This window comes from Marinomonas sp. ef1 (assembly GCF_002806845.1).
In the GTDB taxonomy this organism is placed as follows: Bacteria; Pseudomonadota; Gammaproteobacteria; order Pseudomonadales; family Marinomonadaceae; genus Marinomonas; species Marinomonas polaris.
In genome coordinates this window covers 1-57,671 of record NZ_NHTT01000004.1, presented here as the reverse complement: position 1 = coordinate 57,671, position 57,671 = coordinate 1, and the positions used below count along the sequence as shown (strand labels likewise).

Annotated in this window: 51 protein-coding genes (1 of these 51 running past the window's edge); 25 read left to right on the top strand and 26 right to left on the bottom strand. The window is 43.2% G+C overall.

Going from position 1 to position 57,671, the window contains the following annotated elements:
- The 3 genes in view from CCS02_RS06850 to CCS02_RS06840 are tightly spaced (at most 53 nt apart) and all read right to left on the bottom strand, a layout consistent with a single transcriptional unit that may run on beyond the window.
- Window positions 1–1,055, bottom strand: the 5' portion of a protein-coding gene (locus tag CCS02_RS06850; RefSeq protein WP_232728837.1) for an NAD(P)/FAD-dependent oxidoreductase. The gene continues 196 nt to the left of window position 1, outside the view; 1,055 of the gene's 1,251 nt are visible here — the first part of the coding sequence; the start codon lies at window positions 1,053–1,055; the stop codon falls past the left edge of the window.
- Between the two features lie 53 nt (window positions 1,056–1,108).
- Complete coding sequence (locus CCS02_RS06845; RefSeq protein ID WP_100636194.1) at window positions 1,109–2,044, bottom strand: 4-hydroxyproline epimerase; 936 nt, start codon at window positions 2,042–2,044, stop codon at window positions 1,109–1,111.
- Window positions 2,035–3,009, bottom strand: a complete 975-nt coding sequence (locus CCS02_RS06840) for a dihydrodipicolinate synthase family protein (protein ID WP_100636193.1) — start codon at window positions 3,007–3,009, stop codon at window positions 2,035–2,037. The genes CCS02_RS06845 and CCS02_RS06840 overlap by 10 nt, the downstream gene beginning before the upstream one ends.
- 215 nt (window positions 3,010–3,224) lie before the next feature.
- Here CCS02_RS06840 and CCS02_RS06835 point away from each other — a divergent pair, with 215 nt between their 5' ends.
- On the top strand, window positions 3,225–3,578 hold the full coding sequence (locus CCS02_RS06835) for a hypothetical protein (RefSeq protein ID WP_100636192.1): 354 nt from the start codon (window positions 3,225–3,227) through the stop codon (window positions 3,576–3,578).
- Window positions 3,579–3,634: 56 nt separating this feature from the next.
- Here the strand turns inward: CCS02_RS06835 and CCS02_RS22145 are convergent, their stop codons facing one another.
- The 4 genes from CCS02_RS22145 to lpdA all read right to left on the bottom strand — a co-directional run bounded on the left by CCS02_RS22145 (window position 3,635) and on the right by lpdA (window position 5,763).
- Window positions 3,635–3,775 (bottom strand): hypothetical protein, encoded by a 141-nt coding sequence (locus CCS02_RS22145; protein WP_157807977.1) that lies wholly within the window; start codon window positions 3,773–3,775, stop codon window positions 3,635–3,637.
- Window positions 3,776–3,828: 53 nt separating this feature from the next.
- Window positions 3,829–4,089: a DUF2442 domain-containing protein gene (locus tag CCS02_RS06830; protein WP_100186240.1), complete on the bottom strand. Its 261-nt coding sequence runs from the start codon at window positions 4,087–4,089 to the stop codon at window positions 3,829–3,831.
- On the bottom strand, window positions 4,052–4,279 hold the full coding sequence (locus CCS02_RS06825; RefSeq protein ID WP_100636191.1) for a DUF4160 domain-containing protein: 228 nt from the start codon (window positions 4,277–4,279) through the stop codon (window positions 4,052–4,054). Before CCS02_RS06825 ends, CCS02_RS06830 begins: the two co-directional genes overlap by 38 nt.
- Before the next feature lie 77 nt (window positions 4,280–4,356).
- Window positions 4,357–5,763, bottom strand: coding sequence for a dihydrolipoyl dehydrogenase (gene lpdA, locus CCS02_RS06820; RefSeq protein WP_100636190.1), 1,407 nt, complete (start codon window positions 5,761–5,763; stop codon window positions 4,357–4,359).
- Window positions 5,764–5,904: 141 nt separating this feature from the next.
- Between lpdA and CCS02_RS06815 the strand changes: the two genes are divergently transcribed.
- The 5 genes from CCS02_RS06815 to CCS02_RS06795 all read left to right on the top strand — a co-directional run bounded on the left by CCS02_RS06815 (window position 5,905) and on the right by CCS02_RS06795 (window position 10,630).
- Window positions 5,905–6,468, top strand: a complete 564-nt coding sequence (locus CCS02_RS06815) for a TetR/AcrR family transcriptional regulator (RefSeq protein ID WP_100186243.1) — start codon at window positions 5,905–5,907, stop codon at window positions 6,466–6,468.
- A 95-nt stretch (window positions 6,469–6,563) separates the two neighbouring features.
- Window positions 6,564–7,502, top strand: a complete 939-nt coding sequence (gene lpxM, locus CCS02_RS06810) for a lauroyl-Kdo(2)-lipid IV(A) myristoyltransferase (protein WP_100186244.1) — start codon at window positions 6,564–6,566, stop codon at window positions 7,500–7,502.
- A gap of 124 nt (window positions 7,503–7,626) precedes the next feature.
- On the top strand, window positions 7,627–8,571 hold the full coding sequence (hemF, locus tag CCS02_RS06805; RefSeq protein ID WP_100636189.1) for an oxygen-dependent coproporphyrinogen oxidase: 945 nt from the start codon (window positions 7,627–7,629) through the stop codon (window positions 8,569–8,571).
- A 26-nt stretch (window positions 8,572–8,597) separates the two neighbouring features.
- The gene (gene aroE / locus CCS02_RS06800; RefSeq protein WP_100186246.1) at window positions 8,598–9,410 is read left to right on the top strand and encodes a shikimate dehydrogenase; all 813 of its coding nucleotides are present in this window, start codon (window positions 8,598–8,600) and stop codon (window positions 9,408–9,410) included.
- Between the two features lie 65 nt (window positions 9,411–9,475).
- Entirely contained in the window at window positions 9,476–10,630 is a 1,155-nt protein-coding gene (locus CCS02_RS06795; RefSeq protein ID WP_100636188.1) for a GNAT family N-acetyltransferase, read from the top strand.
- A gap of 59 nt (window positions 10,631–10,689) precedes the next feature.
- Here CCS02_RS06795 and CCS02_RS06790 read toward each other — a convergent pair whose 3' ends face one another.
- From CCS02_RS06790 to CCS02_RS06780, 3 genes are all read right to left on the bottom strand, one after another.
- Window positions 10,690–12,489: a DUF2357 domain-containing protein gene (locus CCS02_RS06790; RefSeq protein WP_100636187.1), complete on the bottom strand. Its 1,800-nt coding sequence runs from the start codon at window positions 12,487–12,489 to the stop codon at window positions 10,690–10,692.
- An 8-nt stretch (window positions 12,490–12,497) separates the two neighbouring features.
- A complete protein-coding gene (locus tag CCS02_RS06785) occupies window positions 12,498–15,005 on the bottom strand; it encodes a hypothetical protein (protein WP_100636186.1) in 2,508 nt (835 codons plus the stop codon).
- A 470-nt stretch (window positions 15,006–15,475) separates the two neighbouring features.
- Window positions 15,476–16,435, bottom strand: a complete 960-nt coding sequence (locus CCS02_RS06780; protein ID WP_100636185.1) for a helix-turn-helix transcriptional regulator — start codon at window positions 16,433–16,435, stop codon at window positions 15,476–15,478.
- Window positions 16,436–16,615: 180 nt separating this feature from the next.
- On the opposite strand from CCS02_RS06780, the gene CCS02_RS06775 reads away from it, so the two are divergent.
- Complete coding sequence (locus CCS02_RS06775) at window positions 16,616–17,257, top strand: glutathione S-transferase family protein (protein ID WP_100636184.1); 642 nt, start codon at window positions 16,616–16,618, stop codon at window positions 17,255–17,257.
- A gap of 83 nt (window positions 17,258–17,340) precedes the next feature.
- Here the strand turns inward: CCS02_RS06775 and hmpA are convergent, their stop codons facing one another.
- Window positions 17,341–18,531, bottom strand: coding sequence for an NO-inducible flavohemoprotein (gene hmpA / locus CCS02_RS06770; RefSeq protein WP_100636183.1), 1,191 nt, complete (start codon window positions 18,529–18,531; stop codon window positions 17,341–17,343).
- Between the two features lie 207 nt (window positions 18,532–18,738).
- On the opposite strand from hmpA, the gene norR reads away from it, so the two are divergent.
- A complete protein-coding gene (gene norR / locus CCS02_RS06765) occupies window positions 18,739–20,304 on the top strand; it encodes a nitric oxide reductase transcriptional regulator NorR (RefSeq protein WP_232728836.1) in 1,566 nt (521 codons plus the stop codon).
- 80 nt (window positions 20,305–20,384) lie between these two features.
- Here the strand turns inward: norR and CCS02_RS06760 are convergent, their stop codons facing one another.
- Both CCS02_RS06760 and CCS02_RS06755 read right to left on the bottom strand, forming a co-directional pair.
- On the bottom strand, window positions 20,385–20,819 hold the full coding sequence (locus tag CCS02_RS06760; protein WP_100636181.1) for a group II truncated hemoglobin: 435 nt from the start codon (window positions 20,817–20,819) through the stop codon (window positions 20,385–20,387).
- Between the two features lies 1 nt (window position 20,820).
- Complete coding sequence (locus CCS02_RS06755; RefSeq protein WP_072838686.1) at window positions 20,821–21,024, bottom strand: hypothetical protein; 204 nt, start codon at window positions 21,022–21,024, stop codon at window positions 20,821–20,823.
- 406 nt (window positions 21,025–21,430) lie between these two features.
- Here CCS02_RS06755 and CCS02_RS06750 point away from each other — a divergent pair, with 406 nt between their 5' ends.
- Window positions 21,431–22,720 (top strand): MATE family efflux transporter, encoded by a 1,290-nt coding sequence (locus CCS02_RS06750; protein ID WP_100636290.1) that lies wholly within the window; start codon window positions 21,431–21,433, stop codon window positions 22,718–22,720.
- A gap of 117 nt (window positions 22,721–22,837) precedes the next feature.
- Entirely contained in the window at window positions 22,838–23,728 is an 891-nt protein-coding gene (aroE, locus tag CCS02_RS06745; RefSeq protein ID WP_072838685.1) for a shikimate dehydrogenase, read from the top strand.
- 26 nt (window positions 23,729–23,754) lie between these two features.
- Here the strand turns inward: aroE (CCS02_RS06745) and CCS02_RS06740 are convergent, their stop codons facing one another.
- The gene (locus tag CCS02_RS06740; RefSeq protein WP_072838684.1) at window positions 23,755–24,531 is read right to left on the bottom strand and encodes an FCD domain-containing protein; all 777 of its coding nucleotides are present in this window, start codon (window positions 24,529–24,531) and stop codon (window positions 23,755–23,757) included.
- A gap of 253 nt (window positions 24,532–24,784) precedes the next feature.
- On the opposite strand from CCS02_RS06740, the gene CCS02_RS06735 reads away from it, so the two are divergent.
- The gene (locus CCS02_RS06735; RefSeq protein ID WP_100636180.1) at window positions 24,785–27,664 is read left to right on the top strand and encodes an FAD-binding and (Fe-S)-binding domain-containing protein; all 2,880 of its coding nucleotides are present in this window, start codon (window positions 24,785–24,787) and stop codon (window positions 27,662–27,664) included.
- Window positions 27,665–27,851: 187 nt separating this feature from the next.
- Here the strand turns inward: CCS02_RS06735 and CCS02_RS06730 are convergent, their stop codons facing one another.
- Both CCS02_RS06730 and CCS02_RS06725 read right to left on the bottom strand, forming a co-directional pair.
- Complete coding sequence (locus CCS02_RS06730) at window positions 27,852–28,658, bottom strand: sulfite exporter TauE/SafE family protein (RefSeq protein ID WP_011977916.1); 807 nt, start codon at window positions 28,656–28,658, stop codon at window positions 27,852–27,854.
- Between the two features lie 80 nt (window positions 28,659–28,738).
- On the bottom strand, window positions 28,739–29,629 hold the full coding sequence (locus tag CCS02_RS06725) for a LysR family transcriptional regulator (RefSeq protein ID WP_011977917.1): 891 nt from the start codon (window positions 29,627–29,629) through the stop codon (window positions 28,739–28,741).
- 151 nt (window positions 29,630–29,780) lie between these two features.
- Here CCS02_RS06725 and CCS02_RS06720 point away from each other — a divergent pair, with 151 nt between their 5' ends.
- A complete protein-coding gene (locus tag CCS02_RS06720; RefSeq protein WP_100186252.1) occupies window positions 29,781–29,996 on the top strand; it encodes a DUF2798 domain-containing protein in 216 nt (71 codons plus the stop codon).
- Window positions 29,997–30,123: 127 nt separating this feature from the next.
- Here CCS02_RS06720 and CCS02_RS06715 read toward each other — a convergent pair whose 3' ends face one another.
- The 3 genes from CCS02_RS06715 to CCS02_RS06705 form a co-directional block, all read right to left on the bottom strand.
- Entirely contained in the window at window positions 30,124–31,530 is a 1,407-nt protein-coding gene (locus tag CCS02_RS06715) for an alanine/glycine:cation symporter family protein (RefSeq protein WP_100636179.1), read from the bottom strand.
- Between the two features lie 222 nt (window positions 31,531–31,752).
- Window positions 31,753–32,874 (bottom strand): PheS-related mystery ligase SrmL, encoded by a 1,122-nt coding sequence (gene srmL / locus CCS02_RS06710; RefSeq protein WP_100636178.1) that lies wholly within the window; start codon window positions 32,872–32,874, stop codon window positions 31,753–31,755.
- Between the two features lie 263 nt (window positions 32,875–33,137).
- Window positions 33,138–33,788, bottom strand: a complete 651-nt coding sequence (locus CCS02_RS06705) for a pyridoxamine 5'-phosphate oxidase family protein (RefSeq protein ID WP_100636177.1) — start codon at window positions 33,786–33,788, stop codon at window positions 33,138–33,140.
- A gap of 106 nt (window positions 33,789–33,894) precedes the next feature.
- Here CCS02_RS06705 and pdxR point away from each other — a divergent pair, with 106 nt between their 5' ends.
- The 8 genes from pdxR (at window position 33,895) to CCS02_RS06665 (ending at window position 42,928) form a co-directional block, all read left to right on the top strand.
- On the top strand, window positions 33,895–35,391 hold the full coding sequence (gene pdxR, locus CCS02_RS06700) for a MocR-like pyridoxine biosynthesis transcription factor PdxR (RefSeq protein WP_232728835.1): 1,497 nt from the start codon (window positions 33,895–33,897) through the stop codon (window positions 35,389–35,391).
- A 237-nt stretch (window positions 35,392–35,628) separates the two neighbouring features.
- Window positions 35,629–36,000 (top strand): hypothetical protein, encoded by a 372-nt coding sequence (locus CCS02_RS06695; protein WP_157807976.1) that lies wholly within the window; start codon window positions 35,629–35,631, stop codon window positions 35,998–36,000.
- Between the two features lie 159 nt (window positions 36,001–36,159).
- Entirely contained in the window at window positions 36,160–37,206 is a 1,047-nt protein-coding gene (gene cyoA / locus CCS02_RS06690) for a ubiquinol oxidase subunit II (RefSeq protein ID WP_198515339.1), read from the top strand.
- Window positions 37,206–39,185, top strand: coding sequence for a cytochrome o ubiquinol oxidase subunit I (cyoB, locus tag CCS02_RS06685; protein WP_100636174.1), 1,980 nt, complete (start codon window positions 37,206–37,208; stop codon window positions 39,183–39,185). Before cyoA ends, cyoB begins: the two co-directional genes overlap by 1 nt.
- 2 nt (window positions 39,186–39,187) lie before the next feature.
- Window positions 39,188–39,799, top strand: a complete 612-nt coding sequence (cyoC, locus tag CCS02_RS06680; protein WP_100636173.1) for a cytochrome o ubiquinol oxidase subunit III — start codon at window positions 39,188–39,190, stop codon at window positions 39,797–39,799.
- Window positions 39,799–40,122: a cytochrome o ubiquinol oxidase subunit IV gene (gene cyoD, locus CCS02_RS06675; protein ID WP_100636172.1), complete on the top strand. Its 324-nt coding sequence runs from the start codon at window positions 39,799–39,801 to the stop codon at window positions 40,120–40,122. Before cyoC ends, cyoD begins: the two co-directional genes overlap by 1 nt.
- A gap of 86 nt (window positions 40,123–40,208) precedes the next feature.
- Window positions 40,209–41,099 (top strand): heme o synthase, encoded by an 891-nt coding sequence (cyoE, locus tag CCS02_RS06670; RefSeq protein WP_100636171.1) that lies wholly within the window; start codon window positions 40,209–40,211, stop codon window positions 41,097–41,099.
- Window positions 41,100–41,266: 167 nt separating this feature from the next.
- The gene (locus CCS02_RS06665) at window positions 41,267–42,928 is read left to right on the top strand and encodes a tannase/feruloyl esterase family alpha/beta hydrolase (protein ID WP_100636170.1); all 1,662 of its coding nucleotides are present in this window, start codon (window positions 41,267–41,269) and stop codon (window positions 42,926–42,928) included.
- Window positions 42,929–42,939: 11 nt separating this feature from the next.
- On the opposite strand, the gene CCS02_RS06660 is transcribed toward CCS02_RS06665, so the two are convergent.
- Window positions 42,940–43,689 (bottom strand): SDR family oxidoreductase, encoded by a 750-nt coding sequence (locus CCS02_RS06660; RefSeq protein ID WP_100636169.1) that lies wholly within the window; start codon window positions 43,687–43,689, stop codon window positions 42,940–42,942.
- Between the two features lie 235 nt (window positions 43,690–43,924).
- Here CCS02_RS06660 and CCS02_RS06655 point away from each other — a divergent pair, with 235 nt between their 5' ends.
- Window positions 43,925–44,533, top strand: a complete 609-nt coding sequence (locus CCS02_RS06655) for a gamma-glutamylcyclotransferase family protein (protein WP_100636168.1) — start codon at window positions 43,925–43,927, stop codon at window positions 44,531–44,533.
- 1 nt (window position 44,534) lies between these two features.
- The gene (locus tag CCS02_RS06650) at window positions 44,535–45,584 is read left to right on the top strand and encodes a class I SAM-dependent methyltransferase (RefSeq protein WP_232728834.1); all 1,050 of its coding nucleotides are present in this window, start codon (window positions 44,535–44,537) and stop codon (window positions 45,582–45,584) included.
- 73 nt (window positions 45,585–45,657) lie between these two features.
- Here CCS02_RS06650 and CCS02_RS06645 read toward each other — a convergent pair whose 3' ends face one another.
- From CCS02_RS06645 to CCS02_RS06635, 3 genes are all read right to left on the bottom strand, one after another.
- The gene (locus CCS02_RS06645) at window positions 45,658–46,707 is read right to left on the bottom strand and encodes a phosphorylcholine phosphatase (RefSeq protein ID WP_100636166.1); all 1,050 of its coding nucleotides are present in this window, start codon (window positions 46,705–46,707) and stop codon (window positions 45,658–45,660) included.
- A gap of 113 nt (window positions 46,708–46,820) precedes the next feature.
- Entirely contained in the window at window positions 46,821–47,438 is a 618-nt protein-coding gene (locus CCS02_RS06640; protein ID WP_100636165.1) for a LysE family translocator, read from the bottom strand.
- Between the two features lie 111 nt (window positions 47,439–47,549).
- Window positions 47,550–48,683 carry an acyltransferase family protein gene (locus tag CCS02_RS06635; protein WP_100636164.1) on the bottom strand — a complete coding sequence of 378 codons (1,134 nt, stop codon included), beginning with the start codon at window positions 48,681–48,683 and terminating at the stop codon, window positions 47,550–47,552.
- 214 nt (window positions 48,684–48,897) lie between these two features.
- Between CCS02_RS06635 and CCS02_RS06630 the strand changes: the two genes are divergently transcribed.
- Both CCS02_RS06630 and CCS02_RS06625 read left to right on the top strand, forming a co-directional pair.
- Window positions 48,898–49,356, top strand: coding sequence for a DUF1456 family protein (locus CCS02_RS06630; protein ID WP_100636163.1), 459 nt, complete (start codon window positions 48,898–48,900; stop codon window positions 49,354–49,356).
- 230 nt (window positions 49,357–49,586) lie between these two features.
- Window positions 49,587–50,642, top strand: a complete 1,056-nt coding sequence (locus tag CCS02_RS06625) for a hypothetical protein (RefSeq protein ID WP_100186262.1) — start codon at window positions 49,587–49,589, stop codon at window positions 50,640–50,642.
- A gap of 67 nt (window positions 50,643–50,709) precedes the next feature.
- On the opposite strand, the gene CCS02_RS06620 is transcribed toward CCS02_RS06625, so the two are convergent.
- The gene (locus CCS02_RS06620) at window positions 50,710–51,669 is read right to left on the bottom strand and encodes an AraC family transcriptional regulator (protein WP_072838654.1); all 960 of its coding nucleotides are present in this window, start codon (window positions 51,667–51,669) and stop codon (window positions 50,710–50,712) included.
- A 226-nt stretch (window positions 51,670–51,895) separates the two neighbouring features.
- On the opposite strand from CCS02_RS06620, the gene CCS02_RS06615 reads away from it, so the two are divergent.
- Window positions 51,896–52,210: an antibiotic biosynthesis monooxygenase gene (locus tag CCS02_RS06615; protein WP_072838653.1), complete on the top strand. Its 315-nt coding sequence runs from the start codon at window positions 51,896–51,898 to the stop codon at window positions 52,208–52,210.
- A gap of 46 nt (window positions 52,211–52,256) precedes the next feature.
- Here the strand turns inward: CCS02_RS06615 and pbpC are convergent, their stop codons facing one another.
- Both pbpC and CCS02_RS06605 read right to left on the bottom strand, forming a co-directional pair.
- Window positions 52,257–54,545, bottom strand: coding sequence for a penicillin-binding protein 1C (gene pbpC / locus CCS02_RS06610; RefSeq protein WP_100636162.1), 2,289 nt, complete (start codon window positions 54,543–54,545; stop codon window positions 52,257–52,259).
- Window positions 54,545–57,671, bottom strand: a 3,127-nt coding sequence (locus tag CCS02_RS06605; protein ID WP_332870745.1) for an alpha-2-macroglobulin family protein, incomplete at its 5' end; no start/stop codon positions are given. The genes CCS02_RS06605 and pbpC, both read right to left, overlap by 1 nt.

The following is a 57,671-nucleotide window of genomic DNA, read 5'->3' as shown; positions in this document are numbered from 1 at the left end:
ATCCACTGTTTACCTCCGTTAACTTTTAAACCGGGTAAGAAATTAGCTGCTTTTTCTAGTAAGACATCAGCACGTTGATAGTTAGGAGCTAAGTTTAAACCACCTAGCTCAACCGCACCGCCAACACGTACGCCTTCACCTATTTTTGTTACCACAAAGCCATGATTACTAAAGGTTATATGTGTCTTCAAATCGAATGCACCAGTTGGCAAGGTCGTGTTGTATCCTCGTTCCGTATCTAATGGCAAACTGTCACCAATAGATCGCGCTAAAGTTTTTGACCAAGCCCCTGCAGCTAGAACAACTTGGCTTGTTTCATAGTCGGCCGCATCGCTTTTTAAGGTTACTCTATCGTTATTCACTTCAATGGAATCAATCGATGCAATGGCAATTCTACCGCCAAGTTTTTCAAACTCTTCAGCTAAATGTTTAGTCCATTCGGCAGGGTCGCAGACGTTTTTCCACTCCGGAGTAAAGGCCGCATGGGTAAATCGGGGGTGAATGCCGGGCTGGACTTTGGCGATAGCGTCTGGACTGAGTAAAAATTCATAGATTACGCCATGTTGTTGTCGCGTTTGCCAACCAGCAAGACTGGCATTGAATTCTGCTTCACCTTCGTAAAGTTGTAACTGCCCTTCTCGACGAATCATAGCTTCGCCATTTACTGCTTGAATTTGGCGTTCAAGAGCTGCTTTAGAAAAATCCATCAAACTGGCTTGTGCCGCCAACGCTGCTTGATATTTGTCTTGCCAGCTGGCACGCCAGAAACGCAGCATCCAAGGGAGAATTTTCAACGCGTAAGCGGGACGCAATGATAAAGGGCCGAGGGGGTCGATCAACCACTTTGGTGCTTTGCGCATAATGCCTGGCGTGGCGAGAGGAATTACATCCGCAAAGGCAAACGCTCCTGCATTGCCGGACGATGTTTCTGCAGCAACACCTTTCCGATCCAATACAAGCACTTGTCGGCCTTCAGATTGCAGTTTTAGCGCAATACTAATGCCGATAATCCCTGCTCCAATAACAATCACATCCTGATTTTTTGTCATGTCCATTTTGGGTTCACCAATTATTTCTAACCAATTATTTGAAGTCTAGCTATCCATCGCTAAGACAGTTTAATACCATTTTTTAACGGGTCGCTGGGGTTCATCATCAAGGTTGCTTCTTTGGTGACAAACGCCTGTCCGGTAATGTTAGGAATAATCGTATCGCTTGTTGAAGGCTGATAGCTCAAACGATAACTACTACCAATGGTGCTTTCTTGAATGATTTCTTCGCCTGGAGCAAGGCGATTATCCTCTGCTAGGCAAGCCAAGCGTGCTGAACTGCCTGTGCCGCAAGGTGATCGATCATAGGCGTTGTCAGGGCACAGAACGAAGTTACGGCTGTGGCCATTTTCACTAAGTGCTGGCCCATAAAGAACAACGTGATCAATGATGCCACCATCTGTACCTGTTAATTGCTTTGCTTCAATGGCTTCGCGAATTTTGATCGAGACTTCCGTCAGGTTACGAATATTACTTGGAACAACAGGCACAGGGCTTTGATCGACAATAAAGAACCAGTTTCCACCATAGGCAATATCACCAGAGACTGTACCTATCCCTTCGATTTCTAAGTTCACATCTTTGTGTAAACGACGGCTGGCCACGTTTTTCACCGTCACTGTGTTTGCATCTGAAAGTGTCACTTCAACCACGCCGACTGGCGTTTCGATTTTGTGCGTGCCGATGCCTATTTTGCCCATGTGAGCCAACGTTGCGGCAACACCAATGGTGCCGTGACCACACATGCCGATGACCGCAGCGGCGTCGAAATAAATCACGCCTGCTACGCACCCAGGATCAACCGGATTGACCAGCATCACGCCGACCATGGCTTCTTGCCCATAGGGTTCTGATACTACAGAGCGATAAAAATCCTTATGTTCCGTAGCCAAAATTTTGGCGCGTTCGGCCAAAGAACCAGAGCCTAAATCTGGCCCACCAGACACAATAACGCGGGTTGGTTCACCTTCCGTATGACTGTCTATTACTTGCATGTATCTATTACTCCACCTTGTTTTGCCCAATCCGCAAACCAGTCTTTGAAGAGCGCATACTGATCTTCACAGTAACGACGCTGTGCGGCATCAAGCTCATCCGTTTCGTTGAAGTGTAATCGATACTCTTCTTCACCGTTTAAAACAAGCAAATATTTGAAGAACAAGACTAACTCAGGGCCTTCGTCGAAACTGGCTAAAACAGAAAAGGCTTCTTCTAATTCTTGGGCACGAATACGCGCTTCAGCGTTGCCTTTCGCAGCAAGCTTACATAAATTCGCTAGCAACAAAACTTCCTTCGGTAACGCCGTACCAATACCAGTAATTGCACCAACTGCGCCGCATTTTACGAAGCCATGATAGACCGCTGTATCGACACCAATCATCAATAAAACATCATCGTCCTGAGAAGTAATATTTTCCGCGGCATAGCGCAATGCTTCTTTACTGCCAAACTCTTTAAAGCCAACCAGATTTTTATGTTCAGCTCGTAGCGCGAAAAACAAATCCGCACGGGTTTCAAAACCATACACAGGGCTGTTGTAGATAATCGCTGGAATCGATGGTGCCGCGGCTAAAATCGCCTTGAAATGGTGCTTCTGTGCGGCAATGACCGAACCACGAGACAATACTCGAGGAATCACCATCAAACCCGCCGCTCCGACTTTTTCGGCGTGTGCTGCCAATGCCACAGCGGATTTCGTATTAATCGCCCCAGTACCGACGACCACAGGAATACCTGCATTCACTAAGCGCTCCACGCCTTCCATCCGCTCGGCATCGGTCAACAAAGGCCAATCGCCCATGGAACCGCAATACACCACGGCAGACATCCCTGCCGCGATCATTTCCTTACCCTTCTTCACTAAGTTATCGAAGTCTGGTGTACGGTCCGACTTACAAGGCGTCATCAACGCCGGCATGATGCCATTGAAAACACTTACATCAAAAACGTCATTGCTCATAATTCGATACCTTTCTAAGAAATTGAAGGAATTTAATATCCATTGTCAATAATGGATTTTGTATCCAAAATATACCTAGTGCAAAAAGTAGTCAACAAATTATCTTTAAAGTAGGGCTCTCTAAATAGAGTTATTGAAGATGTACTTGCTGATTTTTGGCGAAATGTGTTCTAAATGTCTTTTCAAAACGTTTAGTTAAGTAGGAAGAGGTTTGTTTGTCTTATTTCGATCAGTTTATGCAGCAGTGGAAAGTATATTTAAAACAACAGTTTTCCCATTGTGGGCTGAGCTATGTCGCCACAGATGCTGGTGATAGTATGGATATCAAAGCCAATTCATTGGCCTATTTCAGTTGGCTAAGGACGACTTTTAGAGCGGATCATGGTTTCGATGAGTCAAGAGACACGCTCGCTTGGACAATGCTTGAAAAGCAATTAAGGTCGCTTGCGAATAAAGCAGAAAACGGCACATTTGATCTGGTTTCTAAGCTTCATCTCGAAGAAAGCCAGATCCAGATTGTTCTCAATTTTAGTTATGATGACGATCAACATATCTTCTATGTGAGCTGACTTTAGGTTTCTTTAAGATCACTCTTTATCATAAGAAAATGTTTTATTCATTTGCTCTATACGGAACCTAATCGCTTCGATTTGGGTAGGCGGCTCAATAGGTGACGTTTCTCTTCGTAGGCTTCGGCAAGTACCGCCAAGATTTTCATTTGATTACTTTCTGGTGTGTTGGTTTTGGCACCACGTAGATTACGCATACGCAAAACGGCTGCGTCTAGTTCGTCATCATATCCATACCATCATCCCTATCTTAGTGCTTTGCTTTCAGGGGATACTTCTCTGGGTGCTTAATGCCGTCAAGAGATAAGTCCACATCTAAATCAGGCCAGCAGAAGCCACTCTCCCCTTGCTTTTCAACATTAAAAACGGCCTTGACGGGCGCGTTTTTAAACCATGGGAATTCTTTGTAACTCAAGAAATATTCTTCTCCTTGAGTTAATAGCCAAAGTCCATTAGGTGTTAATCCTAAAACCTCAACCGAAGTGTCTTTGCCAAGCGGCGATGATTTCATCTTTGTGCTCCTCAACGCTCTTTTCTAATTTAGAAAGCTCTTTTACTGAAAGATTGTAGCTCTTTGCAAGAGCAATTTCAGGAGCTATCCAGAATTTTGCTTCGCCATCATGTCCAACGATATGGACATGTATTCTTTCTTCTTCATTGGAAAATTTAAAACCATTTTCTCTATATACCGCTGGACTCATATATTCCTCACATCCTTATGATTCACGTTTTATTATAGCTGCTTTATTGAGCAGCTATCTATGTCTTGAATAAGAGTTTAACGCACAATGTTCGCTTTCTTGTTCGGCAAGTCGGTAATCGTCCCAGCACCGAGTTCTGCAGCTAAACCAACGGTTTCGTGTAGGCTTGGGTGAGCGTGGATGGTTAGCGCTATGTCTTCCAGTGTCGCGCCGAATTCAATGGCGAGTGTCAGTTCACCGAGTAATTCTCCCGCGTGGGAACCCACAACGCCAGCGCCTAAGACGCGTTCTGTTGCTTCGTCATAAATGAGTTTGGTTTTACCCTGAGTCACGCCAGAGGCAATGGCGCGGCCGCTTGCCGTCCATGGGAAAACGGCGGTTTTTATGGCGATGTTTTGTTTTTTTGCTTCTGTTTCGGTTAAACCAACCCAGGCCACTTCTGGAAAGGTATAAGCGATGGACGGAATGGCGAATGGTTGGAAACCAACCTTGTGACCCGCAATGACTTCAGCGGCGGTATGGCCTTGATGTGATGCCTTGTGCGCCAACATTGGGCCGTGAGTGACGTCGCCAATCGCATAAATGTTGGGTACAGATGTTTGGCACTTTTCATTTGTCAGTACAAAACCACGTTCGTCTAATTTGACGCCGATGTCGGAAATACCCGCGGTTTTGCCATTAGGCGAGCGACCAACGGCGACCAGGACGGCATCCACTGAAAGGCTTCGCTCGCCATCTTTGTCTTGCATGGTGACGTTCAAGGCTTCTGGTGTGGCTTCTATATTGATGACTTGGGTCTTGGTCAAAAAGCTCATGCGGTCTTTGTTGACTTGCTCGAAGACACGCACGAGGTCTTTGTCTGCGCCGGTCATGATTTGCTCGCCAAGTTCCGCGACGGTAATTTTCGCGCCAAGTGCTTGGTAAACCGTGGCCATTTCCACGCCGATAATGCCGCCGCCAAGGACGAGTAAATGTTCTGGAATGCGTTCGAGCTGCAGTGCGCTGGTGGCGTCTAAAATCCGTGGATCGTCATAAGGCACAAACGGCAATTTAATGGCGCGGGAACCAACGGCGATGATAGCGTTTTTAAAATCGACTTGTTGTGACTGTCCATCTTTGGTGACTGTGATTGAGCTGGTCGAATCGAACTTGCCTTCCCCATGAATAACGGTGACTTTCCTGCCCTTGGCCATCATCGTTAGGCCGCCAGTTAATGTGTCTACGGTGGATTGTCTGTGGTGGCGGATGTCGTCTAGATTGATGGTTGGTTTGGCAAATTGCACGCCATGAGCCGGTTCTTCGGCCATAAGGATTTTGCCCGCCACATGTAACAAGGCTTTGGACGGAATACAGCCAACGTTCAGACAAACGCCGCCCAAGGTGTCATGGCGTTCTATCATGGCCACGTTCAATCCTAAATCCGCTGCTCGAAATGCGGCAGCATAGCCACCAGGCCCACTACCCAAAACCACTAGATCGTACATCACATTATTCTCCTCAGATCGTTCAATGAAGCGAAAAGGTATTCTACCTATCACTAGATAGATGCAATATAACTTGAGTATTTAGACTTGGTCAATAAAATACCTATCACTAGATAGATAACATGACGATGAGACACATTCATGACCGTTGAGAAAAACGATACCAAAACCAAAATTCTGGATGCTGCCGAGCGTTTTATTATTCAAGGCGGTTACAGTTCGTTTAGTTTTCGAGACATTGCTGAAGCAGTAGGAATAAAGAGTGCGAGTGTTCACTATCACTACCCGACCAAAGGTGACTTGGTATCGGCTGTAATGGTGCGTTATACCAGTGACTTTTCCGAGCTATTGCCTAACCCTAAAGACGAAAAGTTTTCCCCTAAAATTTTGTTAAATGGTTTTATCAAGGGCTTCAAAGCTAAGATAGTGGATCAGCGTGATATGAGCTTATGCACTATGCTGACATCGAATAAAGCTATTTTGCCCGAAGCTGTTTGTATCGAATTAGCAGCGTTTTATCAGCTTATTTTAGACTGGCTTTCGCAGGTATTTGTGCGTTTAGATCAGATTAATGAAGATTTGGGATTGATACAAGCCAGTCAGCTATTAGCTTGTTTACATGGTGCTTCCATTTTAGTGCAAGGCACGGATCAGCCTGATTTTTTTGATCGAGCTTTATCAGATTGGAAGGCTCGCTGCCAGTAAAACGTGTACATTCAATAATTAAAAGCAGGGCATATAACAATATACAGTGTTTGAGGTATCATGTTGTTTTCACAATTTATGCGAATACTCTCTGAATGAGCAACGGCGACAAGCATACATATAACCCTACTTTTGAGTGGCGGTTTCTTCACCCACGCTTTTGGCTGACATGGTTTAGTGTCTTGGTCTCGTTGCTTATTGCTTTTTTCCCCTTGCGCTGGCGCGATAAGCTAGCGAGTTGGATTGCTGGTCGATTGCTTAATACAAAGAGTCGCGCATTAAAAAGAGCAAGGGTGAACTTAGAGCATTGTTTTCCTGACAAAACTCTAGAAGAGCGAGAAACTCTGCTTAAAAGAAGCTTTCAAACCGCCGCCCAATATTTTATTGCCTATGGTGAGTTAATTGTGCGTAGCAAGCGTCATTGTGAAAATCGCTGTGTCATTTTTGGAGAAGAGCATTTATTTCCTCTGCTAAGAAGTGACCAGAATGTGATTGCTCTGGTGCCGCACTGCTGGGCGATTGATTATGCTGGGGTGATGTTGACTGCGAAAGGTCATAAAACCGTTGCTATGATACGTACTCAGAAAAACCCTATTTTTAATTGGTTGATCCATCTTCAGCGGGTTCGGTATGGTGCGCGCGTGTATTGCCGAAGTGCAGGTATTAAGCCTTTTATGAAATCAGTTAAAGAAGGCTATCTTGGGTATTACTTACCAGATGAAGATTTGGGTGCCCAGCATTCCGTTTTTACGCCTTTTTTTGCGTCTAACAAGGCGACAATGAAGGGCTTGGGTCGATTGGCCAGCCTTACTGATGCGAAAGTTGTTCCCATGTTGCCAGCATATAATGCAGAATTAGGTAAATACGAACTTTTCATCTCACCTCCCTTGGAAAATTTCCCTAGTGGAAGTGAAGAGACCGATGCACTCATTATGAACCAAGCTCTTGAGGCGATGATATCTAAGCATCCTGAGCAATATATGTGGGTACTAAATCTTTTACGAACGCGTCCTGATGGTTCAGATCTTTATTAATGGCTCTCTTCTATTAACAAGTTCCTTCGCGACAAATGTTCTTTCAGTGTTATAAACTACGGCCTAAATGATTAGGCCGTTTTTATTTGTTCTGTTTTAAAGCCACGACAAGATGGAGTATTTCATGTCAGCAAGCTCACCAGCTACGGTTACCAACCTCGATGTTCAAGCCGTTAAAGACTATCTCCTGTCCCTTCAAGACCATATTTGCTCTACATTAGAAACCGTTGAACCGACAGCTCGTTTCAAAGAAGACGCTTGGGATAGACCTAATGGCGGAGGCGGACGTACTCGTGTTATCGCAGGTGGTGAGGTTATTGAAAAAGGCGGTGTGAACTTCTCTCATGTCATGGGTGATAACCTACCTCCCTCTGCGACGGTAGATCGTCCTGAGTTGGCTGGTGGTCGATTCGAAGCCATGGGCGTGTCTTTGGTGATTCATCCGAACAACCCTATGGCACCCACTTCCCATGCCAACGTGCGTTTATTTATCGTCTATAAAGATGGTATGGCACCAGTATGGTGGTTTGGTGGTGGTTTTGATCTGACACCTTATTATGGTTTCGATGAAGATTGTATCCATTGGCATCAAGCTTCTTATGATGCTGTCGAGCCATTTGGTGAAGGCTATTATTCGCGCTTTAAAAAGTGGTGTGACGAATATTTCTACTTGAAACACCGTGGCGAACCGAGAGGTATCGGCGGTTTATTCTTCGATGATTTTAACGAAGGCAGCTTTGAGCATTGTTTCGGCATGATGCAATCGGTAGGCAATACATTTACTAAAGCCTATTTGCCGATTCTAGAGCGTCGTAAAGATTTGCCATTCACTGAGCAGCAACGCGACTTCCAATTACATCGTCGTGGACGCTATGTAGAGTTTAATTTGGTGTTTGACCGTGGTACGCATTTTGGCTTACAAAGTGGCTTGGGTCGTACCGAGTCTATTTTGATGTCATTGCCGCCAGAAGTGCGTTGGACATATGAATATCAGGTCGAAGTGGGTAGCGAAGAAGCGAAATTAACCGAGTATTACCTAACGTCGAAAGATTGGCTTATTGCTCGCTAATTGAAGAACAACGAAGAGGATAAATTTTGGATCAATACGCTGTTGTTGGAAATCCGATTGCTCACAGTAAATCACCTAGTATTCATGCGCACTTTGCTACGCTGACAAATCAAGACTTGGTGTATTCGACCTTACTTGGTGACGAGGTTGAATTTGAAAACCAAGTCAGAGACTTTTTTGAAAAAGACGGAAAAGGTCTGAATATTACGGTGCCGTTTAAAGAACGCGCATACGCTATGTGCGATATTTTAAGCCAACGGGCAAAACAAGCCGGTGCGGTGAATACTTTGCTAATGGGTAAAAATGGCGACCTGTTCGGCGACAATACAGACGGAATCGGTATGGTTCGCGACATTATTCATAATCATGGTCAGAGTTTAACGGATAAACGCATTCTTTTACTGGGCGCTGGTGGCGCAGTTCGTGGTGTACTTGAACCTGTTTTAGCTGAGAACCCAGAATCTGTCACCATTGCGAATCGTACAGTCGAGAAAGCACAATTATTGGCTGATCAATTTGATTGTTTAGCTTCGACTTTCGAAGCATTAGAAGGCCCTTTTGATATCATTATCAATGGTACTTCGGCGAGCTTGTCTGGCAGTTTACCACCATTAAAAGATGAGTTAATAAACGCTGATACATGGTGCTACGACATGATGTACGGCAAAGAGCGTACGGTGTTTTTACAGTGGGCCCATGAGCGTGGTGCTGATGGTGCCGATGGTCTTGGTATGTTGGTTGGCCAAGCTGCAGAAGCTTTTTATCTGTGGCGGCAAATTCGACCTGAAACCGCCAGTTTGGTTGATGCTATGCGCGAACAAATGGAAGCCGCTTACTAATCAGTGAAATGTTAATCAGTGAAATTAAGTGAATCAGCGAAATAAGCGTCATAAAGGAAAGTAGTATGAAAGCGCAATGGTTCAACTCGGTCGATCAAATAGGTGAAGCCAAATGGCAAGAGGCTATTGGAGAAACACGTTATCCTTTTGCGCAATTTGCTTTTCATCAGGCGTTAGAGCAAAGCAAAAGTATTGGTGACGGAACGGGCTGGTATCCAGAATACTTGCTAGTGATGGACGATGATGACAGTCCTCTGGCCATCGCCCCAACCTATTTGAAAACCCATTCTCAAGGCGAATTTGTCTTCGATTGGTCTTGGGCAGATGCCTACCAACGCTATGGCATGAGTTACTTTCCTAAGCGTATTTGGGCGATTCCTTTTTCTCCTGTGACAGGCTTACGGATCTTCTCTCACCTTGATCCAAAAGGCGATGATGTGCAGTTTTCTCATCTGTACCCAGCGCTTGCAGAATTAATGACTCAAGCCAACCAAGAACGAGAGTTTTCAAGCTGGCATCTGTTATTTACCAAGCCTGAACACGCGGCGTTATTCGCACCAAATAAAGACCTATTGCACCGAATTTCCTGTCAGTTCCATTGGTTTAATCGTGACTACAAAGACATGGAAGATTACTTATCTCACTTCTCTAGCCGCAAACGCAAAACAGCACGTAAGGAACGAGACAAGGTCGCGAAGGAAGGTATCAAGCTGACTCGTACTATAGGCAGCGATTTAACCTCGGCAGAAATCGATTTCTTTTATCTGTGTTATCAATCCACTTACGCCAAACGTGGGCAGCAAGGCTATCTAACCCGAGAGTTTTTCGGTCAATTAGCCGAAAACATAGGCGATCAAATTCTTTTGGTACAAGCCTTTCGAGATGAAGAAGCCATTGCTGCGTCTTGGTGTTTCTTCGACAATTATTCTTTGTATGGCCGTTATTGGGGTTGTATGGAAGAAGTAGATTGCCTGCATTTTGAGGCTTGTTACTACCAAGGCATTGAATTTTGCCTTGAAAAAGGGTTACAGCATTTTGACCCTGGCACCCAAGGGGAACACAAAATCGCCCGCGGCTTTGAGCCTGTGTTCAGTCACAGCATCCACTACATCGCCCATGAAGGTTTCCGTGACGCTATTGGTAACTTCTGCGAAGAAGAAGCCCAAGCCGTGCGTGAGTACCATCAAGATACCCACGCGCTGTTGCCGTTTAAGCTATAAAAAGCGCAATGTTAAGATATGACCTTTTTCATTTACTGGTTGCCACATTAATTAATCCTTCAACCAGAAATTTTTTCTATAACTAAATCTAAAGTTTTATATATTGTAGATGTATAATTACTTCCACTAATGTCCAATCCTTGAGCACCTAGAATAGGTCTCTGAGGGTTGTGTCCATAAAGTCCATAACTGCTAGCGTGAAAATCTAACCAAGGACTTTCAGCATCCGGGTAAAGTATTATCAATGCTTTGACAAGATCTGGAGTGTTTTTAGATGATAAACCATGCACATATTTCATTGTGCAAGTTGGTAAGTCTCGCTCAAAAGCGAACTCTCTATTTGTATATTTAGCATCAAGTACAATTAACCCTATGATTTTAGGTGTATTAGTAGAAACATCGAATAATTCCATTACTATATCAGGTGACCTCTTAGAGTTCTTTCCAGTTCTAACTTTTGTCGGATTATACTGATTTTGATATGAATCATATGTAGTTAAAACTTCCGTTCTTACAATCTCATTTTCATTGGCTTTAGTATGGTGCGTTATCCAGTATATAGGCTCATACTTAATATTAAATTTAATATTATGAAAATTTCCAGATAGAAAACTTTCTTCTTTTTTATTGATTTTCAATCGTTCTTTTGCCCACCCAGAAACTAAGAGAACACTATAAATTTCGAATAGCTTAGGAACGCTATTAATAGCCATTAATATTTTTTCAAGGGTCCAATCTATAGAAGCGTGTGCGTGCCACTTATAAATTTCTTTATATATAGACGAGTATAATTTCGAAGACCTGACTTTAGGTGTAAATTTAGGAAGAGTGAATATAGATTCTTTAACCGGAATTCTTTTTTGTAAAATAGCTAATAGTTTTTTAATTCTTTCCTGAAGGTTATTAACTTTTCTTATGTTCGAGTTACTCTCTGTTCTAAGCCATTCACCCATCACATTAAAAAAGCTTTCATATCCATCTACTTTATTAAGTGACACGGGGGGGGTGTGATAAGAAAGCTCTCCTTTCAAATTGTGAGTGTATATTAATAAGCTTTCTATAAAGCCATGAATTACTCTATTTTCATAAATATCGGTGTTTTCTCGAACTACTGCTGTTTGCATTTCATGTGCAGTATAGCCTTGTCCATTATAGTTAATTAAGTAGTTATCAGGTTCATCTGCTGGTGTTAAAACTGATAAATTCTCTGCTAACCATGCAATACCTTGATCCTGAATTTCAATATCACGTCTTAAAGGAATAACTTCAAGTTGGCTTGCCAGAGATGAAAGTGGAGAGCGTACTAGTAAAGGCATTGAATATTCGAAAAGATCTATGACTTTCTCTAAATGTTCAATTAGCCTTTGAGGTGGTAGGCTTTCATCATCAGTAATGTTAACACCTCTCCTTGTAGCTCCTTGAGCTCTTAACAAGTCTATATTTCCAGATTCTAATATATATCTGACCATATTCTTAACTTGTTCACTAGTTACTTTTCGGGCCAGAACTTCTACCTCTCCTGCAAGAAGAATCTGAGTACCATTTTCACTAATAACCTCTACATAAAGTATTGCAATTCCAAAGTAGTTATAAAATAAGGCATCATAGCCAAAATAACCTGTTTTTTTCTTCTTTGGTTTAGCAAAAAAATAAAGACCTTTTTCATCTATTTGTTCAAGTTCAATTTTTGCATCTTCAATAACTATGGTCACTTCTGACTGTGGGCTATCAAGCTCAACATAGATTTCAACTGCATCAGTTTCAGTAAGATATGGTCTATGAATTGTTTTCGCCTGAGGGCTTAGAACAATTTCCTTACCTCTATTCATTCCTGAGATTATTTCTAGCGTTAGCTTCATGCGAACTCCTAGAAGAAACTATAGTTGTCAATGTTTTCTTGACCTATACTAATTATATCTTCCAGTAAAAATTTACTTCTCTCATATCCATTATTATCACAAGAAATTCTTATTGAATCTAGGCGGCTAGAAAAACTTTTACCGGAACCATCGATAAGAGGAAGTAAGTATTGAGATATGGCAAAATCAGCAGCCTGTGTTTCATTCATAAATCTAGTTGCAACTTTATAGTAGTTTTTAATGGCATTCTTTTTACGGCTACTAACTATTATCGATCTACCTAAACTTCTATCTTGTAATTCCATTAAATCAATAATATTCCTTAGTTTAATACTGATTTCAGAATCATCTTGATCTAATGGGATACCAAAGCATTTTTCAAGGATATCATAAGGTATAGCGCCATCTAATGAGATGCTACTATAAATATCTGTTGAGTCTGGATTTTGATAATCCATTGAAATTACTGGAACGCGATCACACATCCGTGGAGACAGTAGTTCAGTTGTACCATCAGAGTTAATAGTAGCTATTAGGCGAATATTATTTGGTACATTCAGATATCTCTCGCCATCTTTTACTGACCCAGTGTCTATTGGGCGAGATCTCCCCTCGGGATCGAACATACCAATTAAATCAGACATATAATGTTCTATAGGAGATAGGTTTGCTTCATCTAAAAGTATTATACGAAGCATTTTTTTATCGCTGTCTAACTTTACTTGACCATTTTTTAAGAACTGATAAATTCCAGTTCTTGATGGTTGATATGTATTGTTTAAGGCATTGTAAAAACCAATGAAATCTCTACCAGACACCCAACCACGACTGACAGGAACATTCAGAAAATCATCACTAAAACCTCTTCTCTCTGTAATGCCATGGGCTTGAGCTAATCGAATAACAGATGATGTTTTTCCAGATCCTGGGCGACCTTTAAGTACAGTCATAAATGATTGTTGGGTGGTAATTAATAAGTTCGCCATTTCAATAAAGCTGTACGTTCTCCCCCCCTCCTCAAATTTGTTACTTATATCATTTATAATTATTTCTGCAGATGGCTTTTGTTCAGTATACACCGATGACGGCACATATTGGCTATCTCCGGTAACAGACCTCATTGATCTTCCTTGTAAAAGCTCTAATTTTACAAATAATTCGGTCATATCTTTATCTAAATTTGGACTCATTAATGTTGCTCTCTGAGTCTTAATATCTTCTTTGATACTATCAACAGTCCTTTTTAAAAATTGATGGTCAGCCTCTAAAGTTTCTATTGATTTAGCTTCTTTAACTTTATCAACAATGTCTGTTAGCTCTTGAGTTATAAGACGTTTTTTCTCCTCTAAGCTTTGGACCTCAATACTTAAACTTTGTAGTACTTCTTGTTCACTTTTTTTGACTTCTTGTTTTATCTCATCTTGAAGTTTAATTAATTCTAGTTTTGAGTTTTGCTTTTCTTTTACTAAATGATTTTTTTCTTTAGAAATTTCTAATTCTAATTGTTGTTTTGTTGCTCTTAAAACATTTATCTCTTGTTCAGTTTCATCGACTTCAGTTGAGTGTTTAGATATTAAATCTGGATTTTCTTTAAAGTATGATTCTAGAAATTCTTGACCATTTTTACTATTAAGCCAGTCATCTATAATTGTTTTACTTTGATCCGAGGTGGTTACATAATCTCCTAATACGTCATTAAGGCGAACTAGGCGAGGATCTCTTGATAGTTGAACATTCTTTTTCGATTGTTCTGCTATAGCTGCTTTTAGCGTCTCTGCATTCTTTTTGGATAATGGGCTCTTCCCTTTCCCAAAGCCATTCTTTGAAAAGTAACTAACTAATTGGGCATTATTGATAAAGTCTTCTTGATGAATTTCGCTAATGTGTTTTTTTATTTCTTTCAAATTGGTTAAGTAGGAGTGAAACATACCCACACCATCAGCATTTGGTGTTACTATTAGGTTATTTTCTTTTAAGGACTGTGTTGGAATCTTTGCAACAAAATTTTGCTGCAAGCTTAGAGCTAATTGAGTGTGTGGTTCTGCTTTAATTTGACCATCATTTTCAATCACATGGTGAAACGGGCCATAGATAAAATCACTATTTTTTATGAAGAACTGACTCTTTGGTAGCTCATTATTATAGTTTAAAATACCTGTTGCTTTATCCGGTAGTTCAGAATCAATAACTGGAACCATTCTACTTTCTTCTACTGAACTTATTACTTTACTTGTAGACCAGTAGTCAGCTCTCTCTTCAATTTTAGTATTTTGATAATTGTCACTAAACTTATCAGACTCGGAAAATTTTTCTAATAATAGAAGGTCTCCTGATTGATACTGTTTGGCTATGTCAGAATATCCACTAGATATCCAGACTATAGGATTATCTGTAGTAGCACTATCAATCTCATGGAATTTCTCATCTTGATCTATTGCAAATAAAATACGAACAAGGCCTGTATCGTTGCCTTTTTCTTGATACGGTGTAACAACTAGTTGCCAATCAGTATTCACTTCAAATCCTTTTATTTATGGTTAGTCTGATGATAGTAATTTTGTCAGCAGGATAGATCAATATAACTTTTGAGTAATTGATTATTTTCACTAATAAAATAGGTATAAAAATAAGAGTCGGTAATCCTATTGAGATTAGGGAGGATCTAACTAAATAATAGGTCTGGTCGAGATTTAGGTTCATTTGAAGTCAGATGAAAATTACTTCTTCTGTCTTGGTTTTCTCCTTATTTCATAGGCGAAACAAGCTTATCTGTTAGCTTTTTAATCCTTTCGTTAAAGTAATCGTTTTTCAGCATCGTATTTGACTCGATTGTTATGTGCAATCGATCTAATTTCTTATCTGGTATGAATTTTCTGCGAAGAAGAAGCCGAAACCGTGCGTGAGTACCATCAAGATACCCACGCGTTGTTGCCGTTTAAGCAAGACACATGATTGCTCTCAATGAGTTAAATTATTGAGTTACATTCTATTGATATAAGGTAGCCAAGGACGATACCAACTTCTCCATTTCTGCGCGCAGTTGTGGTGGACCAATCACTTCCAGCTCTGCCCCAAAGCGTAAGAGTTCAGCACAACCGTGTACTGATTCGCCCACTGGAAATCTGGCTCGGTGCCAACCTGATTCGTCCATTGGTTCTATCTGAGCTTGATTTACCGCATAAGAAGAGCATACGTATTGCATGATCTTCAGCCCCAAAACGGTTAAACGCACCTCAGCGATAATCGGAAATTGAATCGTTTCCATACGACGTAAACTATCCTGCCAAAACGCTGCTAAATTGAAGTCTTTGGGGCGTTCGAATACTTCATCCAATAAGGTTAATGACTCAATACGAGACACTCTATATGTCCGAACGTCCTTCTCTACCTGCGCGAGCAAATACCACTGACCGCCTTTTAAAACGATGCCCAGAGGTTGTAGCTGGCGATTAATTTCGCCTTTCCAGCTTTGATATTGCATGACAACACAGCGTTGTTCTAATACCGCTGTCATTAAGTCTGGCAAGTAAGTGACTTTTTCATCGTCAGAAAACCAATTGGGCGCATCGAGCAAAAATCGACTTTGTAAGCGGTCGATTTCTGGTCGTATGTTTTCTGGTAAGGCGGCCTTTAACTTTAATTGAGCATCGGCAAGGAGGGTGTCTATCCCCATTTTTTGCGCAGGACCAGACAACCCGGCTAAAAACAGTGTTTCTGCTTCTTTGGCGGAAAGCCCATTCAAACGGGTGCGATAACCTTGCAACAACCGATAGCCACCTTGCACTCCTTGTTCGCTGTAGACGGGGACGCCAATGGCGCTAAGTGCTTCGATATCCCGATAAACCGTACGAATAGAGGTTTCACAGGCGTCAGCCAATTCTGCAGCCGTGACCTTCTCGTGGGTTTGCAACATCATCAGCATTTTGAGTATTCGGCTGGCTCGCATGAGATTCTCCTTTCACTGTTCTTTGTCGTCGAGCTAAGTCATCTTGCCAACTAACAGCATTGAGCGAGTGTTATTTCGCCAGTATAAAGTATAAACCTGACACTAGATGTCAGGTTTAGTCACTAATATAGCTCATGTAACCACCAAAAATGATCTAACAACCTATTTGAGGTAACGGATATGAGCGAGATTCAAAGCAACCAAGACACCATCACCCTGTACCATGCTCCACAAACCCGAGGCACTGGCATTTGGGTATTGCTGGAAGAGTTGGGGATTCCCTATGACATGAAAGTGCTGAATTTCAAAGCCGGTGAAAATCAACAACCAGAGTTTCTCGCTATCAATCCTTTGGGGAAATTTCCAACCCTTGTTCATAACGACACTGTGGTTACAGAACAAGTTGCTTGTTACACCTACTTGGCCGATCTGTTTCCTGAAAAAGGACTCGCGCCTGCTTTCAATGATCCAAAACGTGGTGCTTATTTACGTTGGATGGCCTATCAAGGCAGCAGTTTTGAACCCGCTGTAATCGACAAAGCATTTAATCGCCCTGAAGTCGCAGCGTCTCAATCATCCTATGGTAGCTTTGATAAAATGCTGCAAACGCTATTCGATCAAATCGCCAAAGGTCCTTATTTATTGGGAGAGGAGATGTATGCAGTGGATATTCTTTGGGGATTGAGTTTGAAATGGTGCCGCATGTTTGGACTCATTACGACGAATCCAGTGGTCGACGCTTACATTGAACGTGTCACCTCTCGTTCTTCCTTCACAAGGGTGGAGGAAAAAGAGCAAGCTTTGTTGCTTGCTCAGTCATAATCAAATGTCTAAATAAAATAAAGCATGAGTATCATCGGTTACTCATGCTTTTTTGTTTTTCAACTTAGAGTATTACTTGTTTATCAAACCTCTTGATGTGGGCCGAACAATTCGTAATGAATTCGGTCTGCTTCCACACCAAGCGTTAAGAGCTGCTGTTTAACAAACATCATGAAGCCAACAGGCCCGCATAAATAGAACTCGCCATTCGTCAGCGGCAAGCTGTCTTTGATGGCTTCTAGTTGCATCATGCCGTTTAACACTCCTTCTTCTTCGCTGTCGGCTTGTTCGTACCAAGTGTGAACGGACAAATTCAGTTGGTCTTTCAAGCTGTTCACGTGCTCTTTGAAGGAATGCTGACCTTGATGAGCACAAGCGTGTAAATAGCTTACTGGGTGGCTGTATTGCTGTTTAGCAAGAGTGTTTAGTATGGCTTGCATTGGCGTTAAGCCAACACCACCAGAAATCAGTACCACAGGAGTTTGTTTGTCTTGGAAAACGAAATCGCCTGCAGGTGGCATGGCTTCTATTTCATCGCCGACGTTTAGGTGATCGTGAAGGTAGTTCGACATGACCCCAGCTATGTCGCCAGCGCCTTCGCGTTTGACGCTTATGCGATAACTTTTACCATTTGGCGCTGTTGATAAAGAGTATTGACGTATCTCATCGAACTCATTGCCTTTTGGATGTAACTTAACGCCCAAATATTGCCCTGGCTGATAGTCAATTACTGCGCCGCCATCCACAGGCTCAAACACAAAGCTGGTAACCAAATCAGATTCTGGTGTTTTGGAGGCTACACGGAAACGGCGGAAGTCTTTCCAGCCGCCAAGTTGGGCAGCGCGTTCTTTATAAAGATCACCTTCGACTTGAATAAATATCCCAGCTAATTGCATGTAAGCCGCTACCCATGCTTCTTCTACGTCTTTGGTAAAAGCATCTGGAGCGAGTTCACGCAAGGTTTCAATAAGGTGATGACCAACGATGTCATATTGACTTGGTTGGATATTAAAACTGGTGTGCTTATGAGCTATACGCATCACGGCACTGGTAAGTACTTCGAGATTATCGATATGTGTTGCGTATGCCGCGATGGCATTGAACAAAGCCGCAGGTTGACCACCAGTTCTTTGGTGGGTCATGTTGAATACATCTTTTAGCTCTGGATTATGAGAGAACATGCGTTGATAAAAATGCTCAGTAATCGCGGTTCCTGCAGAAGCAAGAAGTGGAATAGTAGCTTTGACAGTGTCTATATGGTGTTGAGTTAACATGTTATTTCCTTTTCTAAGAGTACGAATAAATGCTTTCTTAACTCTTCTATAGCGAAGCTCGTGCCAACTTATAATTGATAATAAAATCAGTGGTTTATGTTTTTAATATAAAAATTAGAGTCAATAAGACTCACCAAAAAGAAAGTCTATATGGTATGTTTGAGTCAAATTGACACGAAAAATAATTCGCCCTATGAGCCGATATCCATGAAGCAGGTTTCTAATAACGCCTTACTTAGCTTTGCCCTCGATCTTGCTAGTGCGGTGACACAGCCGAATCGCTTTGAACAATTGGTTTATGCGGTGCGGGCAACGATTAATTGTGATGCCGTCGTTTTATTGGCGAACAACAATGGTGTGCTGGCGCCACTTGCCCAGCGAGGCTTATCGGAAGATCTGATGGGACGTCGATTCATTATTGATGAACACCCGCGTCTGAAAGCGATCAGTAGCGGACATTATCCAGTTCGTTTTCCCGCAGACTCGCCGCTTCCAGATCCTTACGATGGCATGGTGTTAGGCCATGACGAGAATTTGCCAGTGCATTCCTGCATGGGAGTGCCGCTGTATTTGGAAGGCAAGTTGATTGGCGTGGTGACGTTAGACAGCATTATGCCGGGCGTTTTCGATGATATCGACGCGCGCGCTTTGGAAATTATCGGTACCATGGCGGCTATGACGCTAAATACCGCCATCTTAATGGAAAAATTAGAAAACCAATCACAACATGCTCAAAACGTATTAAAAGTAATGGGCGAACAAAGCCATGAAATGATAGGTCAGAGCAAAGCCATGCAAGATCTCAAACAGTCAATCAATCTGGTCGCACCGTCAGACTTTTCTATCTTGATTGAAGGCGAAACGGGCGTAGGCAAAGAGCTTGTCGCACGAGCCCTACATGAGCATTCCTCCCGTTCCGACGCGCCCATGGTCTATGTGAACTGCGCCGCGATTCCGCATCACCTCATCGAAAGTGAGTTGTTTGGGCATGTAAAAGGCGCCTTTACTGGCGCGGATCGAGATCGTGACGGTAAGTTTCTATTGGCTGATGGCGGAACCTTATTGCTCGATGAAATTGGCGAATTACCGTTAGAAGTCCAAGGTACTTTGCTTCGCGCTATTCAGAATCAAGAAATCCAAGCCGTGGGCAAAGATCAAATTCGTAAAGTAAATGTACGCATCATTGCTGCGACCAACCGACATTTAGAAACCGAAGTGGCAGAGCATCGTTTTCGTGCTGACTTATTCCATCGCCTCAGCGTCTTCCCGATTCATGTACCGCCGTTACGAGACCGACAAGGCGATATTGCTTTATTGGCCGGATTCTTTGCTGAGCGCTTCCGTCGTAAATTAGGCCTGCAGCAACTGACTTTATCCGCATCAGCTATTGGCATGCTCGAAGCTTATCACTGGCCTGGAAATGTACGTGAACTAGAGCACGTCATCTCCCGCGCTGCGCTTTTCGCCAAAGCGGACAATGCAACAGGGATTACAGTTATTTCATCAGCGCATTTAACAGGGTTACAAATCGATAATAGTTCCCAAGAAAAGATACAGAACGTTGAAATACCACAGCAAATCTTAGACAAACAAGAAATAGTAGATTTACGTTTAGAAACAGAGACTTATCAACGTAATCTAATCCGGAAAGCATTAGAAGCCAGTAATGGAAATTGGACCAAAGCCGCTCAACAGCTGTCTATGGATCGCGCAAACCTAGCGCGCTTGGCGAAACGCTTGGGGATTGTCGTTGCCAAAGAAATTCGTTCTTAATCATGAAGCGTTTCAGAAACGTAATGACATTCCTATGAGGTAGGCGACAGTTTCGAATTTGGAATGTCATTGTGTTTCGTTTAAACCGATTCACCGTGTTTAGCCGCACTTACTTGTCGAATCCGTTCAGCAGGAAAAGCGAGCTGAGGTAGTAAATAAGCTTTCAATTCTTCTGAATAGGCTAATTCGTCCAATGCTGCCGCCATGCAGTTTAGCCACATGGCTTTTTCTTTTTCGGTGACAATTAAGTGTGCGTGGGCTTGAGGCAAGCTGATTGGCCCATATTTTTTCGAGAACAACTTCTCGCCACCCATCCAGCCAGATAAAAAAGACACCAACTTGTCGATGGTTAGTTCAATATCGCTAGGATGCATGTCAAACAGTGGTCGAAACTCTGGTGTGTTTTTCATAATGCGATAGAAGGCTTCGACCAAATTTTGCAAGCCAGTTAATCCGCCGACGGCTTGTAAGGTGACATCGCCTTCGCCATAAATGGGCGGGTTAGAAGGAGTCATTTTATTCGACATCTTTTGGTTGGTTTTGCTGTTTTTTAGCAACTTTTTCTTTGTCCATTTTGATCGAGTTGCGATAGCCGCCTAATGCCGCCAATGCGCCAATAATGAAACTCATGTAAAGCGGAATTTGAAACAACATAGTGATACTGATGAAGACACACCCGACGGCTAAACCTTCGATAAAGGGCTTGAGTTTCTTGGGCATAAAAGTTCTCCGAACGATAAAAATTAAACGCGAGTCTAGCAAATTTCCACGACGATGTGAGCAGGATTGTGGAAAAAAGCATCACTTATCCAATATTAGAAACATTGAATTTTATCGAATTTATTCTTCCTATTTTTGTGGGTAAGTGAGAGTTAAACGAGAACCATACTTAACAACTACCCTAATATGACCAATTATTGCACAAAGCCATTAAAAACTGCCCCAAATTGTGAATAACTGCTATTATTTTCCACAGATCAGCGTGTTCCTATTTTCCGTTTTTGATTGATTTTTATCCACAGAATTTGAAATACCCACAAGTGAGACTCGTGTGTCAAAGTTATCCCCCAGTTCTATTTTTTGCTCGTATCGTGCAAATGCTGTATTGAATCAAAAAATTTGGCGCATGGCGTGGCCGCCGATGATTTCGAACATCACCACTCCTTTGCTTGGTTTAGTTGATACCGCTGTAGTTGGACACTTGGGAACGGCGACACATCTTGCTGCTGTAGCGATTGGCGCGAGTATTTTTAGCTTTCTGTTTTGGGCGTTTGGTTTTTTGCGCATGGGCTCAACCGGATTGACTGCACAAGCGCTTGGACAAGGTGACGAAAGACGTGTTCGTGAGCTGCTTTTGCAATCGATTTTGATGGGCGTGTTTATCGGGCTAATGCTGATTCTATTCCGAGCGCCCTTGATCGATTTGGCGATCTCCTTGATGGAGCCAAGTGCTGAAGTGGAACCTTGGGCGCGTTTGTATTGTGAAGCGCGGATTTTCAGTGCGCCAGCTGTGTTAGCAGGTTATGCCTTAATGGGTTGGTTCTTTGGCGTGCAATATTCCAAAGGGCCGCTGTGGATGCTGTTGGTGATCAATGTCGCCAATATGATTCTGGATTATTTTGCGGTTTATGGTTTGGGTATGGCGAGTGATGGTGTGGCGTGGGCGACCGTGTTTGCTCATTATATTGGCGTGACTGTCGCCGGTGTTTTGGCTTGGCATAAATTGAAAGGTTTCTCTGGTCATGTGCCGTTAAGCGTGTTGGCAAAATGGCGTGAATACATGGCTTTGGTCAAAGTGAATCGCTATCTGTTTGTGCGTACGATTCTTTTGCTATTGGTTATGTTGTTTTTTACCGCTCAAGGCGCGCGCCAAGGTGATTCTATTCTTGCTGCCAACGCTGTGTTGCTAACTTTCTTGATGATTATTTCTAACGCCTTGGATGGTTTTGCCTTTTCAGTAGAAGCTTTGTGTGGCGAATACTATGGCCGCAAAGACAAAGCGAACTTTAAGAAGGTCATTCAGCTTTCTACCTATTGGGCGCTGTTTGCAGCGGTTATGTTGATGCTGATATTTTGGCTTTTTGGTAATCAAATCATAGCGTTATTAACAAACGTACAAAGCGTTCGCGATGACGCGGCTCTGTACCTACCTTGGCTGATATTCTTCCCGCTGTTGGGTATTTGGTCTTTTATGTTGGATGGTATTTTCATCGGCACAACCAGTGTAAAACAAATGCAAAATACCATGATCATTTGCGTGGTCGGCGTGTTCTTCCCTGTTTGGTTCATCACTCAAGATCTTGGCAACCATGGTTTATGGTTTAGCCAAGCCATGCTGTTTATCGCCAGAGCGATCACGCTTTATTGGTGTTATCTGCAAAACATGAAAAAAGGCGTTTGGTTCGCGAATTCATAAAGCCTATTACTTTGTGTAAAGACTTCTGTTAACAATTGAAATTTTTCTGGCGACTGGGTTTGTTACCATGAATGACGTGCTCTTTTTTAAAGCCACCAAACATGGAGAGAATTCAATATGTCGAAGAATTTCTTAAGCGAGTTAACCGGTTCTTTTGCCACGCCAGCGTTAGAAAACCCTACTGGCGTGATGATGGAAGCTGCGTATCGAGATTTGGGTCTGGATTGGCGTTACATCAATTGCGAAATCCAACCTAATGATCTTGCAAACGCCGTATTAGGTGCGAAAGCTATGAACTGGTGCGGTTTTAACTGCTCAATTCCTCATAAAGTGTCTGTTATTTCACACCTTGATGACTTAGGCGAGTCGGCTCGAATCATTGGGGCAGTCAATACCGTGGTGAATCGTGATGGTAAGCTTATTGGTGAAAATACCGATGGCCGTGGTTTTGTCGAATCCGTTAAATCCAGTTTAGAGCTAACCAAAAAGCGCGTTGTGCTGTTTGGCGCAGGTGGTGCGGCACGAGCGGTTGCGGTTGAATTAGCTTTGGCTGGAGTGGCGCACATAACCATTGTGAATCGTAATCAAGAGCGTGGCGAAGAGCTTTCCAAACTGGTTGCCGATAACACGTCGGCTGGCGCGGAATACCATGCTTGGACAAAGCAATATCAGATTCCTGCCGATACTGATTTGGTAATCAATGTGACCTCTATTGGCTTATATCCCAATGTGGATGCAGAGCTAGATATAGACACAGATTCGATTAAATCTAGCATGGTAGTTGCAGATGGTATTTTTAATCCACCTGAAACGCGATTGATTCAAACCGCTAAAACTAAAGGCTGCACGACGGTAAATGGCTTGGGTATGCTCGTCCAGCAAGGCGCAATCGCTTTCGAATACTGGACAGGAAAAACGCCTTCTATCGAGGTGATGAAAACCGCATTGAGTGATGCTTTGGACATTACAGATCTGGACAGCACGGATTTGGAGAGTACAGAAAAATAATAATCACTGGAATACCCAAAGATTGTTTAAAGCGGATTCTGATGCTCGTTTCTGCGTAGCGAGCGTTGTATCCGTGTTTCCTCTTGACGCATTTTCAATAAATTGTCTTCCACAAACACCAAATGTGTATGCGCCGCCGTGCGAGCGGCTTCGGCGTCGCCAGCCATGATGGCTTGATAAAGATTGGAGTGCTGTTCCATCACGCGCTGACGAGCGGCTTGCTTCTCAAATAGATTCCTAAGGTTACTCGAAATGCTTTTCGCCAACATGGCGTGCAGGCTGCGAAGTGTGTGAAGTAAGACTACGTTGTGTGCTGCTTCAGCTATGATCATGTGAAACTCCACATCTAATTTTGCTTCTAAGGCGAAGGCTTTGTTTTGATTGGCCTCTACCAGTTGATTAAAGCATTGTGTGAGCTTGGTTTTATCGGCGTCGGTACTGCGCAAAGCAGCGTAATACGCGGCGAGACTTTCTAGCGCATCGCGAAACTCCAATTGATCGTATAAGAACTCATCGTGGGAACTGAGCAAATCTTGCAGCGGATCGGCAAACGAGCTGCCTAGCTGTTCCGACACATAAGTGCCACCGCCATGACGACTGAATAATACACCGCGCGCGATCAGTTTTTGAATGGCTTCTCGCAACGAAGGACGAGATACTTCAAAACGCGCTGCCAATTCCCTTTCTGGTGGCAGCTTTTGCCCCGCCGTAAAACTGCCTTCTAAAATCATGCTTTCGAGCTCTTTCATGATGATGTCGGAAATTTTCGGTTGTTTAACGCGACCAAAGTGATTGGATTCCATGACTTTTCCTAAAAATGTATTCTTTAAAGATAGCTTTCGACATCGCTGTGTATAAGTTAAAAAGTGGTAAAACCAATTGATATTGTCGCTAAAATTCACGAAATATCGACTAAACTATCAGTTGACAAAGTTTCTTTGAATTCTTACTGTGCCTTATATTCAAAAGGTAAATTGGTCTTACCAATTTGTCTAGCATTAATGTTCAATACCTATACTCTTTAACAATAAAAAGGCTACCGCCGTGGAAGCTTCTATGAACACTGACTCACTTGCTGATAAAGCCGCTCAATATCTCGATCTATATTTTGCTTTGAAAGACGCCAAAACTGGCGCGATTGATGAGACGCGATTGATTCGTGATCCACTTCGTACCTTGGCGTATGGCACGGATGCGAGTTTTTACCGCTTGATTCCGCAATTAGTCGTGCGAGTCGATAATGAAGCGGAAGTGCAGTTAGTGCTGAAAGAAGCCAGAAAGCGCAATTTACCAGTGACTTTTCGCGCAGCGGGTACGAGTTTGTCAGGGCAGGCAGTAACCGATTCCATCTTGATGCAATTATCCGATAACTGGAAAGGGCATCGAGTTCACGAACATGGCCATCATATTTCACTTCAGCCAGGTATTATCGGTGCGCGAGCCAATCAGCTGCTAGCGCCCTTTCAGCGCAAAATCGGCCCAGATCCAGCGTCCATCAATGCTTGTATGATTGGCGGCATCGCAGCGAACAACGCCAGCGGCATGTGCTGTGGCACCGCACAAAACAGCTATCATACGATTCAAAGTGCTCGTCTGATTTTCGCTGATGGTGCTTTATTGGATACCGCCGATGAAGCCAGCCGATTGGCGTTTGGTAATCGTCATGCAGACTTGCTTGATACGCTTGTTCGTTTGTCTAAAAGCGTTCAAGCTAATAGCGAATTAGCAGAAAGAATTAGACACAAATATCGTTTAAAAAACACCACAGGGTACAGTTTAAACAGCCTAACCGATTACCAAGATCCGTTTGATATCTTGCTGCATTTGATGATCGGCTCTGAAGGAACTTTGGGTTTTATCAGCGAAGTTACCTATGAAACCGTGGTTGATCATCCTATTAAAGCCGCGGCGATGATCTTCTTTGATGATATGGAAGTCACCTGCCGAGCGGTTACCTCTCTAAAAAGCTCGCCTGTTTCTGCCGTGGAATTGATTGATCGTGCTGGCTTGCGTGCGGTGGAAGGCAAACCGGGTATGCCAGAGATTTTGTCGTCCCTTGGCTCACAAGCGGCGGGTTTATTGGTCGATGTACGCGCCGCCAATGCTGAAGAATTAGAAGCCAATTTGGCCTTGGTGAAACAAGCGTTAAGCGGCCAAGCAACACTGAACCCGATTGAATTTACCCAAGACAAAGTCATCTACGATTCCTATTGGAAGATTCGCAAAGGCTTGTTCCCTGCCGTTGGTGCTGTTCGTCCTGTTGGCACCACGGTGATCATCGAAGACGTGGCCTTCCCTGTCGAACAGCTCGCCGAAGGCGTTTTGGAGCTACAAGGTGTGTTTCAAAAACATGGCTACCGCGAAGCGATTTTGTTTGGTCACGCCTTAGAAGGCAACTTACACTTTGTCTTTACGCAAGGCTTTGACGACCCGAAAGAAGTGAAACGCTACGAGCAACTGATGGACGAAGTCGCGCAATTAGTCGCGGTGAAATACAAAGGCTCGTTGAAAGCAGAACACGGCACCGGCCGTAACATGGCGCCTTATGTGGAGCTGGAATGGGGCAAAGAAGCCTACGACATTATGTGGGAAATCAAACGCGCGTTTGACCCGCAAAGCTTGCTGAACCCAGATGTAATTTTGTCGCACAATGCCAATTTACATGTACAGAACCTCAAGCCTTTGCCGAAAGCCAATGACAAAGTTGATACCTGTATTGAATGTGGTTTCTGTGAACCGTCTTGTCCATCAAAATCCATTACGTTAACGCCTCGCCAACGCATAGTGATTTGGCGCGAGATTCAGCGGTTGACCACAATGGGCACAGATCCGCTGCGTCTTGCTGAACTGAAAAAAGATTATGATTATCAAGGCGTTGATACCTGCGCTGGTTGTGGTTTGTGCTCGATGCAGTGTCCGGTTGGTATCAATACGGGTGATTTAACCCGCGAACTTCGCCACAATCGTCATCCAGATAGCAAAGTCGGTTATTGGATTGCTGATCATTTTGAAGGTGTTACCAAAACGGCGAAAGTGGGACTGAGCCTTGCCAACGGTGCGCGTCGTATTATTGGTGATTCAGGCATGACAACCGTCACTTCAGTGATGAACAAAGCTTCCCAAGGTGCTGTGCCAAAGTGGCATAAACAAATGCCCAGCGCTGCTTCGTCTTTGAAGTCGATTGCCGTTATGCAAGGTAATGATATGCAAAGTGATGACGTTCAAAAGGAAGTGATTTACTTCCCCAGCTGCGCGACTCGTGTCATGGGCGCGGGGCCAAATGCAGAAGATAAACGCTCTGTTATGACAGTGATGTTTTCTGTATTGAAAAAAGCAGGCTATAAAGTAACTGTACCTGATAATATCGATAGCCAATGCTGTGGTATGGCGTTTCAGTCCAAAGGGCAATTCGACGCAGCGAACCAAAAATCCAGTGATCTCAATAGCTTACTGCTGGCGGCGAGCGATAATGGCCGAATCCCAATCGTCTGCGATGTGAGCCCTTGTTTGCTACGCATGCAGGAAAGCCTTGATCCTTGTTTACAGCTTCATGAGCAAGTGGGCTTTGTTTCGACTTATGTGATGCCAAATTTAACGGTGAAAGAAAAGCTCGGCAAAATCGCCCTTCATGTTACTTGCAGCACCACCCGCATGGGTCTCGCCGACAGCTTCGTACAGCTTGCCCACCAACTCGCCGATGACGTGGTGATTCCGCCAGATATTACCTGCTGTGGCTTTGCTGGCGACAAAGGCTTCTCCACACCCGAACTTAACGCCAGCGCTCTCAAAACCTTAGCCAAAGCCGTAGACGGCTGCGAAGCGGGTTATTCAAACAGCCGTACTTGCGAGATTGGCTTATCGGAACACAGCGGCATCGAGTATCAATCCATCGTCTATCTGGTTGATCAATTGTCTGAATCCTCAACGTCCTCTTGAACCGCTTGAGCATTTCGACACGATTATTCATTTAGCAAATGCTACCAGATCAATATCTCACGGATATTTGCACATAAGTGTTTTTGAGCAATTGACTCTGATATAGCGGTTACAAGATCAACATCTCGCGGATGTTTGCGCTTTAGCGCCGGAGCGAGAGTTGATCTTGTAACAGTGAAACCACGGACTAAAGCATGAACGTCGAGTACAAGCCAAATCCGCAGACGATGAGCAGCGCCCAGCCGACGAATTGGAAGAAGACGGGTGTTTCAGCTTTTTGAATTCGGTTGTGGAGCTTTTGTCCGAAGACGTGACCAATCAAAGCGCAAGGTAGTAACCAAAGTTGATGAATGAGTTGTAGGTCGATGCCAGCGATGAGGAAGGACACCATTTTTATCATCACCAGAATAAACCAGAGCACGAACAAGGTATCGCGCAGTTGATGGCGCGGTACTTTGGTGGCGAAGACGGAGACGATAAGCGGTGCGCCGATTAAGGAAGTGCCACTTACGTAGCCGCCAAGCATAAGAAAGATGGTATCGAGGAATTTGTTGTTGGTATAAAACGGTTTATTCAGGATGTAAGACACAGCAAAGACAGCAACAATGACAAATATCACGCCAGTGACTATGTTGCCCGGTAAGGTTAATAAACCAAATACGCCGATCAGTTTCGGCACTATCATGATGCCGAGGGCTTTTTTTAAATAACCCCAAGCGATATTGCCTTGCGCTTCTTGCGGTGCTTCGCCTCGTTCTGCTGCGAGTATGGCTTGTTGTTTGGTGGCTCTCGATCCTTGCCATGCAATCCAGCTGGAAAACACTAAAAGATGAATGGAAATAATTGGCAAAAATAACAGCGGATCGTTTTTTACCAATAATAGGAAAGGCAAAGCGAGTACTGCACCGCCAAATCCTAAGCCACTGCGAACAAAGCCGCTCCATATAAAAATGGCGCCGATTAAAGCGTATTGCCACCAGAATAAGTTTTCCATGGTTGTCCTTCGTATTAAGAAATGAGATTGAATGGTGTGAAATTATTGTACGTTAGTTTAATCAAAGTTCCCTTTTTAGGCTAAGGGCTTGGATGAAACCAAGTTTGTTGGTGAAGAAATTTCGTCATCTCCTCTTTCAAGAGCTTTGCTCTGGCTGATAAGCTGCGTCGATAAGGCCAGACTAAAAAAATCTCTCTATTTTGACCGCGCCATTCAGGCAATACTCGAATAAGCTCGCCAGTTTCAAGGGCGCCATGCACCATGCTCATGGGAATTAAGGCAATTCCAGCGCCCGCTTTTGCTAGGTTGAGTGTGATTGTCATGTCATTACTAATATGCCGGTGCTCTTTGTTTAACGGGCGCCGATCTTCTTGATTATTAATCAGTAACCAATCGGCAAACATGTTGGACGCAATGCTCGGCGCATGTTGTAAGTCTTCTATCGTTTTAGGCAGTGGGAATGCCATGTTAGGCGATGCGACTAGAATAGGCTCAATGTGACCTAGTTTCTTTTGAATCAATGATGAGCTGGGTTGATTCCCCGAGCGCAAGGCGATGTCGGCGCGGGTGTCTCTGATGTCTTGCAGTGTGTTGCTCAGTTCTATGTTTAGTTCGATGTCTGGGTACAGTTGAACAAAATCTTGCCAAAATGCGTCTAGAGGTCCACTGCCCAAATTTACCGGAGCAAGTACTTTCAAATCACCTTTTAGACTGTTTAGGGTTTGGTCTAGGTTGGAAATTCGCTGATCTAACGCATCGATGAATTCCGCGCATTCGCGATAGTAGCTTTCTCCTACTGGTGTGAGTGTTAGTCCTTTTGTTGAACGATGTAGTAACTCACAGCCAAGTTTTTGCTCAAGGGCACTGATACGGCGAGATACAGTAGCGATAGTCATATCAAGATGTTGAGCGGCGGCAGTCAGACTATTTTTATTGGCAGCAGTAATAAAAATCTTTAGATCATCAAGCATTTTGCATTTTCGTAAATTTGTTTTTAAAAAATCAGTATATTTACAAATATTGTTGTTTGCTAGTATGTATTCAGAGTTTGAGTCGTTTACTTACTTTTCGTCTGGGGCACTCTATTTATAGAGAAGACGGTAAGTTCATTAGGAGAGAAACATGAAACACAGAATTATTTTTGCCGTATTAATGTCGTTTACCTTGTCGTTGTTTATGTCCGCATGGATTACGTATCTGAATATTGGGTTACATCCAAATTTCGTCTCTTTCTGGATGGGAGCTTGGGTATTGGCTTGGCCTGCTGCGGGTATTATTTCTTTTATCGCAGGGCCATTTTTGCATGCTTTAGCGCATAAGTTGGCAGTGAAAATGTAGCGTTTGAGATAAGGCTTTATTAAGCATGAAACCAGAAATAAAAAACCCGCTTCGCTGCGGGTTTTTTGTCTTTAAAATCAGGCTAAGCCTACATTAAATTAGCAAGAACGAAACCAGTAGGAACGACTTATTTGCTTGGTTTTTCGTCCCAAACACTAAGGTCGATATCGTCACGAACTTCTGGGTAGTCGTCGGAATTGAATACTGGAGTGTGAGTTTTTAATTGCGTGAAATAGTCTTTGGTGAGTTTTACTACCAAGCCAGATAGCATTGTGATCGCAATCAGGTTAATAGTTGCCATTAGACCCATCGCTGCATCAGCCGCATTGAATACCATCGCCACACTTTCATAAGCGCCCCAAGGAATCATGCCAAGCGCTAAGATACGTAGAATGAAAATCCCTGGTTTATTGGCCCATTTTAGGTAAGTTAGCGCATTTTCTGCATAACTGTAGTTACCGATAATGGAGGTGAAAGCGAAGAAGAAAATCGCAATAGCAACAAAGTAATGACCCGCACTACCGATGTGAGTCGTTAGCGCCGTTTGCGTTAAGGCAATGCCTGTTTGACCGTTACCCAATGCACCAGATAATAGAATCATCAAGGCCGTTGCAGTACAAATCAGCAGTGTATCAATGAAAACACCTAATGATTGAACCATGCCTTGGGATGCTGGGTGATGAGGGTTTGGCGTAGCAACCGCAGCAATGTTTGGCGCAGAACCCATACCAGCTTCGTTGGAAAACAAGCCACGTTTGACACCGTTTAGCATGGCACCTAAAACGCCGCCTGCTGCTTGCTCAATACCAAATGCGCTCTTAAAGATTAACGCGAATGCCGCTGGTACGTCAGAGATATTGGCGAAGATCACATACAAGGCTAGTAGTAGATATAAAACTGCCATGAATGGCACAACGATTTCAGCAAAACGTGCGATTTTCTTGATACCACCGAAGATAACAATCGCCGCTAGCAGCATGATAACGATGCCGGTCACACTGGTGTCGATACCAAATGCGCCTTCCATTGCGCCTGCAATCGAGTTGGCTTGAACCGCATTGAATACCAAACCAAACGCCAAGATAAGCGCAAGCGAAAATACCGCGCCGGCCCAAGGCGCTTTTAAGCCTTTACTGATGTAAAACGCAGGACCGCCACGTAATTGTCCATTTTGATCGCGCATTTTGTAGAGCTGAGCCAAGGTGCTTTCAGCATAGGCAGTTGCCATACCGATAATTGCTACCACCCACATCCAAAAAATGGCCCCAGGGCCACCTAAATATAATGCGACAGCAACACCTGTCATGTTGCCTGTTCCTACACGAGAAGCGAGGCTAGTACAAAGTGCTTGGAAAGGAGAGATACCGCCACGATCGGATTGTGGGGCTTTAAGAACAGTACGGATGAATTCCGGAAAACGACGGACCTGAATAAAACCTAGACGTAAAGTGAAATATACGCCTACGGCTAGTAGTCCATAGATGAGGATATACCCCCAGAAAATAGTATTTAAAAAGTCTATGATGGCTGCCATGTAGGGCACTCCCTTTATTCGATAGGATTATCGTTTTATTGTTCGTGGGTTGAATATTAGAGGTGCTTTTTGGGTAAAAAAGGCACTCTAAGAAACGCGCAGAAGCTTAAAAAAGTGTGCAAGGGTAGCGATTTTATGGAAAACCGCAAGAAAAAAACCACTTTAACGCACATAAAAAGTGTGTGAAAGTGGTTTGATTTTGTAATTTTTTTGTCTCTTGGGCTAGTTTGCTAAGTAGTTATGTCCTTGATTCAGCGACAAATAAATCTTGTTTCGCAACTCATTTGCTAGGCTTGTTGGGATGCTCTTAGTTGGATGGCGTAAACTGATTCGTAATAGTAAATTTACGTGTGAGGAGGACATCCCTAGTCGTTCTACAGCTGATCTGGGTAATTGTTGATAATCCGTTCGAGATAACAATCGAAGTTCCTCTAACCAATAAGCTTGTTCTCCCAAAGTGACACGAACGTGATCGCCAATAATGTCCATATCTGTGTCTCGGTTCACCACAATCGAAATATCACGTTCGGCTTTAGGTTGTCGCGAGACAGGTCGCCAAGGTGATAAATCGAGCATTTGTTGTTGGATCCGAGGATCTTGGTCTCGAAGCAGCCGAATGTCAGGAATGCCTTTACGCAGCATCAGCACTCTGTCCAAGCCTAACCCAATGGCGACGCCAATATAATCATCGCTCGACCAACCGTTTTTCGTTAATAAGTCTGGATCTATGTTACCGCACTCGCCTATTTCAATAAGATCTTGATCTTCAACAGCGTCCAGCTGAATGCCATTGATGGTGTAAGGATGCGGCGATTTAGATTGTTGTACGACATGATTGGGCAACAGCGTTTTCATCAGCGCCGCAATGGACTCACTTAATATCTGTTTATCTTCAGCTTGAGCCTTTGGCATGACGATCCAGATATCCAACTGATGCGGCTCCGCACAATGCCAGCGATCAATACAGTCGCGGCGATAAACCAAACCGTGACTGATTATTCCAAGGGACTCCGGTCGTAGGCTTCGCCAACTGCTCAACCAAGTAGGCACAGAACTTGACGTTTGAGTGCGTAGCATCAAGCTGTCTGAAACATAGCGGCTGTAGCGAATATCTCTTGATGCACCATCAACAGGATAGCCTAGCGCGTCGTAGTTTTCATAGACGGGAACAATAGGGTTAGCGTTGATGCGCTGTAGATAGCAAGACCACAATGCTGCGACAGCTGTTTCCGTTTCACTAATGAGTTGCTGCATGGCATGCATGCCATGTTTTGGATTAGTCAGATCGCGCAGAGAAAGTGCGCTAAGTAATTGTTCGTGGGTAAGATAATTGTGTTTAGACATAATAAAGCTCCATAAATCCAAGATGAAAAGTTCAATGCAATCTTTTTGGATTCCTCCGAGTCAGGACTCGGAGAGAGCTTGTCTTTGAAAGGTTATTTCAGAAAGAACAAAGCCGCCGCGTCCAGTTTAGGGACTCGGAGGCTGATAAATCGATGTGATCGTGCTAGCAAAATGTTCATGATTTTGATCCTAGCAGGCTATCTGTTGCAGAACAAGAAGCCTTTGGAGCAAGATCTGATTTACTTGACCTTGTTCCAAAGTTACTACACAGCGTTCGGCGCTGTTGGTTCTGGGTAATCTTGGTTTTGAATTGGGTCTTTTTGCAGTTTTCCCCAATGTCTTTCTAAAGGCATGACGCCAGCCCAAACAGGCCAGTCGTTGTCTTCTGGATCATCGATGGGTGGCTCTGCACGCATTTTCACTGAGGCTTCTTCGATTTTGATGCGCACCACGCCAGTGGCTTTGATTTCTTGCTCGTTTACTGGGCGTAGTGTTTCCCAGCGCCCAGGGCTGACTTTGTCTAAGAAAAGTTTGAACTGGCGTACCTTTTCTTCTTTATTCTCAATGAGTTCTGGCACACCAAATAAGGTGACAGAACGATAATTCACAGAATGATGCATGGCTGAACGAGCCAACACTAAGCCATCTAATAAACTGACATTAATGCACACCTTTTCAGGTTCGTCGATGGGGCCTTTGACATTGCGAGCTTTGGAGTGAGCGTGCCAATAGAAATAATCACCTTCGCGCCAATGACTGGTTGGTGTCACAAAAACTTGGCCATCTTTGGTTTGCCCGACGTGACACATTAGCGCTGCATCAATAATGTCTAGGGCTAGGTCTTTATCATAAGAGGCTCTGTTCGGCCCTCTTTTTACTTTGGTTAATGCCGTTTCTTCTAGTGACTGACTCATTAATTCTCTCCTTGTGTCCTAATGGGTGGTTCGCTATAACAAGACTTTAGAAGAATCTGGCTTTTATAAAAATAGCCAGAATAAAGATAAAAAAGCAGGCCAGATTATGAAGCACGCCATAGCCAGTTTACGCTTTTCTTTAGAAGACGATGAGCCTTATTACAAACAATTGATCGAGCAGATCCAGCAAGGCATTGTGTCGGGTGAACTATCGGTTGGTGACAAACTACCCTCTTCGCGCTTTTTGGCGGGTTCATTAGGTGTTTCTCGCAGTACCACGTCGCGGGCTTATGATCAGTTAATCGCCGAAGGGATTTTAACCAGCGAAGAAAAGCGCGGTGTGTTTGTTGCGGCTTTGCCTATGGTGATCCATCGCTCGACGAAACAATCCAATTCTTCCCACTTACCCATCAGTAAAGCCCCATTGAAATGGGCATTTGATTCCGGTGCGGATGTGGCCGTTTTTCCTACTAAGGAATGGGCGGCAAGTATGCGGCGCAGCTGGCTCAACCCAGATTTGAATGTGTTGGAAGGCGGATATACAACGGGTTATCCCGATTTAAAAGTCGCGATAGTCGACTATTTGTATCGTGTTCGTGGTCTAGAATGCACAGCAGAGCAAATTATTGTTACGGCTGGCAGTCGGGATTCATTGCTTTTATTACAACACGCGATGACATCACTGGGTGATTCTGAACATTCGCCAATGAAGTGGTGGTTAGAAGAATCTACCTATCCGCCAATTCGCGAAGTAATTCCATCTCATGTAAAAGCGGGAGCCCTTTTTATTGACGAAGATGGACCCTGTTTGCCAGAGAGCGAACATGTTTCCAATGTGGCGATTGTGACGCCTAACCGACAATACCCGCTTGGAGTGAGCATTAGTACGGCACGACGACAGCAATGGCTGCAAGCACTGCAGAGTGATTCACCTCGCTGGTGGTTAGTGGAGGACGATTACGACAACGAGTTTGTTTATCAAGGACGAAGCAATGTGCCTTTTATGCAAACGGCGAGTGTGTATGATCAAGCCCGAGACCGAGTTTTCTTTGTCGGGAGTTTTTCTAAGGTACTGTTTCGTGGTTTGCGGCTAGGCTTTATTGTCGCACCGACTAAGCATATTGCGACGCTATACAAAAGCCAGCGAGTATTGGGGTCGTCTGCGTCCTTGCCAATACAACCTGCGGTGGCTGATTTTATGCTTCAAGGTCATTTTGATCGCCATCTAAATCGAATGCGTCGACATTATCGGCTTAAACGAGATGTTCTATTAGCGCTATTAGAGAGTCATTTAGCGACTTGGTTTGAATGGAAGAAACCCCGTGGCGGTATGCATGTATTGATTGAGTTTAAGCCTAATTTTGTCCCTATCGTGCAAACTGAGATGGCTTTAGATCAGTTAATTAGCCAAGAGCTTGCCATTGACAGCGTGCAGCTTTCGCCGTTGTCTAGTCATTATATTGGCGAACAAAAAGAAAATAATCGTTGTCGATTTGGTTTTTTATTAGGTTTTAGTGGTCCAAAAGAGGAAGAAATGACGTATATAGTGAATATACTTCGGAATTGGTTACTTGCGTATTTGGTCGAAAATAAGACTTACTAATTGTAAGGAAATTGTCTTAGAAGAGTGCTAGTCTTGGTGCCTTTGGGCTAAGTCAGTAGGATTTTCTCAAGACAAGAATGTGAATTTTTATAAAAAGACCGTGAAGCAAAGATGAACAAAGGCTAAACTAGACTTTGTACGGCTGTATAATTTTTGCTATATTTCGCACACTTAAATTCGTATGAAGCGAGTAAAAACGACATTTTCATTTTTGTTTTTATGAATCGGATGGATAAATTGAACAAATTTCAAGACATTCTGCATCATTATGTGCATTCGGTATCCAGTATCTTGGCGGATTCTTTACGCCCTGCTATTGCCGCGTCTTGCCTGTTTTTGAGCTTTTTCGTACCGACTCCCGCTCTTTTCTCTATTAGTAACCTTAGCGTTATTAATATCGACCCTATTCTTAATGCGGGGCTAGCTTCTAGCCTTGCATTTACAACTCTATTATTGGTTAGTTATTGGTCCGTTATGATCAATATCAACCTTGCTCGCCAGAAATTGGCCTTCTCTTTATTTCATGTATTTGCTCCTAACGAGCAATCAAGTCGTGCTGAGGCGCGATACATGATGAGTTGTGGAGCTCCCTTTTTCAGATTTAGGTGATCCAAAAAAGCTATTACTGCGTTAATTATATTAACTAGGTAATGGTCTTTGTGCTGTTTTCAGTGTGGTGATCTTTACTGAAATACCCGGTGTTTTACCGGATTTTCGTTCTGTTGCCTGATTGTCAGGTGGCAGTTTTGTGAACATAAGGGTTAGAGGATGATTCTCTTGTTAACTCGTATCCTAAGTAAAGTCGCTTTGGCGCTAATGGTGGGCTTGCTCGCCGGTTGTCAGGGTGGTGTGCTCGATCCTAAAGGGCAAGTAGGTATTGAAGAGAAGCAACTAATTATTGTTGCTACTTTGTTGATGCTGCTTGTTGTGATTCCTGTTATCTTCATGACACTTTATTTCGCTTGGAAATATCGTGAAGGTCGTGACGAAATCTACGAACCAAAATGGTCGCACTCCACAAAAATTGAAACCATTGTTTGGATTATTCCAATTATAATCGTCATCATTCTTGGTGTGATTACATGGAAATCCACTCATGCACTAGATCCTTATAAGCCGTTGAAATCGGATAAAGATCACATCAACGTTCAGGTCGTTTCGATGAACTGGAAGTGGTTGTTTATCTATCCGGATCTTGGTATTGCCTCTGTGAACGAGCTGAGATTCCCAGCAAACGTTCCTGTTGCTTTCCAGATTTCTTCTGAAGGCACAATGAACTCATTCTTCATTCCTCAATTGGGTAGCCAAATTTACTCAATGGCAGGCATGGTGACTAAGCTTCACTTGATCGCAAATGAGCCTGGTACGTTTAAAGGTATCTCTGCGAACTACAGTGGACCTGGTTTTACCAATATGAAGTTCAATGCGATCGCTATGGAAACCGAAGCAGATTTTGATGCTTGGGTAGAAGGCGTGAAAGCTGGTTCTCATGACGTTATTAACAATGGCGTATTGAATCAAGTCTCTTATGACAAGCTTGCTGAATATGATGCAGATCCTCATCACAAGCATGAAGCAACTCCAGTTCAGTATTACAACTCAATTGAACCAGGTATTTTCACGGACAACGTTATGAAGTTCATGAAAGATCATGGTCAAGTTGAATTGCTGAAAGGAACTTCATTTGAACCTAAAATGATTCACGACGGTTCTGATCATGGCGAGATGAATCACGGTGAGATGAATCATGGCGAAATGAACCACGAAGCATCTGAACACTCATCTCACGAGATGCACATGGAGGCAGATAAATAATGTCTATTCTAGGTAAATTATCTTTAGATGCGATTCCATTCCATGAGCCAATCTTGATTGCGACATTTAGTGTCGTTGCCCTTGGTGGATTGATACTTGCATTCTTACTGATTAAGTACAATTTGCTTGGTACTTTGTGGAACAATTGGCTAACGTCAGTTGACCATAAGCGCCTTGGCGTTATGTACATAGTACTTGCACTTGTGATGCTACTCCGTGGTTTCGCGGATGCTGTCATGATGCGTTTGCAGTTGGCTTTGTCTACTAATGGTGGAGAAGGTTACTTACCCCCTCATCACTATGACCAAGTCTTTACGGCTCACGGCGTTATCATGATCATCTTTATGGCTATGCCATTCATGATTGGTCTGATGAACATTGTTTTGCCTTTGCAGATTGGTGCTCGTGACGTTGCGTTCCCGTTCCTAAACAACCTTAGCTTCTGGCTAACGGCTGGTGGTGCGATTCTAGTTAATATTTCTCTATTCGTAGGTGAATTTGCTAAGACTGGTTGGGTGGCTTATCCGCCATTGGCTGGCTTGGAATTCAGCCCGGATGTAGGGGTTGATTACTATATATGGGCGCTACAGATATCTGGGATAGGTACGACCTTAACCGCTGTTAACTTCTTGGCAACAGTGTTTAAAATGCGTGCTCCTGGCATGAAATTGATGGATATGCCGATCTTCACTTGGACCTGTACTTGGGCCAACATTTTGATCGCTGCATCATTCCCAATTTTGACAGTGACTCTTGCTCTATTAACTCTTGACCGTTACCTAGACTTCCACTTCTTTACGAATGATGGCGGTGGTAACTCAATGATGTATATCAACTTGTTCTGGGCATGGGGTCACCCTGAGGTGTATATCCTTGTACTTCCAGCATTTGGTATATTCTCTGAAGTTGTGTCTACCTTTACTGGTAAACGCTTGTTTGGTCATAAATCCATGATTTGGGCAAGTGGTGCGATTTCCATTCTTGGATTTATCGTATGGCTTCACCATTTCTTTACCATGGGTTCCAGCGCTAACGTAAACGCCTTCTTCGGTATGGCGACTATGGTTATTGCGGTGCCAACGGGTGTGAAACTATTTAACTGGTTGTTCACTATGTACCGTGGTCGCCTTCGTGTGACTGTGCCGGTTCTATGGACTCTTGGTTTCATGGTGACTTTCACTATCGGTGGTATGACTGGTGTACTACTTGCAGTACCAGGTGCTGACTATGTGTTGCATAACAGTTTGTTCCTGATTGCCCATTTCCATAACACCATTATTGGTGGTGCGGTATTTGGTTATCTAGCTGGTTTTGTTTTCTGGTTCCCGAAAGTGATGGGCTTCACACTTAATGAAAAATTAGGTAAAGCAGCTTTCTGGTGTTGGTTAGTTGGTTTCTTCTTAGCCTTTATGCCTTTATATGTTCTAGGCTTCTTGGGTATGACGCGCCGTCTAAACCATACAGATAATCCAGACTGGAACATCTGGTTATACATCGCTTTGGTTGGTGCTTTTGTAATCATGGGCGGTATTATTTGCCAGTTACTACAATTGTACGTCAGCTTCCGTGATCGTAAAGACAACATGGACACTACTGGTGACCCATGGAATGCGCATACTCTAGAGTGGGCAACATCTTCTCCACCACAGTCTTATAACTTCGCGGTTATTCCAACTGTTTCTGATATCGATGCGTTTACCGATATGAAAGAGAAAGGTGAAGCTTATGTTCGTAAAGACAGCTATGCACCAATCCATATGCCTAAGAACACTGCTTCCGGTATGTTGATTTCTGGTTGCGTAACGGTAATGGGCTTTGCATTGATCTGGCACATTTGGTGGTTAGCAGCGCTTGGTTTGTTCGGCGGTTTTGTATTCCTTGTTATCCGAGCTTACACCAAAGACGTTGATTACTATGTTCAACCAGATGAAATTGCTCGTACCGAAAATGCGTATCTAGATAGCGTGGCTAAGGGGTAATCATGAGCACGACACATATGAATACACACGACGCTCACGACGAGCATCACGACCACGATCCAGCACCGCATAATGTGTTTGGGTTCTGGCTATATCTAATGACGGACTGTTTGTTGTTCGCTTCCATTTTCGCTACCTACGCTGTGCTCTTTATGAACACAGCAGGCGGTGTTTCTGGTAAAGATATTTTCGAGTTGGATTTCGTTCTTGTTGAAACCGCATTACTACTTGTTTCAAGTATTACGTACGGTTTTGCGATGATCTGCGCGCACAAAAAAGATAAAAAAGGCACCATGTCTTGGTTGTCTGTTACTTTTCTTTTGGGTGCTGGCTTTATCGGAATGGAAATCTATGAATTCCATCATTTGATTGTTCATGGAAACGGTCCTCAGGCTAGTGCGTTCTTGTCTGCCTTCTTTACCCTTGTGGGTACTCACGGCTTACACGTAACAGCTGGTTTGATCTGGATGGCGATCCTGATGATCGAATTGACTGTATCTGGTTTTGGTAGCCGAACTGTCACTCGCTTAAGCTGCTTAAGCTTGTTCTGGCATTTCTTGGATGTTATCTGGATCTGTGTTTTCACCGTTGTTTATCTGATGGGAGCGATCTAATGAGCGATCATTCTTCTGAAGCGAATTCACACGGCAGCGTTAAGTCATACGTAACCGGCTTTGTTTTATCTGTTATTTTGACAGGTATTCCATTCTGGATGGTAATGACAGAAGCGTTTGATAAGGGTCCAACTTACGTAACGATTATTTTGTTAGCCATTGTTCAGATCTTTGTTCATTTGAAGTATTTCCTTCATTTAAACTTCACTTCTGAGCAAGGTAAGTTAGACGCTTATTCTTTCTTGTTTGCTTTGATGATTATTGTGATGGTTGTCGCGTTATCCGTATGGATTATATTCGCTTCCAACGCAATGATGATGTAAGCAGAGTAATTTGATGATTATGCGGACTTCTTTCATTATAAGTTTTTCCATTATAAGTAATGTGTGTCCGATGGGAGCCTATAAAGATGTTTAAGCGTTATCTTCAGGTAACAAAGCCAGGCATCATTATGGGCAACCTCATCTCTGTTGCGGGGGGCTTCTTTTTAGCCTCTCGTGGCGAGATTGACTGGATTCTTATGCTAGCGACAGTGGTTGGTTTGTCGTTGGTGGTTGCTTCTGGCTGTGCCATTAACAACTATATTGATAGAGATATTGATGCAAAAATGCAGCGTACGCGTAACCGCGTTACGGTGAATGGTGAGATGTCTGGTAAAGCGGCATTTTTCCACGGTATTGTGTTAGGTGTTATCGGTTTTGCTTTGTTGTCGTTCTTCACTAATTGGGTTGCTGTTGCTTTTGCAGTATTCGGTTATGTGGTTTACGTCGGTTTATACACTATGTATTTCAAGCGTAAGTCCGTATATGGGACTTTTGTTGGTAGTTTATCTGGTGCTGTTCCGCCAGTTGTGGGGTATTGCGCCGCAGCAGGTCAGTTCGACGCTGGTGCTGCTATCTTGCTTACTATGTTTTGTATTTGGCAAATGCCGCATTCTTATGCAATCGCCATTTTTCGCTACAAAGATTATGAAGCGGCAGGAATTCCTGTCTTGCCTGTGTCACAAGGTATCGCGAAAGCAAAACGCCATATAATTCTACATATTGCCGCCTTTGCGGTAGTTGCAGCGCTTTTACCGCTGACAGGCTATGTTGGGATTGGCTTTATGGTTGTTGCTCTGGCTACCAGTCTTTGGTGGCTTGCTATGGCGTTACGAGGCTACCGTCCAGGTATTGATGTGAATGGATGGGCACGACAAGTGTTCTTCTTCTCCATCATCACGGTAACTGCTCTTAGTGTGACCATGGCATTAGATTTTAATGAAGTATCACCAAATTTACTGGTGTTTGCTGCCCATTAATTCATGCTTTTCAAAACGGGCTTTTTAGCCCGTTTTTTATTTCCTTCCTGTTTCTCTTGATAACTTTCTATTTATCTCATTATTCGTTATTTTGAATGCTTGCGCGTAAAACCTCATGCAGGATAATTTCTTTGGTTTGACATTAAAAATCAAAAAGGACGATGTGAATGAAAACGCTTTTAACCTATTTTGTACCGGTTTTGACACTTGTCTTGTTAGGCAGTAGCACTGCTGCCTATGCAGTGAATTGCCAAACATTAGTTACAAAAGCGCCTCAAAATGTAGAAATTAAGACAACAATGATGGGACGAGACAAAGATGTTCGAAGTCCTTATTGCTTGGTTTCAGGTGTCATGTCACAACGTATGGGTGTTGACGATAAGTTTTATTCGATTCAATTTGAGCTACGGTTACCTAACTTTTGGCAAGGGCGTTTTGGATATCAGTTTAATGGTGGCAGCGATGGCGAAGTTAAGCCTGCTTTAGGTGCGATGACAGGGCTTCTTAGTTCTCAGTATGCGATCAACCAAGGCTTTGCCGTTGTTTCAAGTAACGGCGGTCACGATGCCCAAGCTAATCCAGAAGCCGGGCTTGCTGGTCCTGTAGTATTTGGTCATGATCCAGAAGCACGTCGTGATTATGGCTATGGTGCTGTTCAAAAGTTAAACCCTGTTGCTCGTTCTTTAATTGAAAGCTATTACGCATCACCTATTAAGTATTCATATGGGCTTGGTCAGTCTAATGGTGGACGTATGGCGATGGTCGCCGCGTCGCGATTCCCTGATATGTTTGATGGCTTGTTGGTGGGCTATCCAGGCTTTAACTTACCTAGAGCTGCCTTACAGCATGCTTGGGATATTCAGGCGTTGCATCGAGTAAACGACGATATTAGCCAATCGTTAACACCACGAAATTTGAAAGTGTTCGCAAAACGTATCTTGGATCAATGCGATACCTTAGACGGTATTAGCGATGACATGATATTTGCTGCTGATACTTGCCAAAAAGTCTTTGACCCCAAAGCGCTAGTTTGTAAAAGTAATTTTGATCGCGACTGTTTACCGCTAAACAAAGTAGCCGCTTTGATGCGTATACATATGGGTCCACATGACTCAAAGAATCAAGCTTTATACACCGATTGGGCTTATGACACGGGAATTAGCTCTGATAACTGGCGCATGTGGAAAGTAGAAAGTACGATCTCAGATTGGAGTAATAAACCTATCAGTGTTGTGATGGGAGCTGCTTCATTAGCGCATATTTTCACGACGCCTTTTACGAATGTTGCGGGCAATATTTATGTGTTAGAGAATTATCTGCTTAAGTTTGATTTTGATAAAGACGCGCCTAAAATCTATGCGACTAATAATCAATTCAAAGAGTCTGCGATGACTACCATGACAACGCCAGATGCAGCCAAACCAAAATTGACTGAGTTTAAGCAACATGGTGGAAAGATGATCATCTTTCATGGCAATAGTGACCCAGTTTTTTCGGTAAAAGACACTATACGTTGGTATGATTTTTTGGATTTCATGCTTGAAGGTCGAGCACCAGAGTTTGTACGTTTATATCGTATTCCCGGTATGCCTCATGGACAAGGTGGTCCATCAGCGGATCAATTTGATATGCTCCAACCTTTAATCTCATGGGTAGAAAGAAAGCAAACACCTAAGCACATTGTCGCTGCCACACGAGAAAAAAATCCAGAAATTACTGCTCGTATGGCTGGTATGACACGTCCTTTGTGTCCTTATCCATCTTACGCAAAGTACAATAAAGGCGACTTTCTTCAGGCGACCTCTTTTCAATGTGTCATCGCCAAATAATCTACTCTAGGTTAGCGACCGCCGCCTACATCAATAAAGCCACCTGTGGAATAGCTAGATTTATCGCTGAGTAACCAGAGGATGGCTTCCGCGACTTCTTCTGGTTGTCCACCTCGCTGTAATGGTAAGTTGGGGCCGATGCGATCCACTCGCCCAGCTTCACCACCATCGGCGTGCATGTCGGTATATATCAATCCCGGTCTGACCACGTTAACTCGAATGCCATCTCCAGCGACTTCTAAGGCAAAGCCTTTGGAGAAAGAGTCGACCGCTCCTTTGCTCGCCGCATAATCTACATACTCATTTGGAGAGCCATAGACAGAGGCGAGAGAAGATACGTTCACGATAGCACCACCTTGACCGCCGCAGCTCACTGCCATGTCGTGAAAGGCTTCTTGGCAACATTGCATAGTGCCGAAAACATTGGTTTGAAAGATGCGTTGCCAGCGATCGGGCTGGGTATCAACAAAACGAGCTTGTTGATCTAACACACCGGCGCTATTAACCAATGCTTTAATTGGTCCCCAATTACGTCTAATCGTTGAGAACATTTCTGTGACTTGTTTAACATCGCTTACGTCTGCTTGTAGGCAATGAGCCAAGCCACCTGAAGCGATAATATCGGCAACGATTTTTTCAGCTGATGAGGCATCTTTTCGATAGTTAATAACTACTTGATAGCCTTGCTGAGCGGCAAGCTTCGCTGTTGCCGCGCCAATCCCTCTCCCGCCGCCAGTAATCAAAAGTATTGGTGATTCCACACTACTCTCCTTGTTGTTTTTTATAATTCTTAACAATAACGTGCTAGAACAAGCAAAACCAGTCGAAAAATCATCAAAAATTACGCATGAATAGTGTAATAAATGCCCTGATTTTGCGTTTTATCTATCCTCCTTTATCGATCAATGAAGACATAAGCTAGTACTGTCTAAAGCCACACGTTATCATGCAGGTTATCTGGGAATTTGATTTGGCACGTTTTGTTTGGAGGCCGCTATGAGCGCATTAGATCGACACTTTATTTTGGGCTATGGCAGCCTAATTAATGGTGAAAGCCGTGCGAAAACTGGCGAAACAGGCAAGGTTTGGCCTGTTAAGTTACATGGATTCGAGCGTCATTGGTCGGTAATGTCAGTTGAGTATGGTATGAGCTCTGTTGCTGTGATCCATGCTCCTGAGAAAGCCTGCAATGGTGTTTTAGTTGAAGTGCCTTATGATCAATTTCCTTTATTTGATGAACGGGAAAAAGGTTACCAACGAGCAATGATCGAAGTTAAGCAATTAACTACGTATCAAGATCATCCTTTGCCAGAAGGCACTTATTGGATTTATCACACGGATGATGTGACTGAACCACACGATGAGTGTCCTATTGCACTAAGTTACCTAGATGTTATTTTGTCTGGTTGCTTAGAACACGGTGATGATTTTGCGCAAGACTTTCTAACCTTAACCAAAGGCTGGGCATCGCCTTTGTTGAATGATCGAAGAGCACCGCGTTATCCGCGAGTGCAACCAGAACTTCCTACTGAGCGTTTGAATACTTTATTAGCGCCTGTAACCACCTTATCTATTAAAGAGCTATCTGTAACTTATGAATCTTAACTTGACGAGCCAATTGTTGGTGCGCAACGAAGAAGAATTGGTCGGCAAAATTTTATTTGCTAACCCTGAAGACACCTATCCACTTGATTTAAGCAAAAAAACGGATGTGTATGCTTGGTGCCAATCTAAAACCTTTTATGATGCTTTGTTGCGAGTCGGCTTTGCGGATGAAAAACTGTTCTTGTCCGAGCAATGGGCGCTAGAGAATGGCAGTGACTTCGATCACATTGTTATCTATCAGCCTAAAGCCAAAGAGTTATTGGATTATTTGCTTGCGTCAGTGTTACCTCTTTTAAAAAATGGTGGACAAATATGGCTGGTGGGTGACAATAAAAGCGGCGTTAAATCCTCTATGAAGCGTCTAGAAGCGGGATTAGACGAGGTAGGTAAGCATGATGGTGCCAAACACTGTTTGCTTTACGCAGGCTACAAGCGTCGTCCTGCGAAGCCATTTGTATTTGAAGATTGGATTGTAACTTGGAAGCAAGAGGTTGCAGGTCAAACATTAACACTGTGCAGTTTGCCGGGTGTCTTTGGGCATGGCAAATTAGATAAAGGCACCGACATCTTATTAAACCAGCTAAACCAGCATCGTTTTATGAGTGATGTTGCTAGCGCTCGATTACTCGACTTTGGTTGTGGTGACGGCATTATCGCTCTTTGGCTGCATAACAAAACTGGCGCGCGTATTACCGCTTTAGATGATAGTGTCTTGGCGTTAAAAGCAACGGAATTAACCTTCGCTGCGAATCAAGTCAGCGACGCGGTGACTTTAATTGCTTCCAATGGCTTAGATGAAGTTAAAGGCCGCTTTAACTATGTCGTTACCAACCCACCATTCCACAGTGGCGTGAATACCGACTACAGTATTGCTGAAAGCTTCTTTATGACCGTTAAACAACACCTTACATTGAACGGCGAGCTGTTTGTAGTTGCGAACGACTTCTTGCGTTATCCACCAATTTTAGACGCGGCGCTGGGTTCTCACACGCGTTTGTATCGAGACCGAGGCTTTGCGATATATCACGGTCGCCAACCGAAGAAGAAATAATGTTATAAGCTTTTGCACAACGAAAACGCCCATTTGTGAAAACGGGCGTTTTTTATTTTCTATAACATGAGTTTTAATGCAATTGATCCGGTGTCACAACGAGCCAATTTTTATCAGCCGTGACGGGTTGTCCCAATTTAGATTGCTGCTTAGCGGCATCGTCCCACCAAGCTTCCATTTGTTTCATGTATTTCTCTTTGCGGTTTACCCAAATGCGCATGCCGCCTTTGTCGGTGTCTGTGCCATTAAACAGCATGTAGCCATCGGAAAGAGGTGAGTCACCGGCGACAAGTACGGGTTTCTTCCATTGGTCAATCCAGCCAAGGATCGAGCCTAGTTTGCCTTCGTACCATGTCATCGGGTTCATTAAGAAAGCTGTCATTTGAAGGTCGAGATTCTTCTCCTGATTGTATGTTCCTTGTTTGATTTGCAGTCTAGATGTTGTCAAATCGCCTGTTTTTTTGTCTTTTAGCAGCATATTTACGCCAATAACGTTTTCAGGTTTGACGTTGTAACCGTATTTTGGATCACTGGCGATCATGCGAACAATCTCTTCGCTCGCTGCTGTCATTACATAGACTTCAATGCCATTTTCTTGCAGACGATTATAAAGTTCTGTCATGCCAGCAAAAACCTTAGGTGTTTTCACGCTGCTTTTAACAACCTTGTTGCCATCGTAATAGGTGATAGGAACAGGCTTGTTATACGCCATCACTTCATCAACATAACCTTTCAGTTCTTTTAAAGTGAATCCTGCGAAGATCTGCGCTACCCATGGGTAACAAACTAAATTGTCGATTTCACAAAGACGGTAGTAATAGCTGTTTAGGCTTTCTTTATAATCCGCAGTGTCTTTAAAGGGGATGATTTTTAGGGATGGGTCCATTGTGTCGCGGGTTAATGAGCCTTTCATTTCCAGATAAGGCAAAAGAGATTCCTCGATATCGTACTGATAACTGGTGTTATCCATATCAAAGACAGCATAAGCGCCCGTATTTGCATTTTTTTCAATCATGTTATCTAACTCAGAGGCGACGTCTTTAGGCCAGTGAGTCAGTTCCGTAGCCTGCAGTGAAGCACTGCAAATAATGAGAGAAGTACAGAGAAGGGATGATAGTTTCATTTGGGCTCCTTATTTTATGACACCTAAGGGTAACCTTTATAGGCAATGGTAACTAACATCAAAACCGACAGCTTCTTGCTTAAGATATGTCCGTAAGATATGTCCGTAAGATATTAGCGATCAGTAAATGCGAGCTTCATACCCAATAAAGCAAAACTTGCTGCAAAGGTTCGTTGCATATATTTTGCAACTTTAGAAGAGCCAATTAAGTATCGACGCGCTTTGCTTGCGAGTGTTCCATATAGAATAAAAACAATGAGCGTCATTGCCATAAAAATACCGCCAAGTAAAAGCATTTGACTGGTCGCTGAAGTTACATTTGAGTTAATAAATTGTGGTAAAAATGCTAAGAAAAAGATAGTCAGCTTTGGGTTTAAAACATTGATCAGGCAGCCTTTCAGAGCTACTTGAAATAAGTTGATGTTTTGCTCTTCTTTTTTCTCTAATGCTAATCCATCAGTTTCACGCCACATACACCAAGCCAGATAAAGCAAATAGGCAACACCGATAAATTTTACAACTTGAAAAGCCATTGCGCTGGTATTCAGAATAACAGCTAAGCCAAAAATACTGGCTAGCATTGAAGGCACTATTCCCAAAGTACAACCTAGCGCTGCAGAAAATGAAGCACGAGCTCCTTGAAACAGTCCTGTTGAAATCGTGTAAATCACTCCAGTGCCAGGAATGAGCACTAAAATTAATGAGGTAATTAAAAACTCTATGCTAATCATAATCCACGTCCTTCAATGCTTTTCGATAAAACCAGTTCTGTGACTTTAAGAGATTACAATAAAAGTATAACAACAAATATTATTATGTTTCAGGGGAGATGTATTTGATCATTATGCTCCAATCAGTAATCGGCTTTTCGAACCAAATAGACGCTTCAATTTCCCTATTAACCACACCGACCCATAGAACTGAAAGACGAACAAAAATACCGATGAAATAAGACTGTAGAGCACGGTATTGTTGGGTTCTATATAGCCTGCGTTAAGTAAAAAATATTTCGTATTTCCCCATATCATGCCCAATAATGGATGCAAAAAGAAAATTGCGAAGCTAATGGAGGCAAGCATGATTAAGTGTTTTCCAAGCGCTGACCAAACCCAATGCGAGCAAAAGCCAACCAGTAAAATACATAACCCCATTTTTTGAATAAACTGTAAATCGATACCACCCCATTCAAATGCCGTTTTGTGGAATCCCCCTGCATGAAATAAAACACCAGATTGCAGCCAGACTGTTGCGATCACCGTGATAACCGCAGCGACCAAAAAGTAGCTATAGTACTGCTTCATCCAATCTAAATATTGTGAGTACAGCATGCCCAATAAATAGAAGGGAGTGAAATACACCAATGACTGCAATACATTTACGTTATCTGCCGGGCGATGGATAACCACTGCAATAATAGTAAACGCTGCTAAAATAGAAAGCTGGGCAAATAATGGCAGTTTCAAATAGCGGAAATGCAGCCCTGAACATAAAAAAGTCGCCATAATGAAAGGAATGTACCAATGTGGGAACAATACGAATCCCTTTTGTAATACTTCCCAGCATAGGGCGAAGGCTTCTGGAACACTTGCCTGATCGACTAAGATAAAACCGAAGAAGTTTACGACAATAGCGAAAGCAGAAACTGCCAAAAATGGTACCAACACGTTTATCACTTTCTTCGACATAAAGCGGCGATAATCAAAGCGTTGGGCAAAGATGTGATGAAAGAAAAAGCCAGAAATAAATACAAAAACGCCTGTGCCACCACGAACGATGTTCTCTAACCAAACTGGGAAACCGTCATTGGTATTTGTTACAGAATGTCCTAACACAATCAATGCAATGGCCAATCCGCGTAGATAATCAAATTCTATAACCCGAACGACCTTCTTGGCTTTTGTTGGACTTGATTTATCGACTGAAGGTTTTTGGGAGGCCTCGATATCCATCAGTGTGGGTTTTTGCGTAATGTTCACTGGCTTACATCCATGAAAGTAAGAGATACAAGCTATTAAGTCGCCAGTTTTGTTTCTAATCAATATAGTTTGCAGACAGAATCTAGAATTTTACGATAATCATGCATTTTCGACGATATTCTTACGGATTTAGCGACAGATATAGGTAAATGCTTGCCAATCTGCTAGAGTCGCGCCTACTATTATTTATGCCCCCTAACACTAGGAAATCATTTTGAACAACAACGATATTTTACGCCGCCTTCGCTATACCTTTGACCTAAAAGAACTAGAGATAGTTGATATCTTTGCTGCAGCAGATGGCATTGAATCGCAAGAGCAAGTTACTAGCTGGCTAAAGAAAGAAGACGATGCAGGTTATGTCGAAATGATTGATGTAGAGATGGCAACATTTCTAAATGGTTTTATTAACACCAAGCGTGGTAAACGCGAAGGTCCGCAATCTGAACCTGAAAAGCGCCTAACCAATAACGCTATCTTCATGAAGTTGCGTATTGCGTTAAACCTGCAAGCGGAAGAAATCCTCGATATCATGTCGCTAGCAGAATTCAATCTAAGCAAGCATGAACTTAGCTCGTTCTTCCGTAAGCCAGACAATCGCCACTACTGCGAATGCAAAGACCAAATTTTGCGTAATTTCTTGATGGGACTGCAAAAGCAGTTTCGAGTTTAATTTAATATAGATACTTATCTATAACACTCCCGCCATAAAATAAAACTGCTCTCAAATCTGTTAGCAGTTTTTCTTAAAAATTAGCCTCTTTTAATTCTATTGCTCTTTTATTTGTTTTTTTTTGCACTTTATGTACAAAGTTTGCACTATTTGGCTATTTCATTACGCTGCTCTTTGCGATATTGGCTTCCCATAATAAATATAAATGAAAAATACAGGGCGGTATCAATATGCTAATGAAAAATAAAGTCGCGCAAGCTGTTATCGTTGCCAGCCTTTCCTCCCAAGGGTTTGCTCTGGAATTAGGTGATTTTAATGGCACTCAATTTAGCGTAGGCGGTTATCTTAAGGCCGAAGGTGTGTTTAATAACCCTGACGAAAGCAATAGTACTTTTGAAGGAAGCGCAAGCCAGTCTCGTTTGAATTTCACCGCTAGTCGTAAAGAGGGTGATCATAACCTGAAGGGGTTTATTGAAGGGGACTTCAGAGGTGCATCTTCAGTGTTTCGTTTACGCCACGCTACGATTACGGTTGATAACTTAACTATTGGTCAAACATGGACTGGACAATTCTTCGCTAATGCGCCGTTTGATACAGAAATGATTAATTTCTATGGAACTGGAATTGGTACTGTTTCGGGGAATGGCTCGGTTGTGAGACCTGATCTTGTTGTACATTATGCAAAAGACGGTATGCGTCTAACCTTACAAGATCCACTTTACAATGAAGCTCATTATCCTGATATGGTGGCAGCTTATACTCATCGTACATCAGGCGGTCATGCCTTAAACGTTGCAGTTACAGGCCGTGATGTTAGCTTGAATAATGGTGATTCTGAGTTTGGGGCAGCACTGTCATTGGCCGCAAAATTGAATTTTGGCGATACTAGTGTAACGCTGAGTGGTTTTTCTGGTGAAGGTGCTGCAATATATGCAGGCTGGGGTTATAACGGTGCTGCAGGAACTGCTGCTACATCAGAATTAGACGGCAATGGCGATTTAGTGACTGTCAGTGGCTTTTCAGCGGGCATTGGCCATAAGATAAGCGACAAACTTCGAGTTAACCTACGTTACGGCCAAGTAACTTCTGATGAAGTGAACTCATCTCTTGCCGATGACACTCTTAAAACAACAACAGCAAACATGATTTACACTTACCTTCCTGGACTTGAGCTTGGTGTAGAGCTACGTGATCAAAACGCAGCCTCCAATAGTGCTCCGAGCGGCAACATAGCAACTCGTCCAGCAGGTCAGCAAGTAGAAGTCATGGCGATGTATAAGTTTTAATAAAGAGCACTGACAAGAACAGACTGGGCTTTACCCTTTTGCCCAGTTTGTTTTTTTTAACTCTTAATCAATACGAAAAATCACGTAATGTTTGTGAAGGTAACTCCCCAATTTGCTCACGGTATTGAGCCGAAAATCTTCCTAAATTAGTAAAACCATACTTTAGTGCAACTTGTGTCACATTTTTAATACGCTCATTGTTTTTCAATTCAGAATGTATACTTTCTAATTTGAGACGACGAATGTAAGCAGAAGGTGTGAGTCCTGTCTCTCGTTCAAAAAGATTGTAGAGTGACTTACGACTGATTTGGCACAAATGGGCTAATTCATCGATTGCTATGTCAGTTGTAATATTATCCAACACATAATTGCGAATACGTTCGATATGGCGATGTAACGATTTGTTAGGAAGGGTGCTTGGGCCAACATTGCTATCAAACATATTTAAAATCCCACTGTTTAATAGTCTGCAATAATAAATCAATGCTCGTTCATAGAGCTCATCTTTATCTTGCTGCAATATGTCGTTTAGCAGATTAAACAAAGGCCCTGTCAGCGGGAATTGGCTTACTTTTGAATCGAACTGAATTGGATCTAAAGAAGATAAATAACCAAACTCTCGTGCTGTTTGATTTAAAAAATCAGTAGGAATTTTAACAATAAGCTTTCTACAGTCAGCTGAATCATTTGCCTCAAAACGGGTTTTTGGCATTATGAAAATAGAATCCCCCGCCTTAAGAATGCGCTTCCCATTTTGATGCTGCTCGACGCTATGACCCGCTAAAATCACGTGTAGAAAATAAGCGTTTTCTACATTGGAAGAACTAACGTGTGTAGCAAGGCCTACTGCATACTCTAAAATAGAAAGCGGTCCGAATTCTTTAAATCTCAAGGTAGTAAGCCTTTCTTGAGGCATACTTTGAATAAAATGATGCTCACCAAAACCCTTATCCAATAAAATACTAGCAAGAGTTTGTGCTGAAGCGTCTGCAACCTGAAGGTCGCAGGCAGAAAAATCAAACTTCATATTTACACACCAATGCATTAATTATTTTTATAAGTCAGCAATCTAGGTAAAACTTTGAATTCGTTTTACAGCGTCTATGAAGTGTAATACTTGGTGCTTTGAGTTAGTCATCCAATTTTGAGGTTAGCACATCAATTATTGATATAGTAAACAATATTAATATAAACAATGTTATGCGCCCTGATGAATCAGGCAGTAGATAGGTCATAGAAGAGGAGTAGTTAACGTGATCGCAAGAGAGTGGAAAGCCCGTTGCCCAATGGCTAAAAAAGAAGGTTTCATTGCTTACTTATATGAAACAGGTGTGAAAGACACATCTGCTACCGAAGGTTTTAAAGGGGCTCAAATTTTTGGTCGAGAAGTGGACGAGTTAACGTTCGAGGTAACTCTGATTACTTATTGGCCGACTCGTGAGTCTATTATTGCTTTCGCCGGTCAGGATATTGAAGTTGCCAAACTTTACCCAGAAGATGATGAATATGAGCTAGATCCAGATACCTTTGTTCGTCATTACGATGTGATAGAAAATCATTGGGTTTAACTCTGATCATAATGCCCACCAAGAGCGAAGATATAGATCTCTATTTCTAATAGAGAAGAACCGAAAATTCGACTTGGTCTCTTGAGCCAGCTTGGTCTATTAACGTGAGTTGATAGTTGCCGGATTTTAGGTCTTTTAATGTGGTTTTTCTTTGCTGGTCGGGTAGCAACACGCCGTTTAAAAACCAGTAAAAAGGCGCTTCTCCTCCTTCCGCAGAAATGGTGATTTCTCGGTTTTGTTGCTTCGGTAGCTGGAACGCATCTTGATTTGCAAGCCCGTAGATACGCACGGCAGATTGACTGACTAGATTGCCTGTTGTTTCACATCTAGGATCCCAGCTCGGTATCCGAGATGATCGGCGTTGTTCCAAGCTTAGCCAATTATCCAAGGGCGCAGGCCAAACGGTTACCTTATGACGTTTGGCGTTAACCTGACAGCTTATATTGACTCGTAACTTGGAATCATCTGCTTGCCAGAATTGAAATTCAGATTGGTTGAATGGCTGCTGTAGCGACGCAGTGTTATACCAAGTCTTAGGAATGGTGCCGTCAAGAATATAAGCACTGTGGCTCTCCTCACAAACCGTTTTAACTATGTCACCTTGTGGCCAGCATATGTCTACTTTAGACACGCTGTCGGGTATCAGAGGATCTGGGCGTCGATCATTGAGCCGTTGATAAATATTGTTTAATAACGGCACTGCGGTAACTTGACCGTAATGGCCGGGCATGGGAACACCATCGGGTCTGCCAATCCAAACGCCTAATGTATAATGTTGGCTCACCCCAATCGCCCACGCATCGCGGAATCCATAGCTTGTGCCGGTCTTAACCGCTAAGCCAGAAACAGAGTCTGGATTATCTAATAATATTTTGCGAATAATCCAAGCGGCGCCATTGCTCAACAGCGGTTGTTGTGATTGTTTATCCTCGGTACTAAAACGCAGATGCTGTGCTTGGCCTTTGTTTCCAAGGCTGGTGTAGGCATAGACAAGATCTTCTAAATCAGAGCCAACTCCACCGAGAGCCACTGCCAAATTAGGCTTTGCTCCGGTCGGGAGTTTCAACTCGATGCCTGCTTTTTTCATTTTTAAGAAAAAATAAATGGGCTTGAGCTGTTCCAATACTTGCACCGCTGGAATATTCAGGCTTTTTTGCAAGGCATGGGTGACGGATACTGGTCCACTGATGCCACCATTGAAGTTGTCGGGTTGATAGTCCCCGAACTTGAGTGGCACATCCATTAATAAACTTTCGCTATGAATTAAGCCTTCATCCAGTGCCATACCGTAAATAAAGGGTTTAAGTGTTGAACCTGGCGAGCGTGTGGCTTGCACCATATCCACATAAGCGAAACGGCTGCTGTCGTTGAAATCGGCTGATCCCGCGTAGACTTTCACCTTGCCTGTTTCGTTTTCGACAACCAATGCGGCTGCCGAAACTTTCTGACCAATACCATGGACATAATTTCTGAGCAAATTGCTGATCTGACCTTGCCATTGAGAGTGTATAAAAGTTTCTATCTGGGGCGACTTGTTGTGTGTCACTAACCTGCGAGCGAGCAAGGGTGCAGATTGATAGTCTTGTTTGGTTACAGCGGGAATATCTTCGATTAACGCATCGTTTAAGCGCTCGGTGGACCATTCTTTCAGTGTTACTAAGCGGCGCATTAATTTATCTCGCGCTTGTTGGGCGCGTTCGTTATGTCGGTCTGGTCGGTAATAGCTGGGCGCTTGCGGCAAAACTGCCAAGAGAGCTGCTTGGGCGTCAGTCAGTTGTTTCACCGTATGACCAAAGTAGCCCAAAGAAGCGGCTTGAATGCCTTCATAGGTGCCACCAAAAGGTGCGTGATTGAGGTAATAAGTAAGGATGTCGGTTTTACTAAAGTGCCATTCTAATTGTAGAGCACGGAAGATCTCTTTGAGTTTTCCCCATACGGTTCTGGCCTCTGGATAGCGAATGCGAGCAACTTGCATGGTTAACGTTGAGCCGCCAGAGACTATCTCGCCTGTGCTGAGCCATTGCCAAGTGGCACGAATGAGAGCAAAAAAATTAACGCCGGGATGATGGTAAAAATATTGATCTTCGTAAGTGATGAGCGCTTCAAGGTAGTTTGGGGAAACATCGCCTAAGGTAACAGGAAATCGCCACACGCCGTTTTCATCCGCAAAATTACGTAAAATAGAACCATCCTCGGCGAGAACCGTTTGACTCAGAGAGCGGGATTCTAAATCGACTGGTACAACCCAGTCGTATAATAAGAAAGATAAAAACAACAGTATTCCGGCGATAGGCAAATAAGCCCATAACCGGAATCGAGCCTTAAAGCGAGCCATTAACGAGGCAGTATTTCCAAAGTATTCATCGACGTACCAATGGCACGGTAATTAGGACGATACATATCTTCTACAAAGGGCGGTGCGACCTGATAAGTTCCCGGTGTGACAGCTCGGGCCAGATAGTAAAGTTTTTTCACCGAACGATTCATAAGACTTACGGAAGCCACAAAGCGATCATCCCGATATTCTTGGTACAGCAGGTTATTTTCGCGGAAGTAGCTACCAAGCGGTTTTTCGTCAATCATAATGCTATCCAAATCGACGCTGGCATTGCTGAGGTTTTGATTTTCTAATTCTAAACCTGCTGGTAAAAGGTCTACTACCAAGGCATCTGGGATACGTAAGTCATCACCAACCGTAGCAACATTTAATTCCACAATGACCAAATCTCCACTGGTTAGTCTTGTTGGCGTTGTCTGTTTGCCTGTCAGGTCGTAATACTGTCGACTAATGCGCAGCCCTTCGCTGTATGGCTCTGGGATGTTTTTAGGTGCGCCTTGATATTGTAGACTGATATACAATTTTTGGTTGTCTGCAGTAATACCTTGCAGCTTGCGCAACTGGTCTGCATCAAACATAGAGTTGAATGCCTTTTCTTTTACTAGTGACTGTTCGCCAGATGGTAATTGGATGGTAGCGCGCCATTCACTGTTTTTGTTAGCGTATTGGCGAGCTACTTTTAATAAAGCAATGCGCTCTTGTGTACTGAACCAGCGTTTGCTTTGTAGGCTCTCAATCATCTTATCGGCTAGATCTCCGTCGTCCAGCCCGAGCTCTAATGCCGCCGCAAGGCTAAGTGCTTGATCGCGCACAATAGAGCCATAATCTCGGTAATAAGCATACTGTTTGCGGTCAATTTTTAGAGCCAGTTCTAGTGCTTTTTGAGCTCTAGAGGTGTCATTTAACTGATGTAGAGCGCCCGCTAAATGCATCCAAGCAAGACCAGATTCATCTAAAAATGGTATTGATTTATCGTGGCCGGAAGCAATTACACCTTTGTTATTTGTCATTGCTTGATCATAGAGTCTACGAACGAAGCTCAAGCTAATAGCATCCGCTTTGGCTAAGACAAAGGCGGCATAAGCGCGATAAGAGAACTGATAATAATCAGAGCTGTCGCTCCACATGTCGCTTTCAGGGTTGTTGTTGACAAAGAAGGTCAATCTCTCGATGGCGCGTTTCAGCATGTCGTCATCGCCGACAATGCCTTGTTTACGCGCATCGATTAAAAATTCCGTAGCATAAACGGTTCCCCAGCGAGACTCCCAACTGCTCGAATCCCAATAGCCGAAGCCTCCATTGCTCAGCTGTTTAGCTTTAAGCTTTTCAATCCCGTTCTGGATTTGTTTTAGACGGAAGGCTTCGCTAAAAGGTTGTTTGAATTCTTGTTCAATACTGTCATTCAAATCGAGCTGACTGACCATGTCTTCATTTAACAATAGCCAAGGATAAGTCGAGCTGGTGGTTTGCTCTAAACATCCATAAGGATATTGTAATAAGTTTTCGAATTGACTTCTAAAGTTGATCGCAGGGCGTTCAGAAATGGTGAGCATGGCCTGAATACTGCTGTCTCGCAATGAACTGATATCAAAGCTCGGCTTCCACTGTTCGCCTGGCTCAAGCGTTGCGCGTAATTGATTTGTTGCCCAAGGATAAGGACTACGCACGCCAAGTCGCCACGTTCGCGTGATATTGATGTCGTCGCCATTGGTGGCATTAAGTGTAATAACACCTTGGCCTTCCATGTCCGCGCCTGTTATCGGAATGGAAAGTACGGTTTTTTCTTTATCAGCAAGTTCTAGACTTTGCTGCAAACCTTCGCTAATGACGGCACCATCGACTTTCACGCTGACATCAAATGTTTGCTTGGCATCGGAAAGGTTATGTAGATCAATGCTGATTTGGCTCTTATCACCCATCGCAAGGAAACGCGGCATGGCAATTTGCGATACAAGCTTGTCAGCGACAATCATTTCCTTGTGAGCGCTGCCGTAACTGTGATCGCCATAGACCACAACCATCCACTCCAATTTGCCATTGAAATTAGGCAGATCAAAACTGACATCGGCTTCGCCATTGACAAGAGCAACCGGTTCACTCAGGAAGGAGATAATTTGCACATCAGATTTTGGCTTTTTACCGCCTCGGCTGAGCTCGGTATCCGATTCATTAAACGCGTCGCCACCAAATTTCTGGCGGATCATGTCATAACCTAGGTTATTAATGATTTTGCCATAGATGTCGAAATACGCCGACTCAAAACGACGCGGAGCATAAAAATACTGCTCAGGTTGAGGTGGTTTATAGCGTGTAATATTCAGCACGCCTTTATCAACTAGGGCGACCGTTGCGTAAAGCGGCTGATCTCCGAGTTTGGATAAATTCTTGATATTAATATGAGCTTTTACTACCTTGTTTGGCTGGACTTTTTCCTCAGTAGTAAGTTCTACGTCTGCGATTGCATCTGGGCGAATGATAGGTAAATGGGTAATCCCCAATGCTCGCTTAGGTGCCACTTCTGTGACTTGGTCCGCTGGCGTTAACACCATCGCCGTGACGTATAAGTCATGTCGATTCCAATTTTGTTGAATATCGATGCTAACTTCATTTGTGCCTTTTTCGATGTTTTTATGAAGGCTGTATTGAACGCCATTAGTGGATTCCACATTGATAATGCCATCGCCAGCCACTGGGCTGTTTAAACGCAGTGTTGCTTTATCGCCGAGCTCATAGTGGTCTTTATCCAACGACATTTGCAGCATGTCGGGCTTTAGATTGCTGCTGCTTTGGTTATCCCAACTCCATTCTGTCTCAAACTCAAAGGTGCTTTTTGCACCCGTTTCAGAAGTGACTTCCAAAATATACGTACCCCATTGCACAGGGAAATCAACGGTGACAGCGTCGCCTTTCACGTCAATATTTTCGTTACCAACTGTATAAATATGGCTCTGATAATTCCAGTACCAGCCCCGGGATTCATTGTATTCCCAGAAGTATTCGCGGTAATTTCGAGACATGCGAACACTGAGCTTGTCAGCAACCTGTTTCCCTTTTTGATCGACACTTAGTAACTTAAATTGCAACGTTTCATTGGACGCTGGTCGATCTTTAAATAACGGCTGG

What these genes read in the sequence shown, in the direction of transcription:
- CCS02_RS06845 (WP_100636194.1), bottom strand. Translation starts at nt 2,044, where the DNA reads ATGCAAGTAATAGACAGTCATACGGAAGGTGAACCAACCCGCGTTATT.
- CCS02_RS06840 (WP_100636193.1), bottom strand. Translation starts at nt 3,009, where the DNA reads ATGAGCAATGACGTTTTTGATGTAAGTGTTTTCAATGGCATCATGCCG.
- CCS02_RS22145 (WP_157807977.1), bottom strand. Translation starts at nt 3,775, where the DNA reads ATGCGTAATCTACGTGGTGCCAAAACCAACACACCAGAAAGTAATCAA.
- CCS02_RS06830 (WP_100186240.1), bottom strand. Translation starts at nt 4,089, where the DNA reads ATGAAATCATCGCCGCTTGGCAAAGACACTTCGGTTGAGGTTTTAGGA.
- CCS02_RS06825 (WP_100636191.1), bottom strand. Translation starts at nt 4,279, where the DNA reads ATGAGTCCAGCGGTATATAGAGAAAATGGTTTTAAATTTTCCAATGAA.
- lpdA (WP_100636190.1), bottom strand. Translation starts at nt 5,763, where the DNA reads ATGTACGATCTAGTGGTTTTGGGTAGTGGGCCTGGTGGCTATGCTGCC.
- CCS02_RS06815 (WP_100186243.1), top strand. Translation starts at nt 5,905, where the DNA reads ATGACCGTTGAGAAAAACGATACCAAAACCAAAATTCTGGATGCTGCC.
- lpxM (WP_100186244.1), top strand. Translation starts at nt 6,564, where the DNA reads ATGAGCAACGGCGACAAGCATACATATAACCCTACTTTTGAGTGGCGG.
- hemF (WP_100636189.1), top strand. Translation starts at nt 7,627, where the DNA reads ATGTCAGCAAGCTCACCAGCTACGGTTACCAACCTCGATGTTCAAGCC.
- CCS02_RS06795 (WP_100636188.1), top strand. Translation starts at nt 9,476, where the DNA reads ATGAAAGCGCAATGGTTCAACTCGGTCGATCAAATAGGTGAAGCCAAA.
- CCS02_RS06790 (WP_100636187.1), bottom strand. Translation starts at nt 12,489, where the DNA reads ATGAAGCTAACGCTAGAAATAATCTCAGGAATGAATAGAGGTAAGGAA.
- CCS02_RS06780 (WP_100636185.1), bottom strand. Translation starts at nt 16,435, where the DNA reads ATGCGAGCCAGCCGAATACTCAAAATGCTGATGATGTTGCAAACCCAC.
- CCS02_RS06775 (WP_100636184.1), top strand. Translation starts at nt 16,616, where the DNA reads ATGAGCGAGATTCAAAGCAACCAAGACACCATCACCCTGTACCATGCT.
- hmpA (WP_100636183.1), bottom strand. Translation starts at nt 18,531, where the DNA reads ATGTTAACTCAACACCATATAGACACTGTCAAAGCTACTATTCCACTT.
- norR (WP_232728836.1), top strand. Translation starts at nt 18,739, where the DNA reads ATGAAGCAGGTTTCTAATAACGCCTTACTTAGCTTTGCCCTCGATCTT.
- CCS02_RS06760 (WP_100636181.1), bottom strand. Translation starts at nt 20,819, where the DNA reads ATGACTCCTTCTAACCCGCCCATTTATGGCGAAGGCGATGTCACCTTA.
- CCS02_RS06755 (WP_072838686.1), bottom strand. Translation starts at nt 21,024, where the DNA reads ATGCCCAAGAAACTCAAGCCCTTTATCGAAGGTTTAGCCGTCGGGTGT.
- CCS02_RS06750 (WP_100636290.1), top strand. Translation starts at nt 21,431, where the DNA reads ATGGCGTGGCCGCCGATGATTTCGAACATCACCACTCCTTTGCTTGGT.
- aroE (WP_072838685.1), top strand. Translation starts at nt 22,838, where the DNA reads ATGTCGAAGAATTTCTTAAGCGAGTTAACCGGTTCTTTTGCCACGCCA.
- CCS02_RS06740 (WP_072838684.1), bottom strand. Translation starts at nt 24,531, where the DNA reads ATGGAATCCAATCACTTTGGTCGCGTTAAACAACCGAAAATTTCCGAC.
- CCS02_RS06735 (WP_100636180.1), top strand. Translation starts at nt 24,785, where the DNA reads ATGAACACTGACTCACTTGCTGATAAAGCCGCTCAATATCTCGATCTA.
- CCS02_RS06730 (WP_011977916.1), bottom strand. Translation starts at nt 28,658, where the DNA reads ATGGAAAACTTATTCTGGTGGCAATACGCTTTAATCGGCGCCATTTTT.
- CCS02_RS06725 (WP_011977917.1), bottom strand. Translation starts at nt 29,629, where the DNA reads ATGCTTGATGATCTAAAGATTTTTATTACTGCTGCCAATAAAAATAGT.
- CCS02_RS06720 (WP_100186252.1), top strand. Translation starts at nt 29,781, where the DNA reads ATGAAACACAGAATTATTTTTGCCGTATTAATGTCGTTTACCTTGTCG.
- CCS02_RS06715 (WP_100636179.1), bottom strand. Translation starts at nt 31,530, where the DNA reads ATGGCAGCCATCATAGACTTTTTAAATACTATTTTCTGGGGGTATATC.
- srmL (WP_100636178.1), bottom strand. Translation starts at nt 32,874, where the DNA reads ATGTCTAAACACAATTATCTTACCCACGAACAATTACTTAGCGCACTT.
- CCS02_RS06705 (WP_100636177.1), bottom strand. Translation starts at nt 33,788, where the DNA reads ATGAGTCAGTCACTAGAAGAAACGGCATTAACCAAAGTAAAAAGAGGG.
- pdxR (WP_232728835.1), top strand. Translation starts at nt 33,895, where the DNA reads ATGAAGCACGCCATAGCCAGTTTACGCTTTTCTTTAGAAGACGATGAG.
- cyoA (WP_198515339.1), top strand. Translation starts at nt 36,160, where the DNA reads ATGATTCTCTTGTTAACTCGTATCCTAAGTAAAGTCGCTTTGGCGCTA.
- cyoB (WP_100636174.1), top strand. Translation starts at nt 37,206, where the DNA reads ATGTCTATTCTAGGTAAATTATCTTTAGATGCGATTCCATTCCATGAG.
- cyoC (WP_100636173.1), top strand. Translation starts at nt 39,188, where the DNA reads ATGAGCACGACACATATGAATACACACGACGCTCACGACGAGCATCAC.
- cyoD (WP_100636172.1), top strand. Translation starts at nt 39,799, where the DNA reads ATGAGCGATCATTCTTCTGAAGCGAATTCACACGGCAGCGTTAAGTCA.
- cyoE (WP_100636171.1), top strand. Translation starts at nt 40,209, where the DNA reads ATGTTTAAGCGTTATCTTCAGGTAACAAAGCCAGGCATCATTATGGGC.
- CCS02_RS06665 (WP_100636170.1), top strand. Translation starts at nt 41,267, where the DNA reads ATGAAAACGCTTTTAACCTATTTTGTACCGGTTTTGACACTTGTCTTG.
- CCS02_RS06655 (WP_100636168.1), top strand. Translation starts at nt 43,925, where the DNA reads ATGAGCGCATTAGATCGACACTTTATTTTGGGCTATGGCAGCCTAATT.
- CCS02_RS06645 (WP_100636166.1), bottom strand. Translation starts at nt 46,707, where the DNA reads ATGAAACTATCATCCCTTCTCTGTACTTCTCTCATTATTTGCAGTGCT.
- CCS02_RS06640 (WP_100636165.1), bottom strand. Translation starts at nt 47,438, where the DNA reads ATGATTAGCATAGAGTTTTTAATTACCTCATTAATTTTAGTGCTCATT.
- CCS02_RS06625 (WP_100186262.1), top strand. Translation starts at nt 49,587, where the DNA reads ATGCTAATGAAAAATAAAGTCGCGCAAGCTGTTATCGTTGCCAGCCTT.
- CCS02_RS06620 (WP_072838654.1), bottom strand. Translation starts at nt 51,669, where the DNA reads ATGAAGTTTGATTTTTCTGCCTGCGACCTTCAGGTTGCAGACGCTTCA.
- pbpC (WP_100636162.1), bottom strand. Translation starts at nt 54,545, where the DNA reads ATGGCTCGCTTTAAGGCTCGATTCCGGTTATGGGCTTATTTGCCTATC.